The organism is Shewanella marisflavi (assembly GCF_002215585.1).
GTDB lineage: Bacteria > Pseudomonadota > Gammaproteobacteria > Enterobacterales > Shewanellaceae > Shewanella > Shewanella marisflavi.
Window position 1 is genome coordinate 1786134 of the sequence record NZ_CP022272.1, and the last position, 57079, is coordinate 1843212.

53 protein-coding genes (2 of these 53 only partly in view) are annotated in these 57079 nt (G+C 50.9%); 36 read left to right on the forward strand and 17 right to left on the reverse strand.

Going from position 1 to position 57079, the window contains the following annotated elements:
* From dedD to CFF01_RS07820, 4 genes are all read left to right on the forward strand, one after another.
* Window positions 1-438: the 3' portion of a cell division protein DedD gene (gene dedD / locus CFF01_RS07805; protein WP_088905902.1), read on the forward strand. It extends 201 nt beyond the left edge of the window; the window shows 438 of its 639 coding nt (coding positions 202-639); its start codon lies off the left edge, out of view; the stop codon is at window positions 436-438.
* Window positions 439-655: 217 nt separating this feature from the next.
* Window positions 656-1144, forward strand: a complete 489-nt coding sequence (locus tag CFF01_RS07810; RefSeq protein ID WP_033539183.1) for a CvpA family protein — start codon at window positions 656-658, stop codon at window positions 1142-1144.
* Window positions 1145-1229: 85 nt separating this feature from the next.
* Entirely contained in the window at window positions 1230-2744 is a 1515-nt protein-coding gene (purF, locus tag CFF01_RS07815; protein WP_088904421.1) for an amidophosphoribosyltransferase, read from the forward strand.
* 189 nt (window positions 2745-2933) lie between these two features.
* The gene (locus CFF01_RS07820; RefSeq protein ID WP_088904422.1) at window positions 2934-5051 is read left to right on the forward strand and encodes a methyl-accepting chemotaxis protein; all 2118 of its coding nucleotides are present in this window, start codon (window positions 2934-2936) and stop codon (window positions 5049-5051) included.
* Between the two features lie 101 nt (window positions 5052-5152).
* Here CFF01_RS07820 and CFF01_RS07825 read toward each other — a convergent pair whose 3' ends face one another.
* The gene (locus CFF01_RS07825; RefSeq protein WP_088904423.1) at window positions 5153-5443 is read right to left on the reverse strand and encodes a hypothetical protein; all 291 of its coding nucleotides are present in this window, start codon (window positions 5441-5443) and stop codon (window positions 5153-5155) included.
* Window positions 5444-5595: 152 nt separating this feature from the next.
* Here CFF01_RS07825 and CFF01_RS07830 point away from each other — a divergent pair, with 152 nt between their 5' ends.
* Window positions 5596-7647, forward strand: a complete 2052-nt coding sequence (locus tag CFF01_RS07830) for a DNA topoisomerase III (RefSeq protein WP_088905903.1) — start codon at window positions 5596-5598, stop codon at window positions 7645-7647.
* A 206-nt stretch (window positions 7648-7853) separates the two neighbouring features.
* Here CFF01_RS07830 and CFF01_RS07835 read toward each other — a convergent pair whose 3' ends face one another.
* Window positions 7854-8048 (reverse strand): DUF4250 domain-containing protein, encoded by a 195-nt coding sequence (locus CFF01_RS07835; protein WP_033539188.1) that lies wholly within the window; start codon window positions 8046-8048, stop codon window positions 7854-7856.
* A gap of 184 nt (window positions 8049-8232) precedes the next feature.
* On the opposite strand from CFF01_RS07835, the gene CFF01_RS07840 reads away from it, so the two are divergent.
* The 4 genes from CFF01_RS07840 to CFF01_RS07855 all read left to right on the forward strand — a co-directional run bounded on the left by CFF01_RS07840 (window position 8233) and on the right by CFF01_RS07855 (window position 12041).
* The gene (locus CFF01_RS07840) at window positions 8233-9141 is read left to right on the forward strand and encodes a LysR family transcriptional regulator (protein WP_088904424.1); all 909 of its coding nucleotides are present in this window, start codon (window positions 8233-8235) and stop codon (window positions 9139-9141) included.
* 389 nt (window positions 9142-9530) lie between these two features.
* Window positions 9531-9977: a DoxX family protein gene (locus CFF01_RS07845; protein ID WP_088905904.1), complete on the forward strand. Its 447-nt coding sequence runs from the start codon at window positions 9531-9533 to the stop codon at window positions 9975-9977.
* 127 nt (window positions 9978-10104) lie between these two features.
* Window positions 10105-11079: a glutathione S-transferase family protein gene (locus CFF01_RS07850; protein ID WP_088904425.1), complete on the forward strand. Its 975-nt coding sequence runs from the start codon at window positions 10105-10107 to the stop codon at window positions 11077-11079.
* A 56-nt stretch (window positions 11080-11135) separates the two neighbouring features.
* On the forward strand, window positions 11136-12041 hold the full coding sequence (locus CFF01_RS07855) for a DODA-type extradiol aromatic ring-opening family dioxygenase (protein WP_232479522.1): 906 nt from the start codon (window positions 11136-11138) through the stop codon (window positions 12039-12041).
* Window positions 12042-12255: 214 nt separating this feature from the next.
* On the opposite strand, the gene CFF01_RS07860 is transcribed toward CFF01_RS07855, so the two are convergent.
* Both CFF01_RS07860 and CFF01_RS07865 read right to left on the reverse strand, forming a co-directional pair.
* The gene (locus tag CFF01_RS07860; protein ID WP_088904426.1) at window positions 12256-12936 is read right to left on the reverse strand and encodes a hypothetical protein; all 681 of its coding nucleotides are present in this window, start codon (window positions 12934-12936) and stop codon (window positions 12256-12258) included.
* Between the two features lie 645 nt (window positions 12937-13581).
* Window positions 13582-14871 carry an alpha/beta fold hydrolase gene (locus CFF01_RS07865; RefSeq protein WP_088904427.1) on the reverse strand — a complete coding sequence of 430 codons (1290 nt, stop codon included), beginning with the start codon at window positions 14869-14871 and terminating at the stop codon, window positions 13582-13584.
* 159 nt (window positions 14872-15030) lie between these two features.
* Here CFF01_RS07865 and CFF01_RS07870 point away from each other — a divergent pair, with 159 nt between their 5' ends.
* The 7 genes from CFF01_RS07870 (at window position 15031) to CFF01_RS07900 (ending at window position 22539) form a co-directional block, all read left to right on the forward strand.
* Window positions 15031-15675, forward strand: coding sequence for an MBL fold metallo-hydrolase (locus CFF01_RS07870; protein WP_033539195.1), 645 nt, complete (start codon window positions 15031-15033; stop codon window positions 15673-15675).
* Between the two features lie 146 nt (window positions 15676-15821).
* A complete protein-coding gene (locus CFF01_RS07875) occupies window positions 15822-16853 on the forward strand; it encodes an XdhC family protein (protein WP_088904428.1) in 1032 nt (343 codons plus the stop codon).
* Window positions 16850-17494, forward strand: coding sequence for a nucleotidyltransferase family protein (locus tag CFF01_RS07880; RefSeq protein ID WP_088904429.1), 645 nt, complete (start codon window positions 16850-16852; stop codon window positions 17492-17494). Before CFF01_RS07875 ends, CFF01_RS07880 begins: the two co-directional genes overlap by 4 nt.
* Before the next feature lie 66 nt (window positions 17495-17560).
* Window positions 17561-18055: a (2Fe-2S)-binding protein gene (locus CFF01_RS07885; RefSeq protein WP_088904430.1), complete on the forward strand. Its 495-nt coding sequence runs from the start codon at window positions 17561-17563 to the stop codon at window positions 18053-18055.
* Entirely contained in the window at window positions 18052-20295 is a 2244-nt protein-coding gene (locus CFF01_RS07890; RefSeq protein ID WP_088904431.1) for a xanthine dehydrogenase family protein molybdopterin-binding subunit, read from the forward strand. Before CFF01_RS07885 ends, CFF01_RS07890 begins: the two co-directional genes overlap by 4 nt.
* Before the next feature lie 230 nt (window positions 20296-20525).
* Window positions 20526-21020: a DUF1097 domain-containing protein gene (locus CFF01_RS07895; RefSeq protein ID WP_033539199.1), complete on the forward strand. Its 495-nt coding sequence runs from the start codon at window positions 20526-20528 to the stop codon at window positions 21018-21020.
* A 70-nt stretch (window positions 21021-21090) separates the two neighbouring features.
* A complete protein-coding gene (locus tag CFF01_RS07900; protein ID WP_088904432.1) occupies window positions 21091-22539 on the forward strand; it encodes a methyl-accepting chemotaxis protein in 1449 nt (482 codons plus the stop codon).
* A 74-nt stretch (window positions 22540-22613) separates the two neighbouring features.
* Here the strand turns inward: CFF01_RS07900 and xthA are convergent, their stop codons facing one another.
* The 3 genes from xthA to CFF01_RS07915 are packed head-to-tail and all read right to left on the reverse strand — an operon-like array spanning window position 22614 to window position 24291.
* Window positions 22614-23423, reverse strand: a complete 810-nt coding sequence (gene xthA / locus CFF01_RS07905; RefSeq protein WP_033539201.1) for an exodeoxyribonuclease III — start codon at window positions 23421-23423, stop codon at window positions 22614-22616.
* Window positions 23424-23446: 23 nt separating this feature from the next.
* Window positions 23447-23746, reverse strand: coding sequence for a YciI family protein (locus CFF01_RS07910; RefSeq protein ID WP_033539202.1), 300 nt, complete (start codon window positions 23744-23746; stop codon window positions 23447-23449).
* On the reverse strand, window positions 23746-24291 hold the full coding sequence (locus tag CFF01_RS07915) for a septation protein A (protein ID WP_033539203.1): 546 nt from the start codon (window positions 24289-24291) through the stop codon (window positions 23746-23748). Before CFF01_RS07915 ends, CFF01_RS07910 begins: the two co-directional genes overlap by 1 nt.
* 397 nt (window positions 24292-24688) lie before the next feature.
* Here CFF01_RS07915 and CFF01_RS07920 point away from each other — a divergent pair, with 397 nt between their 5' ends.
* On the forward strand, window positions 24689-25870 hold the full coding sequence (locus CFF01_RS07920) for an HD-GYP domain-containing protein (protein ID WP_033539204.1): 1182 nt from the start codon (window positions 24689-24691) through the stop codon (window positions 25868-25870).
* Window positions 25871-25882: 12 nt separating this feature from the next.
* Here the strand turns inward: CFF01_RS07920 and CFF01_RS07925 are convergent, their stop codons facing one another.
* The 8 genes from CFF01_RS07925 to CFF01_RS07960 all read right to left on the reverse strand — a co-directional run bounded on the left by CFF01_RS07925 (window position 25883) and on the right by CFF01_RS07960 (window position 34272).
* Complete coding sequence (locus CFF01_RS07925; protein ID WP_157704965.1) at window positions 25883-26398, reverse strand: CIA30 family protein; 516 nt, start codon at window positions 26396-26398, stop codon at window positions 25883-25885.
* An 80-nt stretch (window positions 26399-26478) separates the two neighbouring features.
* A complete protein-coding gene (locus CFF01_RS07930; RefSeq protein ID WP_157704967.1) occupies window positions 26479-27084 on the reverse strand; it encodes an HAD family hydrolase in 606 nt (201 codons plus the stop codon).
* A gap of 451 nt (window positions 27085-27535) precedes the next feature.
* On the reverse strand, window positions 27536-28339 hold the full coding sequence (gene trpA, locus CFF01_RS07935) for a tryptophan synthase subunit alpha (RefSeq protein WP_033539206.1): 804 nt from the start codon (window positions 28337-28339) through the stop codon (window positions 27536-27538).
* Entirely contained in the window at window positions 28332-29549 is a 1218-nt protein-coding gene (gene trpB / locus CFF01_RS07940; protein WP_088905906.1) for a tryptophan synthase subunit beta, read from the reverse strand. The genes trpA and trpB overlap by 8 nt, the downstream gene beginning before the upstream one ends.
* 54 nt (window positions 29550-29603) lie before the next feature.
* Window positions 29604-31073, reverse strand: a complete 1470-nt coding sequence (gene trpCF / locus CFF01_RS07945) for a bifunctional indole-3-glycerol-phosphate synthase TrpC/phosphoribosylanthranilate isomerase TrpF (RefSeq protein ID WP_088904435.1) — start codon at window positions 31071-31073, stop codon at window positions 29604-29606.
* Window positions 31074-32111, reverse strand: a complete 1038-nt coding sequence (gene trpD / locus CFF01_RS07950) for an anthranilate phosphoribosyltransferase (protein WP_088904436.1) — start codon at window positions 32109-32111, stop codon at window positions 31074-31076. It lies immediately after the preceding gene.
* The gene (locus tag CFF01_RS07955) at window positions 32111-32722 is read right to left on the reverse strand and encodes an aminodeoxychorismate/anthranilate synthase component II (protein WP_088904437.1); all 612 of its coding nucleotides are present in this window, start codon (window positions 32720-32722) and stop codon (window positions 32111-32113) included. The genes trpD and CFF01_RS07955 overlap by 1 nt, the downstream gene beginning before the upstream one ends.
* On the reverse strand, window positions 32719-34272 hold the full coding sequence (locus CFF01_RS07960; protein ID WP_088904438.1) for an anthranilate synthase component 1: 1554 nt from the start codon (window positions 34270-34272) through the stop codon (window positions 32719-32721). Before CFF01_RS07960 ends, CFF01_RS07955 begins: the two co-directional genes overlap by 4 nt.
* A 435-nt stretch (window positions 34273-34707) precedes the next feature.
* On the opposite strand from CFF01_RS07960, the gene rnm reads away from it, so the two are divergent.
* The 9 genes from rnm (at window position 34708) to CFF01_RS08005 (ending at window position 44214) form a co-directional block, all read left to right on the forward strand.
* A complete protein-coding gene (gene rnm / locus CFF01_RS07965) occupies window positions 34708-35568 on the forward strand; it encodes an RNase RNM (RefSeq protein WP_088904439.1) in 861 nt (286 codons plus the stop codon).
* Window positions 35565-36185: an L-threonylcarbamoyladenylate synthase gene (locus CFF01_RS07970; protein WP_033539212.1), complete on the forward strand. Its 621-nt coding sequence runs from the start codon at window positions 35565-35567 to the stop codon at window positions 36183-36185. Before rnm ends, CFF01_RS07970 begins: the two co-directional genes overlap by 4 nt.
* A 156-nt stretch (window positions 36186-36341) precedes the next feature.
* Window positions 36342-37130, forward strand: a complete 789-nt coding sequence (locus CFF01_RS07975; protein ID WP_088904440.1) for a segregation and condensation protein A — start codon at window positions 36342-36344, stop codon at window positions 37128-37130.
* Window positions 37131-37145: 15 nt separating this feature from the next.
* Window positions 37146-37757, forward strand: a complete 612-nt coding sequence (gene scpB, locus CFF01_RS07980) for an SMC-Scp complex subunit ScpB (protein WP_033539276.1) — start codon at window positions 37146-37148, stop codon at window positions 37755-37757.
* Window positions 37750-38616: a 23S rRNA pseudouridine(2605) synthase RluB gene (rluB, locus tag CFF01_RS07985; RefSeq protein WP_088904441.1), complete on the forward strand. Its 867-nt coding sequence runs from the start codon at window positions 37750-37752 to the stop codon at window positions 38614-38616. The genes scpB and rluB overlap by 8 nt, the downstream gene beginning before the upstream one ends.
* Before the next feature lie 132 nt (window positions 38617-38748).
* Window positions 38749-39345, forward strand: coding sequence for a hypothetical protein (locus CFF01_RS07990; protein ID WP_198387141.1), 597 nt, complete (start codon window positions 38749-38751; stop codon window positions 39343-39345).
* A 61-nt stretch (window positions 39346-39406) separates the two neighbouring features.
* Window positions 39407-40581 (forward strand): IS3 family transposase gene (locus tag CFF01_RS07995; RefSeq protein ID WP_088903906.1). Its coding sequence is split into 2 segments (ribosomal slippage): window positions 39407-39665 and window positions 39665-40581, totalling 1176 coding nucleotides; the frame shifts between segments, so codons are not numbered across the junction.
* A gap of 30 nt (window positions 40582-40611) precedes the next feature.
* Window positions 40612-40929, forward strand: a complete 318-nt coding sequence (locus tag CFF01_RS08000) for a hypothetical protein (protein ID WP_198387142.1) — start codon at window positions 40612-40614, stop codon at window positions 40927-40929.
* Window positions 40930-41595: 666 nt separating this feature from the next.
* On the forward strand, window positions 41596-44214 hold the full coding sequence (locus CFF01_RS08005) for a TonB-dependent receptor (protein WP_088904442.1): 2619 nt from the start codon (window positions 41596-41598) through the stop codon (window positions 44212-44214).
* A 116-nt stretch (window positions 44215-44330) separates the two neighbouring features.
* Here the strand turns inward: CFF01_RS08005 and CFF01_RS08010 are convergent, their stop codons facing one another.
* Window positions 44331-44687 (reverse strand): TraR/DksA family transcriptional regulator, encoded by a 357-nt coding sequence (locus CFF01_RS08010; RefSeq protein ID WP_033539217.1) that lies wholly within the window; start codon window positions 44685-44687, stop codon window positions 44331-44333.
* Between the two features lie 174 nt (window positions 44688-44861).
* Entirely contained in the window at window positions 44862-45791 is a 930-nt protein-coding gene (dusC, locus tag CFF01_RS08015; RefSeq protein WP_033539218.1) for a tRNA dihydrouridine(16) synthase DusC, read from the reverse strand.
* Window positions 45792-46115: 324 nt separating this feature from the next.
* On the opposite strand from dusC, the gene CFF01_RS08020 reads away from it, so the two are divergent.
* From CFF01_RS08020 to CFF01_RS08070, 10 genes are all read left to right on the forward strand, one after another.
* Window positions 46116-46589, forward strand: a complete 474-nt coding sequence (locus CFF01_RS08020) for an HvfA family oxazolone/thioamide-modified RiPP metallophore (RefSeq protein ID WP_088904443.1) — start codon at window positions 46116-46118, stop codon at window positions 46587-46589.
* 106 nt (window positions 46590-46695) lie between these two features.
* Window positions 46696-47532: an HvfB family MNIO-type RiPP peptide maturase gene (locus CFF01_RS08025; protein ID WP_088904444.1), complete on the forward strand. Its 837-nt coding sequence runs from the start codon at window positions 46696-46698 to the stop codon at window positions 47530-47532.
* Window positions 47533-48276, forward strand: a complete 744-nt coding sequence (locus CFF01_RS08030; RefSeq protein ID WP_088904445.1) for an HvfC family RiPP maturation protein — start codon at window positions 47533-47535, stop codon at window positions 48274-48276.
* A 287-nt stretch (window positions 48277-48563) separates the two neighbouring features.
* Window positions 48564-48932 carry a YbaN family protein gene (locus CFF01_RS08040; protein WP_033539222.1) on the forward strand — a complete coding sequence of 123 codons (369 nt, stop codon included), beginning with the start codon at window positions 48564-48566 and terminating at the stop codon, window positions 48930-48932.
* A 147-nt stretch (window positions 48933-49079) separates the two neighbouring features.
* Window positions 49080-49634 (forward strand): adenine phosphoribosyltransferase, encoded by a 555-nt coding sequence (gene apt, locus CFF01_RS08045; RefSeq protein ID WP_033539223.1) that lies wholly within the window; start codon window positions 49080-49082, stop codon window positions 49632-49634.
* Between the two features lie 332 nt (window positions 49635-49966).
* Window positions 49967-53023 carry a DNA polymerase III subunit gamma/tau gene (gene dnaX, locus CFF01_RS08050; RefSeq protein WP_088904447.1) on the forward strand — a complete coding sequence of 1019 codons (3057 nt, stop codon included), beginning with the start codon at window positions 49967-49969 and terminating at the stop codon, window positions 53021-53023.
* 128 nt (window positions 53024-53151) lie between these two features.
* A complete protein-coding gene (locus CFF01_RS08055) occupies window positions 53152-53481 on the forward strand; it encodes a YbaB/EbfC family nucleoid-associated protein (protein WP_033539225.1) in 330 nt (109 codons plus the stop codon).
* 2 nt (window positions 53482-53483) lie between these two features.
* The gene (recR, locus tag CFF01_RS08060; RefSeq protein WP_088904448.1) at window positions 53484-54083 is read left to right on the forward strand and encodes a recombination mediator RecR; all 600 of its coding nucleotides are present in this window, start codon (window positions 53484-53486) and stop codon (window positions 54081-54083) included.
* A 155-nt stretch (window positions 54084-54238) separates the two neighbouring features.
* A complete protein-coding gene (gene htpG, locus CFF01_RS08065) occupies window positions 54239-56158 on the forward strand; it encodes a molecular chaperone HtpG (RefSeq protein WP_033539227.1) in 1920 nt (639 codons plus the stop codon).
* 171 nt (window positions 56159-56329) lie between these two features.
* Window positions 56330-57079, forward strand: the 5' portion of a protein-coding gene (locus CFF01_RS08070; protein ID WP_088904449.1) for a co-chaperone YbbN. The gene runs 90 nt beyond the window's last position; 750 of the gene's 840 nt are visible here — the first part of the coding sequence; the start codon lies at window positions 56330-56332; its stop codon lies beyond the right edge, outside the window.

Genomic DNA, 57079 nt, shown 5'->3' on the forward strand with positions numbered 1-57079 from the left:
CAATTTAATCAGAACTTGCCAGCATCAGAGACTGATAGCACTGCGGCAAACGGCAGCACCTCTTCGGCCAAGCCTGGTGATTCTGGCTCAAGTAACGCTGAGGCCAGCAATTCAGCTTTAAGCAAAAATGAGTCAAGTAAGACTGAAACGGCAAAGCAGGATAGCAAAGCGACCAGTGAGCCAGCAGTCGCTAGCTCAGCCTACACGCTTCAGCTGGGCAGTTTCAAGAATGCCGCTAACGTTAATGCCCTAGTGAAACGTTTGCGAGACCAAGGTTACCGAGCCTATACAGTGCCGAAAAAACCTGTTGATGGTCAGTTGACCAAGGTGTTTGTGGGGCCGGATATCTCTAAGGCGAAATTGCAGAAACTGCAGACCAAGCTGGATAAGTTTACCGGTCTTAAATCGGCTGTGGTCGACTATAACCCGCTGCTATAGTCCGCTGCTATAATGGTCCCGATATGAGATACGAAGCCCAGGCAATTGCCTGGGCTTTTTTATTCTAAGGTTAAGGAGAGGTGGATTGAGTTCAGAATTCAGTGTCCGTAATTGCGGATAAACTAAATCAATTTTAAATCAGGCTAGGGGGTGAGAATGTCTTCAGTCTCTGGTAAAATCCCGCCGTCTTAATGCTAATGCTGGATCACCTTATTCAATGGTTTGGATCGATTATGCCATTATTGCGGTTATCGCAATCTCGACTTTAATTAGTCTACTTCGTGGTTTCGTTAAAGAGGCTATGTCACTCGTGGTCTGGTTTGCCGCCTTCTTTGTTGCAAGTCAGTTTTATGAAGACCTCGCCGTCTACCTGACCCAGATGAAAGATGAGTTTGTGCGCAATGGCATTGCCATCGCTATCCTCTTTGTCTCAACTCTTATCCTCGGCGCTTTGGTTAATTATCTTATCGGCCAGTTGGTGGCCAAGACCGGCCTGTCGGGCACAGACAGAGTGCTGGGCCTTTGTTTCGGTGCCTTGCGCGGCGCCTTGATCGTCAGCGCGATACTCTTTTTCTTGGATGCGTTTACCGGCGCGCCCAAAACAGATTGGTGGGCCAGCTCGCAGCTGGTTCCCGAATTCGGAGTGGTTATCCAATGGTTTTTTGACTATGTGGAAAACACCTCAAGCTTTGTACCCAAAATATAACAATCTTAAGCGGATTAACGCCTCTGCCCAGAGCAAAGGCGAACATAATAATTATCAGAACATCTTAAAATGAGGAAACCTACCCATGTGTGGTATCGTCGGAATAGTTGGCCGATCATCGGTTAATCAGACAATCTATGATGCACTTACTGTGCTACAGCATCGTGGCCAGGACGCTGCGGGTATTGTCACCGTAGATGGTAATGCGTTTAGATTGCGTAAGGCCAATGGTCTGGTAAGAGACGTTTTTGAACCTAAGCATATGCAGCGTCTGCAAGGCTCTGCGGGCATAGGTCACGTACGTTACCCAACTGCGGGTAGCTCAAGTGCTTCAGAGGCGCAGCCTTTTTATGTTAACTCGCCATTTGGTATCTCTTTGGCTCATAACGGTAACCTGACCAATACGGTTGAGTTGCACGAACGCCTGCTGAAGCAGCGCCGTCACGTTAATACGACCTCTGATTCTGAGGTACTGCTCAACCTGTTAGCAGATGAATTGCAACACACCAATAGTCAGTTCCTGACTGCCGATGAGGTATTTGAGGCGGTCACTAAGGTACACGATGTGACTCGTGGTGCTTATGCTGTGGCGGCAATGATTATCGGTCAAGGCCTGGTAGCGTTTCGCGATCCTTACGGTATTCGTCCTCTGGTACTGGGTAAGCATGAGACAGAGCAGGGCACCGAATATATGGTGGCCTCTGAGAGTGTCGCACTCGATGCCGTCGGCTTTGAGACAATGCGTGATGTCGCGCCGGGTGAAGCTATCTATATCTCACTTGATGGCCAACTCTATACCCGCCAGTGCGCCAAGTCGCCTAGCTATTCACCTTGTATCTTCGAATACGTTTACTTTGCCCGCCCTGACTCGACTATCGATAAGGTGTCAGTCTATGGTAGCCGTGTGAACATGGGTACCATGCTGGGTGAAAAGATTAAGAAAGAGTGGGAAGATCACGATATTGACGTGGTGATCCCTATTCCTGAAACTTCTTGCGATATCGCCCTTGAGATCGCCCGTAATCTTGACTTGCCATACCGTCAGGGCTTCGTGAAGAACCGTTATATCGGGCGTACCTTCATTATGCCTGGTCAGCAGGAGCGTAAGAAGTCAGTGCGCCGTAAGCTTAACGCCATTAACGCCGAATTTAAGGGGAAGAATGTGCTGCTGGTGGATGACTCTATTGTGCGCGGTACTACTTCTGAGCAGATCATCGAGATGGCACGTGAAGCCGGTGCCAAGAAGGTGTATTTCGCCTCTGCAGCCCCTGAGATCCGCTTCCCTAACGTCTATGGTATCGACATGCCGACTTCGAGCGAACTGATCGCCCATGGTCGCGACGCCGATGAGATCAATAAGCTGATTGGTGCCGATGGTATTATCTTCCAAGATCTAGAAGATCTGATCGAAGCCGTCCGTCAGCAAAACCCAGATATTAAGCGTTTTGAAACTTCGGTGTTTGATGGCAACTACATCACCAATGATGTTGACCAAGCCTATCTGGATCATTTAACCCAGCTACGTAACGATGATGCCAAGGCCAACCGCATCAAGGATATCGGTACCAACCTGGAATTGCACAACGTCTGTCACCCATAGGGGATAGCACTGGTATGAGCAAAAAAACCGATCCTAAGGGTCGGTTTTTTTTATGGTACATTTTGCTAAGTCACTCCCTCTGTAGCCCTAATTAAATGCCTGATAGCATGGTGTTTTAATGCTTTAGTGCTATTTTTAATAATTGAACATGCATCGCCTCATGCCTGTAGCCACCCTTAGGAGTGATAAATGAAACAATTGTCCATCAGTACTAAGTTGCTTTGGATCACCTCTGCACTGTTTTTGATCATCGTTGCCATTCTCTCTTTTAGCCTCTGGTGGTCCTTAAGTGATAAGAATGCGCAGCTGGCGCAGCAGGTGCAAACCACCCTACATAACGAGACGCGGCAGCGTCTAAGTGCCAGAGCCAGTGAGTACGGTGAACGAGTGGCGGGTTTTATCAACGAGGCTTATCGGATCCCCTATTCTTTTGCCGGCATGATGGAGCAGAGCGCTAGCTCTCAGCCCCTCTCTCGTAATGGAGTTGAAGAGGCGGTGACTGGTGTGCTGAAAAAGAATAGCCAGCTCTCCTCCATGTACGCCCAGTTCGATCGCAATGGTTATGATGGCCGTGATGATGAATATACCGGCAATGTCAGCCACAGCGTACCCGAGACGGGTTCGCTGGAGATCTATTACACCCGTAATAGCGATGGCAGCGTCGAGCACCAGCAGGTGGATGATGCACAAGAAAAATATGTCGATACCCTTAACGAGTTTGGTGTGCGCGAAGCCGAGTGGTATCTGTGTGCCAGAGATAAAAAACGCCCCTGCTTAATGGAGCCCTACCTGTACGAAATTAGCCCTGGCAATAATGCTCTGATGACCTCGCTCACTGTGCCTGTGGTGGTAGACGGGAGTTTTCGTGGTGTGATTGGTGTGGATGTTAACCTGCCAGTGTTTCAGAAACTGATCGATGAGTTATCGGCCAGTCTCTATCAAGGCAAGGCCAAAGTGACGCTGCTTAGTCAGCAGGGCTTGGTCGTCGCGGCTAGTCATTATGATAAGAAGGCGCGGCCCTTGTCTGAGTCTATCTCGTCTCAGTTAGCCTCACAGTTGACTGGGCTGCACCGTCAGGGAGGCTATCTTGAGCAGGAAAAAAGTATTGTTGTGGCGTTTCCTATCGACATTCCACTTGCTGAGGCGCAGTGGTCTCTGGTGATTGAAGTGGATAAGGAAGATGCCTACCAGGCCGCTAATGCCATGGACGCATCTATGTCTGCTATGGCAAGTTCTCTGGGAAGCCTGTTGCTGATGGTCGGCGCCGTAGTATCTGTGATCGCCATAGTGACCATTAGTGTGGTGATTCGCTCGATAATCGCACCTCTTAAAGTGATTCAGAGCCGGGTTGAGAACCTCGCCAGTGCCGAGGGGGATTTGACTCAGCAGGTGACGGTTGAATCTCACGCCGAGCTTATCGCCTTAGGCGGCGGCATTAATGGTTTTATTACTAAGCTCAGGTTATTGATCAGTGAGCTGAAAGATTTGGCATCGCGCTCACAGGCCGAAAGTCAGGTGGCGGCAGATATTGCTCAGCAGACCCATGACAGTGTTAATCGTCAATACAGTGATATCGAGAGCGTGGTAACCGCAGTGAATCAGATGAGTGCCACGGCGCTTGAGGTGGCTAAGGCATCTGAGCAGACGGCCTCGGAAACAGAGGCGATGAGCCTTAATGTCAAAGCCGGCGAAGACAGCCTGAGTCAGGCCATGGGGTATGTGACCCAAATGTCCCAAGAATCGCTGTTGGCCAAGGAGGCCGTAGGTAAGGTGGCGGAAAGCAGCACCAATATCAGCAAGATCCTTGAGGTGATTAGCGCCATTGCCGAGCAGACTAACCTGCTGGCCCTCAATGCCGCCATCGAGGCGGCCCGCGCCGGAGAGCAAGGACGGGGTTTTGCCGTGGTGGCCGATGAGGTGCGGGCGCTAGCGTCTAAGACGCAGAGTTCGACCGATGAGATTAGTAAGTTAATCGAGTCATTGCAGCGAGAGGTCACCAGTGCCTCACAAATCATCGACCAAGGGGTAGATGGCGCACAGCGCGCGGTGGCGCAAACCGAGTCGGCCTTAAGTTCACTCAACACTATTGTGAGTCAAATTCAGGAGGTCTCAGGTCAGGTGACGCATATTGCGACGGCTGCAGAGGAGCAGAGCGCGGTGACTGAGGAGGTTAACCGTAATATCACGGGTATTTCCGATTCCGCTTCTGAGCTGGCACGTTTGGCCGATGAGGCGCAGCAAAGCAGTGCCAGTCTGGCGGCTTTAGTTGAGCAGCAGCATCAGCAGCTGGGCAAGTTAAAAACCTAAGTTAATCCTCTAAGCTTTTAGGCTAGCTAGGCGTCTCTGATGAGGCGCCTTTTTAATTTGTATCGTTAGAATCTTATCTCGTGAGTCGAAGAGTGCATTGGCTAGCCACTGCGAAATGATAAGGGAAGCAGCAGTCCCTGGCTGAACCATACCAGTAACCAAATACTAAAGAGCAGGGTAAGCGCTGTACGATGCACTCTGCTACGCCGAGCGATTGCCAGCAAGGTTACGGCGCAGCTTAGCAGAAGCAGCAGGCTAAATAGTGGCAGGGGAGCGGCATGCCAAGTCACTTGCGAGTATGGCATCAAAAGCAGGACCAATGCCGTCGCCATTAGCATAGCGTAAATCAGCAAGCGGTCGGGTCGGTAGGGGGTCTTGAGTCGTGTGTGCATATTAGCCTCCGTGAATTAACCTTAGGCTACTCTTTAATGAGAATAGTTCTCAACTAAATTTACACGTAAGCATCAGATTGGCTTCTTACATTTGCGCCGACGGCGCGAGTGGTTTAAAGTTACTGTTAATTTATACAGTAATTGATGCCAACATGATCCTTTACATAGCAGAGAAACCCAGCTTAGGTCGGGCGATCGCCGACGTGTTACCTAAGCCCCTCAAGAAGGGGGAGGGATATATCACCGCGGCCAATGGCGACACTGTTTCCTGGTGCATAGGTCACCTGTTAGAGCAGGCCGAGCCCGATAGTTATGATCCTGCCTTTAAGTCCTGGTCGTTCGAGCACCTGCCTATTGTGCCACAGCAGTGGAAGATGACTCCCAAGAGCAAGACCCGGGGCCAGCTCAGTGTACTGCGAAAGCTTGTTAAGCAGGCGAGCCAACTGGTCAATGCCGGTGATCCCGATCGAGAAGGTCAATTGCTGGTGGATGAGGTGATCGCTTATCTGGGCGTAAAAGGGGATAAGCTCAATCAGACCCAGCGTCTGCTGGTGAGCGATCTTAACCCCCAGGCGGTGAAACGTGCCTTGGGGCAGCTTCGCAGCAACCGCGAGTTTATCCCTCTGTCGACCTCGGCCCTGGCGCGTTCCCGTGCCGATTGGCTCTATGGCATGAATATGACCCGCGCTTATACGTTACAGGGGCGAAAGGTGGGCTATCAGGGCGTGCTCTCTGTCGGCCGGGTGCAGACGCCGCTGCTCGGTTTAGTCGTGCGTCGTGATGAGGCGATTGAAAACTTTGTCAGTAAGCCTTTCTATGAGGTGCTCGCCAATCTCTATACTCAAGAGCAGGCTCACTTTAAGGCCAAGTGGCAACCCAGTGAGGCCTGCCAGCCCTATATGGACGAAGAGGGACGGGTGTTGTCGCGGCGTCTTGCAGAAAATGTGGTGGGGCGTATAACCGAGCAGGCGGCAGTGGTGAGCGACCTAAAGGCAAAAGATAAGCAGCAGGGGCAGCCGCTGCCCTATAACCTGTCGTCGCTGCAGATTGATGCGGCCAAGCGTTTTGGTATGAGTGCCAAGGCGGTGCTCGATACCTGTCAGTCTCTGTATGAGAAACATAAGCTGATCACCTATCCGCGCTCCGACAGCCGCTATCTGCCCAAGGAGCAATTGGCCTTAGCCCCTAGCGTGATAGGCGCCGTGCTCAAGGGCGCGGGCGAGCTTACGGCCCAGTGTGATGCGCCAGATCCTAAGATAGTCTCCAAGGCCTGGAATGATGCCAAGGTGGACGCTCACCACGCCATAGTACCGACCGAGAAGGTGGCTAACCTGAGCACCATAAGCCAGGCCGAGCGGCAAATCTATCTGCAACTGGCCCGCCAATATCTGGCGCAGTTTTACCCTGTCTACCGTTATCATGAGACCCAGGTCGAGGTGGAGATCGCCGGGGGGCATTTTCATACCAAGGCAAAACAAGAGATCGCCCTTGGCTGGAAGCAGCTGTTTCCCAAGCGTAGCGATGACAAAGCAGAGAGTGCAGGGGAAGAGGGGCTGGCCCAGTTACCACCGCTGCATAAGGGACAGGCGTTGCATTCGGGGCAGGGAGAGCTTATCGAGAAGCAGACCCAGCCACCTAAGGCTTTCACCGATGCGACTCTGCTCAGCGCCATGACGGGGATCAGCCGCTATGTCACTAATGCTGAGATCCGCAAGATCCTAAAAGAAACAGATGGCCTGGGTACAGAGGCGACTCGCGCTGGGATCATCGAGCTTCTGTTTAAGCGCGGCTTCTTGGCGCGTCAGGGGAAATCTATTGTCTCCACCGCGGTCGGTCGTGGACTCATCAATAGTCTGCCAGAGTCGGCAACTACGCCAGATATGACGGCGCTGTGGGAGAGTCACCTAGATGCCATCAGCCGTAAAGAGGCGAAATATTTAAGCTTTATGGCGCCGCTTATCGAGTCGCTTAATGGACTTATCATGCAGGCGGGGGCCCAGCTGCCCAAGGCATTACAAGGGGTCGAGGCGCCTAAGAGCCAGTTTAAGAAGCGCGGCTATGGAAATCGACGTAGCAGCACTGCAGGTGGCAAAGGCAATACGAGCGGCAAGAATAGCGGCGCGGCTAAGGGAAGCGCTAAAACAGCCTCCAAGGGGAATGCTAGAGGAATGGCTAAACCGCGCTCATCTAAAGCAAGGGCCTAAACAAGAACTTAAGCAAGAGCTTAAGCATAGGCCTAAGCAAAAGCCTGAGTGCATACCCATTAATGCAACTTTGCATCTCAGTACGGCCAAACTTAATGCTTGCTCTGTTGCAGGGCACAAGCGCAGTCGGGGAGTTGCTTCATTGAGAGCAGGGGCTCAGAGGCCCCAAGAGTTGCTATCGTGGCAGATAATTGCTGTGAAAGCTTTTATCTGCAGGCTCGGTATTGGTTGCTGATGGGGTCATATTCAAAGCCTGATGCGGCCAACTTCTGCTCCAGTTGCTCTTTGGGAATATCTAACTGGTAAAAGAGTTCCTGTTTATCCTGGCAGTTCAGTCTGAGCTGCTCGTTAACTATTCCCACAAGTATATCGCCGCTTAGCTGAGTTAAGTGGTAATCCATCTTTGTCTCCTGCTTATCTTGATATGCATCTGTTATAGGTTTAGCCCAGTTTTTATGGGCTGACAACGGCGTGCACAGCTTATACTGATTGTTTTACTGATTTTAAATTACCTTCTTTTATTTTGGTAAATGGGCTATTTTGTCTCTGATTATCAACATAAGCTGACTAATTGAGGAGCGGGCGGTGGATAGAATCGATACCATGAAGGCCTTTACGGCCGTGGTGCAGGAGGGTTCCTTTACCAAGGCGGCCGACAGGCTTGGGCTCTCCTCTCAGCTGGTCAGCAAATATGTCTCTCAGCTTGAGGAGCATCTCAAGGTGCGCCTGCTTAATCGCACCACGAGACGGGTCAATGTGACCGAGGCGGGTAGGGCCTATTTCGAGCGCTGCCAGCAGGTGCTTATCGATATCGAAGAGATGGACAATGCCTTGACCAACCTTAGCGAGACCGCCTCGGGTTTGCTAAAGGTCAGCGCGCCCATGTCCTTTGGCATTCATCACCTGCCAAGCGCACTCGTGAAATTTCAGCAGCAACATCCTGATGTTAAGTTAGATATCACCCTGACCGACAAAAAGGTGGATCTGTTGGAAGATGGCGTCGATGTGGCGCTGCGGATAGGTCAGCTCTCAAGCTCCTCGCTGATCGCCAAGAAGCTCACCCCGATCAAGCTAGTTGTCTGCGCCTCGCCAGCATATCTGGCCGAGCGCGGTGAACCCAAGACCCCGGCGGATCTTGTCCATCACAACTATCTGCATTTTAGCTACTCAGATCTGGGCGCGGCTTTCGGTCGGTTTGGCGAGCATTTCTCTGCGCTCAAGATCCCAAGCGATTTTGCCTGTAATAATGGTGACATGCTGGTAGAGGCGGCTATTGCGGGCCGCGGCATAGTGGTGCAGCCCACTTTTCTCGTGAGTAAGGCATTGCGGCGCGGTCAACTCAAGGCAATTTTGACCGACTATGCCCCTGAGCCCTTTGGCCTATACGCCGTCTATGTGCACCGTAAGTTTCTCGCCAGCAAGGTGCGCTGTTTTGTCGACGCCCTGAGCCAATACTATGGCAAGACCCCATACTGGGATGCGATAGACGACTAGCTGGCGCTAATCAGCTTTCTCGCTCTGGCCAGCTTTCTCGCTTTAGCCAGCTCTCTTGTGCTCAAGCCCTAAGCCCTAAGCCCTAAATCCAGTTTTTTTAAGCCCCAGCTCCCCCGGCCTTAGTCTCTGAGCCTTAATCTCTAGGCCTTAATCTCTAGGCCTTAATCTCTAGGCCTTAATCTCTAGGCCGTAATCTCTAAGCTTTAGTCTCTAAGCCTTATCTGGCATCTCTATTTATTATCGCTATTTTGTTGCTAATTATTAAATGATGGCGATGTTTATCAATTTAACGTTGAGAGCTACATTTACCTCATCGGCAGCGAATGGCCAATGGCTTATACCTAATCCAAGCGAAAGGCTGCAAACCAAACATCTTTGAGGAGATCATTATGAACAAGCAAACGTTAATCAAACTACTTAACAGCGATGCAGGACTGGCCCCTTTGGTACTGCGCCTGCCCCTAGGGCTTATCTTGGCCGCCCATGGCGCCCAGAAACTTTTCGGTTGGTTTGGTGGTTACGGCCTGGAAGGTACAGGGCAGTGGATGGCAAGCGTGGGCTTTGAACCAGGTTATCTCATGGCTCTATTGGCGGGTAGCGCCGAGTTCTTTGGTGGTCTGGCGTTGGTACTGGGATTACTCACTCGACCCGCTGCTGCGCTGACGGCATTCACTATGGCGGTCGCCATGACGGTGCATCTGGGTAACGGCCTGTTTGTCTCTAACAACGGCTATGAGTTTGCCTTGATTCTACTGGCGGCTTCTTTATCACTGGCGCTGCAGGGCGGCGGACGCTACTCGGTCGATGCCATACTGACAGCGCGTCTTAAAAGCTAAGCATCACAGACTAAGCATCGTAGACTAAGTAACACATATTAGGCATCAGGAACCAAGCATAGATTTTGATGCCTTTTACCTAATAGATTCTACTCAACCTTGTCGAATAAGAGCTAAGGAGCCATCCATGTTAGTTAATGGTCAATGGGCTGAGGCCTGGCAACCTGTGCAGGCGCAAGATAAGCAGGGACGATTTGTACGCCAGAGCAGTAGTTTTCGCAACTGGATCACCCCGGATGGCAAGGCTGGCCCTACGGGTGAGGGCGGTTTCAAGGCGGAGGCGGGTCGCTATCATCTCTATGTCGCCTATATCTGCCCCTGGGCCTCACGTACCCTGATGGTGAGAGCGCTCAAGGGATTAACTGACTTTATCAGCGTCAGCGTGGTCAACCCCGTGCTTTCGGATCAGGGCTGGCAGTTTGGCGGCGCGCCAGACAGTAAGATCTATGCTGACCAAGACAGCCTCAATGGCCACAAGTATCTGCATCAGCTCTATACCCAGGTGGACCAACAATTTACCGGTAGGGCGACCGTGCCCGTACTCTGGGATAAGCAGCGCCAGGTCATAGTGAATAATGAGTCGGCAGACATCATACGTATGTTGAACTGCGCATTCGATCACCTGACCGGCTCGGCATTAAATCCGGCGTTGGACCTCTATCCACAGGACCTACATCAAGATATCGATAGTCTGAATGAGCGTCTCTATCATCAGCTCAACAATGGTGTCTACAAGGCGGGCTTTGCCACCAGTCAGTTTGCCTACGAAGAAGCTTACCAAGGCGTCTTTAGCCTGCTCGATGAGTTGGAGCAGACCCTGAGCGATGGCCGCCCCTACTTGCTCGGCGAGCAGCTGACCGAGTCGGATATTCGCGTCTTCGTGACCCTGGTGCGCTTCGATGTCGCCTACTATGGCCTGTTCAAGTGTAACCGTGAGCTGATCGCCCAGAAGCCGCAGCTACAGGCCTATCTGCAGCGCATCTATGCCATTGATGGCATTGCAGCCACGGTCAATTTCGAGCATATCAAGCAGGGTTATTATTCAATCAAGGCCCTGAATCCAACGGGCATAGTGCCTGTCGGCCCCCAGGTTAGCTTATGAGTTCAGAAAAGAGTTTAAAAGTGAGACCAAGCATGAGTGCAAACATGAGTACAAATATGAGCGCAAGTAAGAGCTTAAGACAGATCTCCCCTGAGGTGAGTGAGCAACTAAATGCTGCAACCATAGAGACTGCAACCACTGCCGGGCTCATGCCGAGCCTGTTTGTCTCTCACGGCTCGCCCATGTTGGCCTTAGATGATAGCGATAATGCCGCGTTTCTCGCCGAGTTGGGCCAGGTACTGCCAAGGCCCAAGGCGATACTGGTGTTCTCGGCCCACACGGATATTGGCGGTAAGGTGCGTATCGCATCGGGCGATGGCCCACGTACAGTGCATGACTTCTACGGCTTTCCCGACGCCCTCTACCGCGTCAATTATCCCGCTCCAGGCGCGCCCAAGCTGGCCGCCGAGGTCGCGGAGATTCTGCAAACTGCCGGGTTTGAGGCCGAACTGGATGAGCAGCTTGGCTGGGACCACGGACTCTGGACGCCGCTCTGCCGTCTCTATCCCGAGGCGGACATCCCTTTGGTGCTGGTCTCAATCGATAGCAGGCAAGGCGTGAGCTATCACTACCGGTTAGGACAGGCTGTAAAATCCCTGCGCACTGACGGCGTATTGGTACTGGGTTCGGGCGGCATCAGCCACAACCTGGGCGAGCTGTTTCGCCGCCCCGGCGACCCGCAAAAGGTAGAGAAGATGCAAAGCTTCGTGAATTGGATCGCCGATAAGCTTTCCCAAGGAGATCTGCCCGCACTGTTGGATGTCGAGCGCCAGGCGCCAAACGCCAGGTTCAACCACCCCAGCATAGAACACCTGATGCCCTTCTACGTCGCCCTAGGCGCAGGACACACAGATGCCGCTGACATCAGTACAGGCAAAAAGGCCACTAAGCCCCCACTGCGACTCCACCAAAGCATCGAACTACAAATCCTCGCCCTAGATACCTACGCCTGGCTCGATTGACTCTTGAAGCGGTAGAGGGGTCTTACATTACATAACTCATTTTTGGACATTTTTGAGTTAAAGCCTTAATTCTAACTCGTCAGTTTCGGATAAAAATTTCTATGAGATAACGCCCGCATAACGGGCAAAAATACGTAGGCTATAATAACGAGCGAAGCGAGGGAGCCTGGGTGTTTTTGTCCCAAGCGAGCGCAGCGAGTGGTTAATGCGTTTGTTAGGTATTTTTTGCCAAAAATTTCAACAAAACGTCTTGAGTGTAAGTGAGCATCTCCAAGCGTTGGGCACTGGTTGTACTTTGTGCTTCTGCCCAGCGACCATGCCTAATCGGGCTTGCAAACCTTGTAATTTTATTATCTACATCTTCTCGATTTGTATCGAGGTCTTTATGAAGATCTAGCCAACCCTGTGAACCTTGTCCTATGCTATATGACTTAGTTATAGCTTCGAGAGCTCTATAGCAATAAAAAGCGCAATCCATGCTGTCATTTATTGCCCGCATATAGTCTCTAAGCGCCATTCTAAAATAGACGTTTTTCGTAGAGAAAAATAATGCTGCATTAAATACTTTGTTCTGATCAAAATCATTTTCAGTATCAGCTTTTACACCAAAAACTGTAGATCTGTCTGTTTCCTCTGAGCTAAACACATTTATTACTTCAACAGAGTAACCACAGTTAAGAGAAAATCCTAAAGCACTAACGATCAATTGAGCGTTATGCTCCACAGTTAATTTTGCGCTAACAATATCGTTGTTAGGAGTGTCAAAGATTGCATTTAATTGACCAGCATCGCATGAAATTCGCATACATCCATGTTTCTGCATGTCCATTTTTATTTCAGAAAAATAAACTGCGGCTCTTTCTGGTAGAACCTTACCGGAAATATAAAACTTCATCCTGAATACCTTACAGCTTATTAGTGAGACCTTGCAAGGTACGCTACCTTGTAAGGTTGGAGACCAAGCATGTAAATAAATGGGGTCAGAGTTAACTTTATAAGGGAGTTGATTGGCGTGTGGAGATTGGCTTTTTCATTCCCTGAATGGCGTGGTCAATGTTTGATTCGAGTAGGCCTAGCTCTGTCCTTAAGTGGTGATATTTTAATCTATTTTGTAGTTGGTATTCAATATGCTACATCACATTTTAATGCGCTTTTTTCATTAAAAATAATAGCTTGTATCAACAACAAACAGATGAAGCCAAATCGAAGAGACGTTAGATACCTAGTGCAGATACGCCGGTGAGCTTCCGAAACAGGGATGTTTCGGTAGAGCCTAAAGGGATTTATTCACGGCGTCTCACAGGTGTATCTGCACATAAGCCTGCCGCAGGCAATTAACAGCGATGAAGGTACGACCTTCAAATGACCTTAACAAATCACAAGGTAGCCAAACGATACATGGGTAAATTAAGCAAGGGCTAAAGTTTATGTAGGGATAAGATCATCAATAAAAAAAGTGAGCCGATACAGAAGTACCGACTCACTTTCAAACCAACCAAATCAAAACCTAGGTAAAGACCATCAAGGTAAATGGTCAGATTTACCTCAACCTCTCCCCTCGATTAATCCCAATCAACCTATCCAAAATATGCTCCCCATCCATACGGATGCCATTATGCTCATATTCAGAGGTGAGCCAGTACTTCAGGTTGCCGACCTGAGCCGCTGTCTCCAGGCTGTAATTCATCTCCACGAACATATCTTCGCTGTAGATGGCTGCGGCCACAGGCACCTGGTTGGCGACCAGCTTGGCGGGATCGTACAGCATGGGCCAATCGGTTTTGTCTGCCAGCAGGTGCGCCGCGTGTTTTAGCGGCTTGAGGTTGGTGAACTGGTCGAAGAACCAGGGATAGACCATCTCGCCAGTAAATAGAAAGGGCTTGTCCGCCTGGTAGTTAAACTCATCATAGGTTTGTCTGACCCTATGGGCCGCCCAGCTTGAGGCGCCTTGTTGGCAGTAGATGCTCTCGTGCAGTAGGGCGAAGATGGGGTTGGTGTTGTAATCCAGCAGCTGGCAGAAGTGAGCCAAAAACAGTGGGTTGACTTGAGTGCCCTGGGCCGTCTCTATCAGGGCCTGTTCCAGCAGGTAATATACTGGCTCGCCGCCTTGCTCCATGCCGATGTTGATCCCAAGTAGTTGCAACATCTCTACTGTGAGTCGCTCGCCGGTAGCGATGCGTACTTCATTTTCTTGCAGGTAGGCCGCCAGGCGTTTAACTAAGTCTTGAGCGTCCGGGAAACGGGCGAAGAAGTCCTGGTTTTTGGCCAGCACTCGCTTGTAGGTGGCCTGATAGACCTCATCGGCGCTGCGGGTGAGCGAGGGGATGCCGCCCGTGATATAGGCCTCAATCAGACCTTGAGGCGCATCGTTTAAGTATTTCAATACGCAGAAGCCGCCAAAGCTCTGGCCGAGTATGCTCCATTTTTCATCGCCTATCAGCTGCGTGCGGATAAGCTCGGCATCCTTGATAATGCTGTCGGCGCGAAAATGGCTTAGATAATCGGTCTGGGCCTGCGAGTCCAGATGGGCTAATGATGCATAGTTGATGGGGCTTGAGAGGCCTGTGCCGCGCTGATCCAGTAATAACACTCGGTATTCCTGTAGGGCGCGCTTTATCCAGCCGCCGTTTGCTGCGGGTCTGATGGCGCCAAAACCTGGCCCGCCTTGGAAATAAACCAGATAGGGGAGTTTGCGCTCTCTGTGCTCAGGTGCCACCAGTTCGCGGGCGAAGATGGTTAGCTTTTCACCGTCGCTGGCGCTGTGATCTAAGGGCAGGCTAAAATAATGCTTGATACAATGGATGCCAGCAAGGCGTTGTGAGTCGGACATGGTGAACCTTATTATGAAATGTTGCCTGTAAGCGCAGACTTGTAGGGTACTAAATGACGCCGATAGGTTATCCTAGATCAATCTTTTTGTCAGTGTCATTAGAGAATCCTACCTTGATATCGTAACCTATGCCGAGGTGGATGAAAGTGGAAGAATAAGATGAAGTATCAAATTGTGCCCGTGACACCGTTTCAGCAAAATTGCAGCATTATCTGGTGTGAAAAGAGCAAGCGGGCGGCAGTGGTCGACCCGGGTGGTGATATAGAGCGCATCGAGCAGCAACTGGCCCATAATGGCTTAACCTTAGAGAAGATTTTACTGACCCATGGGCATATCGATCATGTGGGCGGCGCCAAGGCCTTGGCCGAGGCTACGGGCGTACCTATTGTCGGCCCACATAAGGACGATGCCTTCTGGTTGGAGACATTGCCACAGCAGAGTAAGCATTTTGGTTTTCTGCCCGTTGCGTCCTTTGAGCCAGCGCAATATTTGGCGGCAGGCGATAAAGTCAGCGTAGGCGAGCAGAGCCTTGAAGTGTTGCACTGCCCCGGGCATACGCCGGGTCATATAGTATTCTACAGTGAGTCAGATCGCTTGGCCTGGGTGGGTGACGTGCTCTTTAAAGGCTCTATCGGTCGTACCGATTTTCCGCAGTCCAGTCATCAGGCGTTGATCCAGTCGATTACTCAGGTGCTTTGGCCGTTAGGCCGCGATGTGAGTTTTATTCCCGGTCACGGCCCCATCTCTACCTTCGGCGCCGAGCGGCAGCAAAATCCCTTTGTTGCCGACCAGCTGCTGAGTTAATCTGATAACGGCGACCTTAGGTCGCCGTTTTGCTCTTCATGATGCAATGAAATCTTTTGCAACGTATTGAACCTGTTTTCTTATTCCCGTCTCTGCTAGGTTAAAAGATCACGAATATCTTTTGCGGCAAACAGAGACACAGGGATATGTCACATCACATCGAAGATCTTGTTAGCGCCTGGGCGTCGGCACCCCAAGATGATTGGGTATTGGCGGTGGTGACCCGTGTAGAGGGGTCGGCCTATCGTAAGGTGGGCGCCATGATGCTGATCCATGGTATGGGCAAGAGTGTGGGCCTGGTGAGCGGTGGCTGCCTAGAGGCGGACTTGCGGCGACGGGCCCAGCAGGTCATCCAGACAGGGCAGGCGGTTAACGTCTGCTACGATGCGTCCGACGAGACAGACGCCAGTTATCAGCTGGGCTGCGGCGGCATAGTGCACTTAATGCTGGTGCCCCTCTGCGCAGATAATCATTATTTACACTTTAAGCGCTTAAAAGAGACCTTAGCCAATCAGGGACAGTGTCATTATGAGTTGCAGCTGACCGACCCTATGACGCCATTACCTCGCGCCATGGTGTGGGGCGATCAGCAGGCGCTGGATGATGCCAAGGCCAACTGGTGTCTCAGAGACTTTCCCCGCGCCGGGATACTGACAGGAGAGCAAAAATCCTTAATCATTCCCCTGCGCGCCCGTTACCGTATCGCTATTTTTGGCGGCGGGTTGGATGCCCAGCCCGTGAGCATGATAGCGCAGCAGCTTGGCTGGCAGGTCGATGTGATCGATAGGCGCACCAGTTACGCCAGAGAGTATGATTTTCCCGGAGCCAAAGTGATTAAGCTGCCGGTCGATGCGCTTGATGAGGCATTTTGGGCGCGAATTGACGGCGCCATCGTGATGCAACACAACTTACAGCTCGATGCCGAGGCCTTAGGGCAGATCGCTGAGCGCGCAACCCAGCTACAATATCTGGCGCTGCTCGGGCCTGGTCATCGGCGAGACAGGGTGCTTGCACTCGCCAACCTGAAGCAAGATGCCTTTAAAGCCTTCTTTTCTGCGCCCGCCGGGCTCGCCTTAGGCGGTGAGCTGCCAGCCTCTATCGCCTTAAGTATCTTGTCTGAATGTCATGGTGTGTTTCATCAGGGCAAACGGGTGGCGCTTAAAGAGGTGATGGCATGACAGGGCTTAAGCCTAAGGTGATGATCGCGCTGCTGGCTGCCGGTGAGAGCCGTCGATTTGGTGGCGCTAAACTGGCTGAACCGCTTTCTCAATCAGGGGCTGGTCGCGAAGATCAACAAGCCCTCGATGAGCCGCTCATTCTGGCGCAGTATCGCACCCTTGAGCTGGTGGCAGAAGCGCTTGATGCTAGCCTGGTCGTGATCACCGGAGGTCATCAACAGAGAATAGAAGCCTGCCTGCCGACCTCGGCGCTAAAGGTGCATAACCCAGACTGGCCGTTAGGGCTGGCGCACTCGATTGCCACAGCCGCCCAATATGCCAAGGCGCAGGGGGCTGAGAGCCTGCTTATTGCGTTGGGCGATCAGCCGGCTTTAGCCTCCCAGGACTATCTGGCGCTGTTTTCGGCGCGTCGCCGGGAAAATACCCGGGTTTGTGCCTATTATGAGTTAACTTTGGGGGCACCAGCCCTCTTTTGCCATGATGACTTTGAGTCGCTCATGGCTTTATCGGGGGATCGCGGCGCCAAAGCGTTGTTAACCAGGCTATATCGAGAGGGGCAGCTTATCGCCCTGGCGATGCCTGAGGCGGCGGTCGATATCGATACCCGGTTACAGCTTGAGGCCTACCGAGCGCGTTGTTAAGCCTATCTGGCCAAACTAAGTTTAATCGTCACCCTATCTATTTGCGGGGTCAACAAGGAGAAAGTGATGTCCAATCCTCAACTCGGACTGAAGATTAACGGCAAAGATTACACCTTAGATGCGGATCCCAATATGCCAGTACTCTGGGCGATCAGAGATATATTGGGCCTCACGGGCACTAAGTACGGCTGCGGGGCTGGCCTGTGCGGCGCCTGTACCATACATGTCGATGGTGAGCCTGTCAGGGCCTGTCTGACTAGCTTGAAGCAGGTGCAAGGCAAACAGGTGACCACCATAGAGGGCTTGGCTGCCGACAAGCTGCAAACGGCGTGGCGCAAGCATAATGTGCCTCAGTGTGGTTATTGTCAGGCGGGGCAGTTGATGTCGGCCGCCGCCTTGCTTGCCCAATATCCAGAGCCCAATGATGCTCAGATAGAAGAAGCCATGGTGGGTAATCTTTGTCGCTGCGGCACCTATACCCGCATCAAGGCCGCAATCAAGGAAGCCGCCGCCGGGCCATCCGCCCTGGTAGACGGCCAGACGAGGGAGGTGGAAGCATGAGCCAGTTCAGCGCTGTACAAAATTTTAGTCGCCGGGACGTATTAAAGCTGTTTGGCGCCGCCGGTGGTGGATTGGCCTTAGGAGCCAGCGGGATCAGTTGGAGCCCCATGGCGCTGGCTCAAGGCGGTGAGGCACGCCTTAATCTATTTATCGCTATCGGTGAGGATGACAAGGTCTATCTCACCTGTCATCGCTCCGAAATGGGCCAGGGGATACGCACCGGTATTCCTCAGGTGTTGGCCGACGAGCTAGGCGCCGACTGGGACAAGGTGGTCGTGGTGCAGGGCTTGGCCGACAAGCGTTACGGCAGCCAAAACACCGATGGTTCGCGCAGTATACGTAAAGGCTTTGACAAGATGCGAGAGATGGGCGCCATGGCCCGTACCATGTTAGAGCAGGCCGCCGCCGAGCAGCTAAAGGTGCCAGTGAGTGAGTTAGAGACGGTCAATAATCAGGTGCGGCATCGCGCCTCTGGTCGCAGCTTACGTTTTGGCGATCTCGCATTGGCGGCCTCGAAATTGCCGCTTCCCGAGGTGGCTGAACTTAAGCTCAAGTCAGCCGATGCCTATACCCATATCGGTAAAGGGCACACCATAGTGGATATGGAGGCGATACTCGATGGCACCGCCCAGTACGGCTTCGATGTGCGTCTGGATAATATGCTCTATGCCAGCATAGTGCGCCCACCGGTGTTGGGTAGCCAAGTAGCCAAGCTAGATGATAAGGCGGCCAGAGCCGTTGCCGGCGTGGTGGATGTGATCAAACTGCCGACACCTCAAGGCGTCCCCAGTTTTCAGCCGCTAGGCGGCGTTGCCGTACTGGCAACAAATTCGTGGAGTGCTGCCCAGGGGCGCGCCGCGCTGGCAATCGAGTGGACCAGTTCGGCCAACGATAGTCATGATTCGAGCGCCTACCTGACAGCTTTGAAGCAGGCGGTGCAAGAGAGCGGTAAGCCAGTGCGGCAAATGGGCGAGCAGCAACAGAGCTGGCCAGCAGACAAGACCATAGAAGCTGTCTATAGCGTACCTTATCTGGCTCACGCCATGATGGAGCCGCCGACGGCAACGGCGAATGTCACCGAGAGTGGTGTTGAGATCTGGGCATCGACTCAGACGCCACAAAGCGCCCAGGGGACAGTCGCTGGTGCGTTAGGGCTAGAGGCTGAAAAGGTAATTGTGCATGTGACTCTGCTCGGTGGTGGTTTTGGCCGTAAGTCCAAGCCAGATTACTGCGTCGAGGCGGCGCTGTTATCCCGTGAGGTTAAGCGGCCGGTTAAGGTGTGTTGGAGCCGCGAAGATGAGTTGCAAAACGGTTACCTGCACGCCATCAGTGCCCAGTACTTTAAGGCTAGAGTGGGGGATAATGGGGTCGAGGCCATGCTGCAACGTACCGGCTTCCCAAGTATTAGCTCTACCTTCGCCGAAGGGGTCGATGAGCCAAGTGCCTCTGAGTTGGATCTCGGCTTTGTGGATGTGCCTTTGGCCATCGACAGCCTGCGCTGTGAGACAGTAAAAGCGGCCGCTCATACCCGTATCGGTTGGATGCGCTCGGTTTGCAACATACAGCACGGCTTCGGCATCGGTGTCTTTGTTGATGAACTGGCCCATAAGCGCGGGCTGGATACCATCAGTATGTGGCGCGAACTATTGGGACCCGATAGACAAGAGACCTTTGCCGATCAAGGCTTTAACTACGGCAATTATGGTGAAACCTTGGCCCGTCATCCGGTGGATACCGCCCGCTATAAGGGGGTGATCGCCGCGGTAGAGCAGAAGTTGGCGACTCAGCCTAAGGCGAAGGCAAACCAAGGCTGGGGCTTTGCGGTGCATCGCAGCTTTACCGCCTTTGTGGCGACCGCCAGTTTGGTTGAAGTCAGCAAGGATAAGCAACTTAAGGTGCTTAAGACGATAATCGCCATCGATGCGGGTACTTTAGTTAACCCAGATAGGGTGGCGTCTCAGCTAGAAGGGGCTGTGATGTTTGGCTTAAGTATCGCCTTGATGGGCAGGATAAGCTTTAAAGATGGGCGGGTAGAGCAGTCTAATTTTCATGATTATCCTCTGCTGCGCTTGTCACAATGTCCTGAAATCGAAACGATTTTAGTGCCTTCCGATGCGCCTCCTGCCGGGGTTGGCGAGCCGGGTGTACCGCCTGTTGCACCCAGCATAGTGAATGCCATCTTTGCCGCCAGCGGTGTTCGTGTGCGTGATCTGCCGTTAAGTGATCATTTCAGCGTCTAGTTGTTACGGGTCGGTCAGCGTTGTCTGACTGGCCCAGCTTCCCTTTATCTTCTTTGGCTCCATGCTCGGTGGTTTCTCACTTCACAAGTTACGTTCTTTTACTACACAGGTTGGTTGTTTTTTAATCTATTTAGATTAATTCCTGTTTATTTGGCCTGGATCCTATTTTTGTAACTCAAATTGAAGTAATTTAACCAAAAATAATATTCCAATGTAATGAGGGGTCATACATGGAAAATCGTATGCAGGTTGCATTATCTGCAGGGCTGCTTGCTGCCATCTGGGCAGGGGTTGCCGATGCATTTCACTTAGTCACTTGGGTTGGCTTTCTTGCGTGCAGTACCTTTTTTGCTCAGCCAAAGGCAGGGTTTCAAGGGGTACTCATGAGCTGGTTCACCAACCTGTCCGGTGTCTTCTGGGCTTGGGTGGTCATTGCTGGCGGGAGTCATTTTGAGACGCCGCTGGTGGGATACCTGCTTACCGGCATAGTCACCAGCCTCATGTGTTTACAAGCCAGTTACCAGCGACTCGCCTTTATTCCTGGCGCCTTTATCGGTTGCTGTATCACTTTTGCCTTAGGCGGCGATATCGCCAGCATCATACCACCACTCCTTCTTGGTGCACTGCTTGGCTATGCCATGACCTTATTGACCGGGCAGCTGGTTGCCTTTACCGGTAGAACTTTGCCAGCCATTAAGTTACGTCTAATCAAGGCTCAAGATTAGAAAATGTGCTTAACTTGATCTGGTAGATCGAAAGTCGTTGTCAATTTAGCCTGATAAGAAGTGGGTTTCCATGAAAGCTATCCAGTTTAGAAAGATAGATGCCTTGCTGATCAAACTCAGCCTCAACGGTAAATTTTGGGTGGTCTGTACCATGGTGACGGCCATCACCTTGACCATCGCCATCCTAAACCTCAATGCGGCAGTGACGCATCTACATGACGCTTCGGCCGCCAGGGTGCAAGCCAGTGTCGACGCTTACGCCAAGGTGGCTAGCGGTCAGGGCTTAAGCAGTGCTGAGTTGGCGACATTTGCCGCCAACAATGGTCTGACACTATCTAGTCGACCTGAGCAATCGCGTCGGGGTGACAAGGTGACCGCCAGTGCGCCGATCAACGGCCAATATCTGCAGCTCAGCCAAGAGGTGTCTGCGTGGGAAGCTCAGGGTAAGAGTGATGCCTGGTGGATGCTGTGGATTGCCCTTATCGCTCTCTATCCTTTGTATCAGCTCAGTTACTGGATCTCCACCTCTTTGGGGGGCGGACTTTGGGATATGTATATTGCTATTAAGCGTTTGGCCGATGGCGATCTCTCCTTCAGGCTCAATTTCTTTGGCAAAGATGATTTCAGCCTCATTGCCCGGGAGATCGATCGCAGCGCCGATAACATGTCCGAGATGGTCAAGGCGATCGGCAATAATGCCCAGACCCTGGCTAGGGCTTCACAAGAGTTTAATCAGCAGGCCAAGCAGAATGATGAGCTGGCGCAATTCCAGCACCAATTTCTCGATACTGTGGCTGTGGCCATGGATCAGATGACAGCGGCTATCGAAGAGGTCTCTCATAACGCTGCCAATACCTCAGATCATACCAAGCAAAATGCTGCGGCCGCCGCAGACAGTAAGCAGCGGATCGCCGAGGCGGTGCGCCGTATTAGCCAGTTAACCGGCCAGATAGATGCGGCATCGAGTGCGGTGGACCAACTGTCGGGCAATGCCACCGAGATTGGCGCTGTAGTCACTACGATTAATGGCATCTCAGAGCAGACCAATCTGCTGGCGTTAAACGCGGCTATCGAGGCGGCTCGGGCCGGCGAGCAGGGTAGAGGTTTTGCCGTGGTCGCCGATGAAGTGCGCACCCTGGCAGGCAGAACGCAGCAGGCAACGGTTGAGATCCAATCTATGATTGAGGGATTGCAGTCGGGATCGGGTCAGCTGGCGGATATCACCCATGAGATTGTGAAGCAGGCCGAGCTTGGTCGTACGGCGATTGAGTCTGTGGGCGGTGATGTGGATACCATGGCCGATTCTATCGATCATGTGTTTGATATGAGCTCGCAGATCGCCGCATCTGCCGAAGAGCAGAGCGTATCGGCGCGGGATATTGCCTCGCAGCTCAATGAGATCCGTGATCAGTCGCAAACCATTAAAGATACCGCCGAGCGTTCGGTCACTTTGGCTAGCGAACTGCAGCAGTCTTCGGCAGAGCTGGATGGGATCTTGTCTCAATATCGTTTGCAGTAGCAGCTGGTTAAATGCTATCGAACAGAAAAAAGGCGCCATTGGCGCCTTTTTTAATGCTTAGTTGTGCCGAAACACTAATCTTTGAAACTGCTCCAGATTGGGGCGTGATCCGACGGTTTATCGATACCGCGCAGATCATAGTCCACATCTGATTCAGTAAGACGCTCGGCCAACGACGGGGTGGCTAAGATCACATCGATACGCAGTCCGCGGTTGTCGTCGAAGCCTTTGCTGCGATAGTCGAACCAGGAGTAACGCTCGCCACGTGCCGGATGCAACTGACGGAAGGTGTCGATCAATCCCCAATCCAGTAGGGTTTGCAGCCATTGGCGCTCTTCAGGTTGAAAGCTGCACTTGCCTGTCTTTAACCAGCGCTTGGCGTTGACTTCCCCAATGCCAATATCCAGATCCACAGGAGAGATATTGATGTCGCCTATGATGGCAATGTCTTCATCTGGACTATGGTGGTCGTTGAGGTAGCTCATCAGATCCTGATAGAACTTACGCTTAGCCGGATACTTGGTTTCATGGCTGATATTTTCCCCTTGGGGGAAATAACCATTCAGTACTGTCAGTGGGCGACCATTGGCTTGAGTAAAAGTGCCCATGATCATGCGTCGCTGGGCATCTTCCTCATCTGTGGGGAAGCCTTTTTGTACCTTGACCGGCGGCAACTTGGAGAGCATGGCGACACCATAGTGAGCCTTGCCACCATGATAGTGGACCTGATAGCCCATGGCTTCGACGTCGGCCAACGGAAAGGCCTCATCGTGAACCTTGGTCTCTTGTAGGCCAATGATGTCTGGGTGGTGGCTGTCGATCAGCGCCTGCAGTTGGTGCAGCCTAGCCCTTAACCCATTGATATTGAATGAAACAATTTTCAAAAGCTTGCTTCCTGGATTAAAAACTACGGGAGAACGCGCTTGAACGGCTTCACAATAACGCTTTGATAAACACCAGCGGCGATGTAAGGGTCTTGATCGGCCCAGGCCTGTGCCGCTTCCAGTGAATCAAACTCGGCAACGACTAAAGAGCCAGTGAAGCCCGCTTCGCCTGGGTTGTCGCTGTCGATTGCTGGGTGCGGACCGGCGATCATCAGGCGGCCTTCATCTGACAGCGCTTGCAGGCGAGCCAGGTGATCTGGGCGGGCTTGCAGGCGTTGTTCTAAACTGTTTTCAACATCTTGAGATGAGATCATGTACCACATTATTTGAGTTCCTTTTTATGTTCTTCAGGCATATGTTTATAGAGGTAAACGACAGTGATTACGGTATTGATCAGGGTCAGTGCCGTGAGGCCAAAGACCTTGAAATTCACCCAGGTTTCCTGGGAGAGGTTAAAAGCAACATAGATGTTAACCAGGCCACAGGCGACAAAGAAAGAGACCCAGTACCAGGTGACATGAGACCAGATCTTGTCGGCCACAATCAGTTCTTTACCCAACATCCCTTTGAGGATCGGCTTATTCAGATATTGGCTCAAGGCCAACGCCAGGGCAAACAGGGCATAAACGACAGTGACTTTCCACTTGATAAAGGCATCATCGTGAAAGACTAAGGTTAGGGTGCCAAAGAAGCTCACCATAGCAAAGGTGATTAGGTGCATCTTCTCGATTTTTTTATAAAGCAGATAGGTGACGATTAACTGCAAGGCTGTGGCCGCTATCAGGGCGCCGCTGGCGATATAGATGTCGAAAAATTTATAGACGGCGAAAAAGATCACCAAGGGTAAAAAGTCGAGCAGTTGTTTCATGTAGGCTACTTTACTAAACAATGAAGAGATATGAGTGGCAGTGTAACACGCCTCTTCAATGGGGCAAAAGATGATAGACGGCAGAAGCGCCGCATTTGTGATGAATTAAGTTTAATCTGCGCTGGTGCACATTTTAGCGAGTCACTTATGTTGCCTCACTTGCTGGGAAATCCACTAAAATGTTGTAAAGCACCTTGCTATGTTAATGATTAGATGTGGATTTTTTGACCTTCTTCAAAGCTTGAGCAAATTTGTTTACACTGATTCGCCCAAGGCTGTGATACATTCTGGCATACAAAGCTCATCAGACGATTATCGCCACACATTGACAAAGTGATCAATTGGCGAGGCGCAGGGCAGTAACAACAAATTTCCTCCTGGGGGAGGCGTAAAACGAATGATAGTGGAACTGGATGTTTCTGAATTGGCTGTTGGCATGTATGTGGTTGAGATCTCTCTGCCCAAGAATAAATTCCATCTGGCCGAGCAGGGATGGATCGCTAAGCAGCAGGTCATAGACGGATTTAAGCGTAAAGGGGTCGAGAAGCTGTTGGTGGATACCAGCAAAAGACGCCTGGCTGCCACTGAGGTGGCTAAATCTGCTGCCCCTAAGCCCCCACAACGCTCATCAGGTTTTAAGCAGCAATTAACCCAGGCTAAGCAACTGTTTGAAGAGTCAAAGGCGATACAGGCTAGGCTGTTTGATGATGCTAAAAATGGTGTGCCGCTGTCGCTGGAGCCAGTAAAGAGTGTCACCGAGCAGTCGATATCAGCCATCTTTGAAAATCCCGATGCGCTGGCCTGCGTGATCAATATACGCCACAAAGATCAGTATCTATTAGAGCACTCTGTGGCTGTGTCAGTATTGATGACCATTTTTGCCTGCTATCTCAAGATAGATAAAGCGATTGTGCATGAGCTGGCCATTGGCGCCTTCTTGCATGATGTGGGTAAGATCATGATCCCACCCGCCATTCTCGATAAGCCGGGCAAGCTGACAGCCGACGAGTTTGAGGTGATGAAAACCCACGCCAATCATTCGATTCGTATCATTGAAGCCACGCCAAATATTACCCCGCTCAGTTTGGAGGTGGCCAAACTGCATCACGAAAAGCTCAACGGTAAGGGATATCCCTATGGCGTGCGCGCTGAGCATATCTCGTTATATGGCAGAATGATTTCCATCTGTGATATTTTCGATGCCTTAACGGCAAATCGTTGCTATAAGGCGGGTTATCCCCAGGTGAAGGCCTTTAGTATTCTCAGGGCCTTAGGGGAGAACAAGGAGCTGGATGCCGAGTTGGTGGATCATTTCATCAAATGTATGGGGGTTTATCCCGTGGGCTCTTTGGTGCAGCTGGAGTCGAATCGTCTGGCCATTGTGGAGAGTCATAATCGTCAAGATCCTATTCGACCTAAGGTGAAGCCCTTCTACAGCCTGAATCCGAATCATTTTGAGGTGTCTGCCAACATCGATCTGGCGGCGATGCGTGACGATCTTATCGTAAAAAATGTGCGCGCCGATGATTTTGACCTCAATATGGATGAGATCATCGAGTTCCTCTCGCACCAGGGCTAGTGAGTTTAGCGTTTATTCTTGAATGCCGATCTCTCTTAGTTGCAGCTCGAAGTCGCCCTCTTGGCCATCACCAATGAGCAGGCCAACGGCGATGATCTGTGTAAAGTCAGGAGAGGCACGTTCTGGATAATCGTTACCGCGAAAGGTCTCAATAAAATCACTTGGCTCAAATGACCACTGCCCATCGGTGGCAGCTTGAGTGGTAAATCCCGCTTTATAGCCTACTAGTTGCCCCTGTTTGAGGACTTTGAGTCTTAGCTGATAGCGCTTGCCATCACCTAAGGCCTCGACACTGATGCGTCTTGGATTGCTTTGCTTCAGCGTGTGTTGCTCTTCGTGGTTCAGCGAACGGGATACAGAGGCAAAACCGCCATTGTTTTCAAGAGATACCTGACCGCTAAAGCGCAGTATATATTCTTGCTGCTTGGTCAAGGCCTCACTGAGCCGACTCTGGGAGCGTCCGCCCATTACCCCATCGTTAACTATCTCCCAGTGACCAGGGTGGGCGAGTAGTTCTAATCCTTGCATTTTGGCATTGGCTCCTTGAGTCATTAGCAGGTATGGCATGAGCAGTAATGACGTCAGCAATAGGCGGCTGCTCATGGGGATTAAGCGCATAGCGAGATAGAGGGCAAGGCCCTATGGAGTTCAACAAGATCCTTAAAGATAAAGCTGGCACCATGTTGCTCACCATAGGATCGCTGCTTGCTAAGTAACACAGATTGCATACCAGCGCGCTTAGCAGCTTGGACATCATAGTGATGGTCGCCTACATAGGCGATATGCTGGGGGGCGATTTGCCATGACTTAACCAACATCAGCAAGCAGCTGGGATCGGGTTTGGCAGGGCCATCGTCTCGGCTGTAAAGCTGGTCTATCGGCAGTGCACCGCGCTCTATTTTTAACTCGGCGGCCCGGCGACTGTTGCGGGTCACTATTGCCATGGGGATCTGTTGCAGTAGCAAAAAGTCCAATAGGGCTAAGGCGCCATCGAGCGGCTTGGCGCTGAGCGCATCTGAGTGTTCGGCTTGGGTGATGATGGCTAACGCTTGTTCTGATCGCGTCTTCGGCAGCTGTTTTACAAAGGTGAGAATATCTTGCTGTGATGGGCAACCAATCGCCTGCTTGAGGGCCTTAAAGTCGAGAGAACTGCTCACTAAGGTGCTGTCGAGATCGAAAATCACCCCTTTGAATGTGTTGTCAAACCTTTGCATGACGTGTCCTTTTGTTAATTGAAGACTAAGGGCAAAGCCTTTAGGTCGAAAAGCCATTAGTGCACCAAGAGCCCTGAATATAAGCGCCGTCAGTAAAAAGTATCACTGCTAGAGCAATTATAGTCCTAACGGGTTCAGGCGCTGGGTGTTATCGATTTTCAGGCCCAAATTAATCAGTTTTAACTGTTAGCGCTGCTTAACGCTGAGCTCAGCACAGCCCAGTTAAGCAAACTCCAGTTAAGCAACCCCCAGTTAAGTAAACCCAAGTTAAGAAAACCTTGGGTAAGCGATACGGGTTAATCAACAGGTACGCGACTCAAGAATAAAAGGATCAGTTAAGAGGAAAGGTTGAATAAAAAATCCCCGCAGCAGGCAGGGATTTTTAGGTGGTCTTGGAGAGCGCTTGGTTGTTAGTCTTTGGCGCTCGCTTTAAGCTTCAGGCGCTGGGGACTTAGGTTGCCGCTTTCATCTCGCGGGTGAACTTGGCTAAGGCGGCGAGCAGCGCAGGCTCATCATCTTGATGGGTCTCGATAATTTTCACCACAGCAGAGCCTGAGATGGCACCAAAGGCACCCGATGCGATGGCCGCCTTAACTTGTGCCGGCTCGGCAATGCCAAAGCCCAGCAGTGGCGGAGGCGCATCGAAGGTCTTAAGCTGCGCGAGAATATCGTCAAGGGGCATGCCCGCCTTTGATTCAGTGCCAGTCACGCCTGCACGGGATAGCAGATAGGTGTAGCCTTCGCCAGCCTCTGAAACTTGGCGCAGTGTCTCAGCATCGCCATTAGGCGGCGCGATAAAGATCGGCGCGATGTGGTGGGCTTTGGCGGCGCTGATAAAGGGCGTAGCTTCTTCTACCGGCACATCGGCGATAAGCACAGAATCGACCCCGGCGGCCTTGGCCTTGGCGTAGAAGTTATCGACACCGTTGGCGAAAACTAGGTTGGCGTACAGCAGCAGACCTATGGGTAACTCTGGGTACTGACTGCGCACCGCTTTGATAATGTCAAAACAGTCGCTTGGCGTGGTGCCTGCTGCCAGAGATCTTAAGTTGGCACCTTGGATCACCGGGCCGTCGGCAAGCGGATCGGAGAAGGGAAAGCCCAACTCGAGGGCGTCTGCACCGTTGTCGACTAAGGTGTTAATGATCTTGAGTGACAGCTCTTTATTGGGATCGCCTATGGTCACGAAAGGCACAAAGGCGCCACGATTATTCTGCTTTAGCGCGGCAAAGGCTGCCTGATAACGGTTACTCATTGCCGCTCTCCTTATCTGTGGCTGCTTGATTGTCTTTTTGCTCTAAAATATCGGCGACGGTAAAGATATCTTTGTCACCGCGACCAGACAGGTTAACCACTAGCAGGGTTTCTTCAGTGGCGGTCTCGGCTAGCTTAATGGCATAGGCCAGGGCATGAGCCGATTCCAGCGCCGGGATGATCCCTTCACTGCGAGCCAGCAGCTGGAAGGCCTCGAGTGCCTCGTCATCTGTGGCCGACTCATAGGTGGCGCGCCCGATGGCAGCCAGATGGGCGTGCTGTGGTCCCACTGATGGGAAATCCAGGCCTGCCGAGATAGAGTAAGACTCTTCAATCTGGCCCTCTCTATCTTGCATTAGAGGCGCCTTCATGCCGAAGAAGATCCCTGTCTTACCGTGTTTAAGCGGCGCGCCATGCTTCGGGGTGTCTATGCCTAAGCCCGCTGGCTCGACACCGATCAATTTGACTGAGGGTTCATTGATAAAGTCGGCGAACATGCCGATGGCGTTTGATCCGCCGCCGACACAGGCGATCACCGCGTCGGGTAGGCGGCCCTCACGTTCGAGGATCTGCGCCTTAGTCTCTTCGCCTATCATGCGCTGAAATTCGCGCACTATGGTGGGGAAGGGATGTGGTCCGGCCGCGGTGCCCAATAGGTAATGGGCCTTGTCATAGCTACCGGACCAGTCGCGCATCGCCTCGTTGCAGGCATCTTTTAAGGTGGCAGAGCCAGAGGTGACAGGGATCACCTCGGCGCCCATTAGACGCATACGAAACACATTGGGTGATTGACGCTCAACATCTTTGGCGCCCATGTAAACCTTACATTTTAGACCCAAAAGGGCACAGGCCAGCGCCGTAGCAACCCCGTGCTGACCCGCGCCAGTTTCGGCGATGATCTCTTTTTTACCCATACGCTTGGCTAACAGGGCTTGGCCCAATACCTGGTTGGTCTTGTGGGCGCCGCCATGGAGCAGATCTTCACGTTTTAGGTAGATCTTCACCAGTGGGTTAGGGCTGAGATTACGGGTTAGAGTTAGGGCGGTTGGGCGACCGGCATAGTTTTTCAGCAGATCGCTGAATTCCGCCTTGAAGCTCTCATCGTTTTGAGCGTCGACGAAGGCGCTTTCCAGCTGCTTAAGGGCTGGCATCAGGATCTGGGGGACAAACATGCCGCCATATTCACCAAAATAGGGGGCCAACTTAGTCATCATTTGTGTCTCTCGTTGCTTGGCGGCGCTGAGTGGGCGCCGCAAAATTAAAATCTAGTATTGTCGTAAGGCGGCAAAGGTGCGGGCGATCAACTCATGATCTTTAATACCTGGCGCCGACTCGAGGCCTGAGTTGAAATCCAGCCCGAAGAAGCCCTGTTTGGCAGCGTCGAAGGCGTTATCTGCACTCAGACCGCCGGCTAACATGGCACCTGCCTTATTGGGCAACTGCTGCTGCCAGTTAAAGGATTGCCCTGTACCGCCAAACTGTACGCCGTTTGTCGCGCTTGTTTTGCTGTCGTAAAGCAGGCGATCGGCGTTGGCCGGAATGGTTAATGCTTGTGAGTCACCACTGTCGACATTAACACCGGCATCGACATTGACGGCAACCGCTTTCCAAATTTGGGTTTGGCTTCCTTGTGCGTCTAGGGCAAGTCTGAGTTGGTCGATATCGTATTCGCTCTCACTGCCATGAAGCTGCACCGCAAACAGCTCAAGGCGTTTTGCAAGTGCGGCGATGGTGGCGATATCTTCATTGACGAACACACCAACAAAATGCAGTGCTTTACCGCTGCTTCGCTGCTGCTCGACCATCTCTTGCGCCTGCTCGGGCGTCACACAGCGAGGTGACTTGCTGGCGAAGATCAGGCCGCCATAGAGGGCGCCAGCATTGGCGACGGCGTTTACGTCTTCGACGCGGGTCAGACCGCAGACTTTATTGTGGCCAAGGGTGAGTGCGCGGCAGGCAAGGTCCAGATCGGCCTCTGCCATCAGCGAGCTGCCTACCAAGAAGCCATCCACCAGAGGACTCAATCTTCTGACCTGCTGCTGGTTGTAGATGCCAGATTCGCTGACGACTACTCGGTCTGCCGGGATATGTGGCGCGAGCGCCTCAGTGGTCGCCAGATCTGTGGTGAGATCTCTCAGGTTGCGATTGTTAATCCCTATGATGGCGGCATCCAAGGCGATGGCGCGTTTAAGCTCCTCTTCATTACTGACCTCGGTCAGCACATCCAACTGGTACTGGGCAGCCATAGTGGCGAGCGTTTTATACTGCTCATCGTCCAACACAGAGAGCATCAGCAAGATGGCATCAGCCCCCTGATGGGCCGCTAGCTTGACCTGATAGGGATCGACGAAAAAGTCTTTACACAAGATGGGCTGAGTGACCCGGGCGCGAACCTTAGGTAGATAGTCCATGTCGCCTTGAAAAAATTGCTCATCGGTCAGCACTGAGATAGCCGCAGCATAATGCTTATAAACATCGGCGATGGCTTCAACGTCGAAGTCTTTACGAATCAAACCCTTAGATGGGCTGGCTTTCTTACACTCGAAGATGAAACCGGCGTTAGGGGCTTTAAGCGCCGCAAACAGGCTGCGATCTGACAGCTTAGGTTGCAGTGAGTCTTCAGGAAATCTGAGTTTTAGGGCGGCAATGTGCTTTGCCTTGGTATCGACGATTCGCGTCAGCACATTGCTGGCGGCCTGTGGGGTGTCGTTCGAACTATTCACGCTGGCTCCCATTTAGTTGTTCCCCTGACTCGCGCTAGCGAGCTGTTCAAGTAGGCTGTAGGCCTTGCCATGTTTTAGGATTTCAAGTGCCAAAGCGACGCCTTGCGCCAGTGTATCGCTCAGGCCGGCCACATAGAGGGCGCAGCCTGCGTTGGCGGCAACCGCTTCAGTGTGCGCTAATTTTCCATTGCCTTGCAATATGGCGCGGGTAATTTCGGCATTTTCTTGAGGATCGCCGCCGCATAAGGCCTCGATGCTGGTTCGATGCAGCCCGAGCTGCTCAGGTGTCAGGCGATATTCGCGGATGGTGCCCTGTTGTAATTCACATACTAAGGTGTCGCCGTGAATGGCGACCTCATCCAGGCCACTGCCATGAACCACCATGGCGCGTTTGACATCCAGCGCCTTGAGCACGTCGCAAATTGGACGTACCAGCTTTTCATCATAGACGCCCAGTAGCATGTAGTCGGGCCGTGCCGGATTGATCAGTGGGCCTAAGACGTTAAACAGGGTGCGGGTTTTTAATGCCTGACGAACGGGCACCGCGTGGCGCACGCCGCCATGGTAGTGAGGCGCAAACAAAAAGCAGAGCCCGAGGTCGTCGAGACAGTCACGCGCTATCTCAGGTGCCATGGTCAGATCGATACCAAACTGCGCCAGCAGATCCGATGACCCTGACTTGCTCGATACGCTGCGATTGCCGTGTTTGGCGACCTTAGCCCCCGCGGCCGCTGCAACAAAGGCTGAGGTGGTTGAGATATTGATGGTGTTGTGACCATCACCGCCAGTGCCAACGATATCGACAACGCCCTGGGCGCGCGTGGTATCACTTGGTGTGGGGAATGGTTTGGCGGCCTGGAGCAGGGCATCGGCGGCGCCGGATATTTCATCTATGGTCTCGCCGCGCATCTTCATGGCGACCAGCATGCCGGCCATAGTTACAGGATCCATCTCACCCTGCACTATGTCGCCAAATAGGACTTTGGTGTCTTCGCGGCTGATGGCGTGGCCCTGGTACAGTCTGTCTAAAATGGGCTGTCGTTCATTCATTACTCTACTCCTTGGCCGTCAGCGTGTTGGGTTTCTTGGGTCAGATAGGTCAATGTTTGCGTAAGCAGTTGGCTACCTAAGGTGGTTAAAATCGACTCTGGGTGAAATTGAAAGCCCACGGCTTTTATCTGCTTGTGAGAGATGGCCATCGGCATCTCCTCTGTGGTGGCGATCACCTCTAGACATTCGGGTACCTCGGTGGCGACTAGGCTGTGGTAGCGTGCGACCGGCAGCGGAGAAGGCAGCCCTTGAAACAGTCCTTGCCCATTGTGGCTGGTTGGACTGGCTTTGCCATGCACTACCTGTTTGGCTCGCTCGACCTTGCCACCGAAATGTTCGACCATCGCCTGATGTCCTAGGCAGATCCCTAGCATGGGCACCTTACCCGCCAAGAGGCCGATAAGTGGCATTAAGCAACCGGCTTCATGGGGGGCGCCAGGGCCGGGGGATAGTACCAGGGCGGCCTTACCTTGTTCTTGCAGCAGTTTGTCGGCAATAAATTGGGCATCGAGATCGTTGCGGTAGATCACCACCTCAAAGCCTAAGCTGCGGAACTGGTCTACCAGGTTGTAGGTAAAAGAGTCGAAATTATCCAGTAGGTAGAGCTTCATAGTCCGCCTCCCATCTTAATGGCTGAAATAACGGCTTGGGCTTTTTGGCGGGTTTCATCGGCTTCGGCCTGGGGATCTGAGTCATAGACTACGCCAGCACCGGCCTGAATATGGGCTATGCCCTCTTTGACAAAGGCTGAGCGGATGACGATGCAGGTGTCCATATCACCCAGGCCATTGAGATAGCCGACCGCGCCGCCGTAGCTGCCGCGGCGTGTTTTTTCGGCGGTGCGGATAAGCTGCGCCGCGCTGACTTTGGGAGCACCCGTTAAGGTGCCCATATTCATACAAGCCTGATAGGCGTGCAGGGCGTCGAGGTCGGATCTAAGCTGCCCCGTTACCCGGCTGACCAGATGCATCACGTGGGAGTAACGGTCGACCTTGAGAAGTTCGGCTACCTTGCGCGTACCACTTTGACTGATGCGTGCCACGTCGTTGCGGGCTAGATCCACTAACATCAGGTGCTCTGACAGCTCTTTCTTATCCAGACGCAGTTCAAGTTCGATGCGGCTATCGAGATCGAAATCTATCTCGCCTGTGGCCGTCTTACCGCGTTTGCGGGTGCCAGCGATAGGATAGATCTCTACCTGATTAGTGCTTGCCTCATATTTGAGTGCACTCTCTGGCGAGGCGCCAAACAAGGTAAAGTCATAACCGCGAAAATAGAACATATAGGGGCTAGGGTTGGTTTGCCTTAGTGCGCGATAGGCGCCTAGCGTGCTGGGGCAGGGAAGGCTGAAACTGCGTGAAGGCACGACCTGAAAAATGTCTCCGGCGACGATATGCTCTTTCAGATCTGTCACTATCGTCTTGAAGGTATCATCTGAGATGTTGACCTCGGCTTCATGGAGCACAGGCTTTAAGGGGGCCACGGGCGAAAGTGTCTGGCAGCTTTGACTCAGTTGTCGTAGGCGCTCGGCGAGCATGGCTTGAGTGCTGGCTTGCTGAGTGAAGTCATGGGTGATGATATCGGCGCTGCGCTGCTGATGGTCAACCAAGATAAGGGTTTCGGCTAGATAAAAGAGGTAATCGGGGCAGCTGTTGGCACTGGGGGCGACTTGGGGCAGTGGCTCTATGGTATCGATAAGGTCGAAGGCTAATACGCCACCGAGAAACAGGGTTTCAAAATCGGTCTGCTTCCCGGTATCAATATGGTTAAGCAGGCTGCGTAACCCATCTAGCGGCGAAGTTGACTTAAGTCTGGCATCTTCATCTAACTGCCCGGCATCTTTTTGCAGGCGAAGGGTCAGATGATCACCCTTGAGTTGGCTATTGGCGACGTTAAAGAAGTTGGCGATGGGGGCAAGCAAAGCTCGACCATTGTCGCTCAATGCGCTGAAGGTCAGCTGGTATCCTTCACAACGAATCGCCAAGGCGGCGTGGGTCATGATGATACTTTTTAGGTGATCCTTACTGTCTATTTCTGCCGACTCCAGCAACATGGTATGTGCTGCGTCTTGCGTCAATTGCTGATAGAGGTTGAGGGGATCATCATGATAGGTGATCCGCTCCTTTATCGTGTTGACGCTGGCCAGAATCTCTTGCCCCATATTTGCGCTCCTACTGCCGGTAGTGGACTAACTTCGTTTAGTTATTGAGTTAGTGCTTGTTAAATCTATTAATAAAATTAGGTGATTAAATGCAAAAAGCCCGCATCGAGTGCGGGCTTTTTGTTTGAATCTTGTCTCTTTTACATGAGCACAGATATTCACACCACCCGCTATGTTGGGAAGTGCCACCACCAGTTAATGATGTTGAATAGCTGATTAGTCATTGAATGTTTGTCTCACGTAAAAGTTGAATCTTTGTCTTGGCTATATAAAAACATCCCATCTGTTGCCTTGTCAATTGAATATTTCTCTATTTGTGCCCTATTAACCTGGTTTTGATCTTAAGCTGTACAGATTGACAAGGATATTTAACGATTCTCATCCAATTTCATCCAATTAGATGTTTCTAATAACAAAGTCGAGTAGAATAAAGGGATGACAAATGAAACGCGTTTAATCGATCTTCACAGCCACACTACGGCTTCCGATGGCCAGTTAACCCCCTCCGAATTAGTGGCCAGAGCCCTAAGTAATGGGGTGCAGATGCTGGCGATTACCGATCACGATACCTTAGCCGGTTTAAAAGAGGCACACGAGTTCAACCAGAGCCAAGATGTGCCGTTGACCCTGATTAATGGATGTGAAGTGTCTACCCGTTGGAACAACTTTGATATTCATATCGTTGCGCTCAATATCGACACCGAGCATCAGGGATTCAATGATTTTCTTATTGAGCAGCGGGCGCTGCGAGAGACGAGGGCTGAGGAGATAGGTACGCGTCTGGCTAAGGCTGGCATTGACGGTGCCTATGAAGGCGCTAAGGCAATAGCCGACGGCGCCGCGCTGAGTCGTGGCCACTATGCTCGTTGGTTAGCCGACAACGGGTACGCCACCAATGCCGCCGCCGTGTTTAAGAAGTATTTGGCGCGGGGCAAGACTGGCTATGTGCCTAACAATTGGTCTGATATGGCAACGGCCATTGAACTCATTCACCAATGCGGTGGTATTGCGGTACTTGCCCACCCCAGTGGTTACAAGCTATCGGCAAAATGGTTGAAACGCTTGGTACGGGAGTTCAAGGAGGCTGGCGGCGATGCCATGGAGGTGGTGCTGGGTCAGCAAACCTTGGACGATCGTAATAATTTAATAGCCTTGAGTCGGCTCAATGGTCTGTATGCCTCGCTGGGAAGTGATTTCCACTTTCCAGGTAGTTGGCTAGAGCTGGGCAAAAATATGTTCCAACCCCAAGGAGTCGATTGGGTTTGGCAAATGGATAATTGGATGGAAACCCCATGAGTCAGTTTTTTTATGTACATGAGGAAAACCCTCAAACCCGCCTGATTAATCAGGCGGTCAATGTGATCAAGCAAGGTGGTGTCGTGGTTTATCCCACAGACTCGGGTTATGCCCTGGGCTGCCTGCTTGGTGAAAAGGACGCGATGACCCGCATAGTGCGCATCCGTCAAATTGAGAATGATCATAACTTCTCTTTGATGGTACGTGACCAGTCGGAATTGGCGACCTATGCCAGGGTCGATAATCAGGCTTATCGCGTGCTGAAGCACAATACACCAGGGCCTTATACCTTTATCTTCAAGGCGACCAAAGAGGTGCCTAAGCGCCTGCAAAACCCTAAGAAGAAGACCATAGGTATTCGCGTACCTGACAATGTGATTGCACTGGCGCTGCTTGAAGCACTCGATGCCCCGCTGATGTCTACCAGTTTGATTTTACCTGGCGCTGAGTTTGCGGAGTCAGATCCCGAACATATTCGTGACATCTTAGAGCACCAGGTTGATGTGATCATTCATGGCGGATACCTTGGCGAGAAACCTACTACGGTAATCGATCTCTCCGAGGGCGATATCGAGATCTTACGTGAAGGCGCTGGTGACGTGAGTCAGTTTGGTTAAAGCCCTGTCTATTGGCAGATTTAGCAGGTATAATCGCGCGTTTGGTGTCGTTTAGCACACTATTTTTAGCGCTAAGATTCAAGCCCTAAGATTCAAGGATTCATGCCCTAAGGTCTGAGTCATAACGCTTTTGGGGCTTGGTAATTGGGAGAGCGGATGCAGGGGACTCAACAAAGTTTACCTTTAGCCGTGGTCAGAGGCGAACCGGTTAAGCAACTACCGGCGGATCTTTTTATTCCTCCCGAGGCGCTAGAGGTGTTCCTTGAGTCGTTTGAAGGACCGCTTGATCTCTTACTCTATCTAATCCGCAAACAGAAATTGGATGTGGTAGAGCTGGCGATTTCGCCAGTAACGGATCAATATCTTGAATATATTGAGCTGTTACAGGGGGCGAGGGTAGAGCTGGCTGCCGACTATCTGGTGATGGCGGCGACCTTAGCCGAGATCAAGTCTAGGCTGCTACTGCCTAAGCCAGAGTTAGCGCAAGAGGAAGAGGACGACCCGCGGGCGCAGCTGATCAGGCAACTGAGAGCCTATGAGGTGATTAAAGATGCCCAGCAAAGGCTCGATGCCTTACCTAGGTTAGAGCGTGATGTGTTTCAGGCTAAAGTGCAACCGGCGCCAGATATTAAACCTGTGTTGCTGCCGCCATCTGTGTCGCTTGTAGAGTTAGCTGGCGCCTTTGCCGCCGTATTAAAGCGTGTGGAAGCGACTGAGCATCACCATGTCAGGCGTGAACACCTGTCGACACGGGAACGCATGACACAAATTTTGGCTATGCTAGAAGGCAAGTCTTATGTGCCTTTCGAGCAGCTGTTTGATGTTTCCGAAGGGCGAGCGGGCGTGGTCGTAAGCTTTCTTGCACTGATGGAGCTGGTAAAGGAGCTATTGGTCGACCTTATTCAGGCGCAGCCACTGTCGACCATACATGTTAGGGCCTATTGATTGTCGAGTAAGAAACTGCAAATAAACCCTGATCAACTTAAGCAATTGATCGAAGCTAGCTTGTTTGTGATGGCGAAAACTGTCTCTATCAAGCAGTTAAACGAGAGTGTGCTGGCAAATTTTAGCGTTTCCCGCGCTAAAGTGAAGGCCGCTATCGAGGAGTTGCAGCAGGACTATCAAGGGCGCGGTATCGAGTTAGTCAAGGTTGCCGGGGGATATCGTTTTCAGTCTATCGAAACCCTGAGCCCCTACTTACAGCCCTTGTGGCAAGAGAAGGCGCCGCGTTATTCACGAGCGACCTTGGAAACCCTGGCGGTGATCGCTTATCGCCAGCCGGTGACCCGTGCAGACATAGAGTTTGTGCGCGGTGTGGCAGTAGGAAGCCACATTATCAAGAGTTTATCCGATAGACATTGGATTAAGATTGTTGGTCATAAAGAGGTGCCGGGCAGGCCCGGGCTCTATGCGACCACAAATGAATTTTTAGCCTATTTTGGCTTGGACACGATAGCGGACCTTCCTCCCTTATCCGATGCCGAGTCATTAGCGGCGCTGTTTGGTCAGAGTCAGGCGATTCCTGATTCTGCTTCGGCGCCTAAAACCGATGAAGAGTCTACTAATGAGTGAAAAATTGCAGAAAGTCTTGGCCCGTGCAGGCCATGGCTCCCGTCGTGAGATGGAGGCATGGATTGCTGCAGGTCGAGTTAGTATAGACGGTGAAATTGCCAAGCTTGGCGATCGTATCGAGGCCGATGCCAAGGTGCGTATCGACGGCCGTGCGGTATCGATTAAGTCTGAGGATGATTTGGTTTGCCGTGTGATCGCCTACCATAAGCCCGAAGGGGAGATCTGTAGTCGTAAAGATCCAGAAGGGCGTCCAACAGTGTTCGATCGCTTACCTAAGACCCGTGATTCGCGCTGGGTGGCGGTTGGTCGATTGGATATCAACACCTCAGGCTTGTTGCTGTTCACCTCTGATGGTGAGCTGGCGAACCGTTTGATGCACCCTTCCCATGAGGTTGAGCGTGAATATGCGGTGCGTACCTTTGGTGAGGTGACCGACGCCTGTATTCAGCGTTTACGTACCGGCGTGACCTTAGAAGATGGCCCAGCCCATTTTGATAAGGTGAAGCCTGCCGGCGGCGAGGGCATGAACAAGTGGTGGCATGTGTCGCTAGCCGAGGGGCGTAATCGTGAGGTTCGCCGCTTGTGGGAATCCCAGGAAGTGCAGGTGAGTCGTCTTATTCGTATTCGCTACGGCATGATCGATCTGCCTAAGTCACTGCCTCGTGGCGGTTGGGTAGAGCTGCCAATTGAGCAGGTGAACTATCTGCGTAAATTGGCTGGTCTAGAAGAAGAAACCCGTACTTTGCTAGGTACCGACAAGCACAGTGTGGCCCGTGCCAAGGTGAAGAGCGCTAAGATCCGCCGCGCCGTTCGTAAGCACAAGACCACGGCGGGCAAAACGCCCCGTCAGCGTAGCTAAAACACTATTTAGTTCTAAAAGCCGCCTTGTGCGGCTTTTTTTATGCTTTGTTCTTGGTGTTGTTAGGCCACAAGCTTGAGTCATCTGTCACAGTCAGCCATGATGAAGCTTATTACCTAAAGGGAGAGCAAGATGAAATTAAGCTCAGTCACCAAGATATGGGATAAGTCGGCTCACAATGCCTTTACCGATCTTGTGCTCTATCGCGATAAGCTCTATTGCGTATTCAGGGAAGCCAGTGCCCACGTTTCGCCTGATGGCGCATTACGTATTCTCTGTTCTGAGGATGGTGGGACACAATGGCACAGTGTGGCGCTCATTCAATTAGATTTTGCCGATCTCAGGGATGGTAAATTACTCGCTGCGCCGGACGGCCTATATCTGTTTAGTGGCGCAGCGCTCCATCCAGAGCAAGGTTCAGGTATGCGCTCATATTGTTGGCAATCACTCGACGGCGTAGATTGGTCTGCACCTACCATGGTGGCTAAAGAGAAAGAATGGTTATGGCGGGTAACCTCTCATGAGGGAAAATTTTATGGCATTTGCTACTATCCCCACGAACATGATGGTTATGTAGCCTTGTACACGAGCCAAGGCGATACCGAGTTTCGTCCTCTCGTGCCTCGTTTGAACCAAGCTGGCTATGTGAATGAGTCTGGATTGGTTTTTGATGACCAAAACAGAGCAATTTGCCTGCTGAGACGAGACCCATTCTGTGTAGTGGCATAGTGAATTTGGCCACCTGAATAGACGAAGTGATAGACTAACTTCTGGAAAAAAGGTGGTAGAAATGAAGAACACAAGACCGACATTCAGTGCAGAGTTCAAATTAGAAGCTGCGCAGCTGGTAACGAAACAGGGATACAGCATAGCTGAGGCTGCAAGCGCGATGGGCGTGAGTAATTCAGCCATGCGTAAATGGGTAAACCAGCTTCGACAAGAGCAGCAAGGCATATCCCCCAAAGGCGCACCGCTCACCCCCGAACAACAGCGGATCCGTGAGCTGGAGAAGAAAATCCGCCGCATTGAAGAAGAGAACACCATTTTGAAAAAGGCTACGGCTCTCTTGATGTCAGACTCACTGAACAGTTCTCGTTAGTCGAGAAACTCAAGAAGAGCCATAGCGTAAAACGGATTTGTTCAGTATTTGGTATTCACCGCAGCAGTTACAAGTATTGGCGAGGCAGACCTACCACCATTGACTCGCAGCGGGTAAAACTGCACAGCTTGGTGCGGGAGGCTTATGAAGCCAGCAATGGGTCAGCGGGTGCCAGAACCCTGGCTGATATGGTGACGACTGCTGGCGTTAGGTTGACGCGCTATCGTGCCACAGGACTGATGAAGAAGCTGGGGCTAGTGAGCTGCCAGGTGCCGCAACATCGCTACAAAAAGGCAGACAAGGAGCATGTCGCCATCCCTAACCTCCTTGACCGCCAGTTTGCAGTGACGGCTCCCAATCAAGTGTGGTGTGGCGATGTGACCTATGTGTGGACAGGCAAACGATGGGCTTACCTTGCCGTTGTTCTGGACTTGTTTGCACGGAAACCGGTGGGGTGGGCGATGTCATTTTCGCCCGATAGTGCGCTAACAAGCAAGGCACTAACCATGGCCTTTGAGGCGCGAGGAAGGCCGAAAGACCTAATGTTCCATAGTGACCAAGGAAGCCACTATACCAGCCGCCGCTTCCGCCAACAGCTCTGGCGTTATCAGATTAAGCAGAGCATGAGTCGACGAGGAAACTGCTGGGACAACAGCCCGATGGAGCGCTTCTTTAGAAGCTTAAAAACAGAATGGATACCGATGACAGGCTATCGGGATATCGGTGAGGCTAAGAGTGAGATTTCGCGATATGTGACGGGGTATTACAGTCAGCTGAGACCACATCAATATAACGGTGGGCTGACACCCAATGAGTCAGAGCGAAGATACTGGCTTGAATACAAAACCGTGGCCAATTTTAGTTGACCACTACAATGGCAGACCGATGAGCGGGCTTTGCTGGGTATCTCGTATCCTCCCTATACTCAATGGCAGTGGCAAGTTACCAATTGCCGCATCGGTGGGCCGGTAAGCTTTATCTATCAGGGTCAGCATTATGCGGTCGTTCGGCTATACGATGGACGGGTACGTACTTCTGTAGTGAGTATTGATCTACAGACTGGACAGATCACTGAAAAGTTACTCTTGCCGTCTGGCGGAGACACGAGTTATGCCGGTATCGTCTTAGTACAGGAACAACTCTGGCTCAGTTATTATTCTTCCCACGAGGGAAAATGTGCCATCTATTTTGCTAAAGTAACTCTGGATAAGTAGCTCTGTAAAAATAGCTCTGGAAAAGTGACTCTGCAAAAGTAAAACTGGAAAACTAGCCGTAGAAATTAGCCCTGTAATAAACATAAATCTTTAGCCAAGTTAAACGAAACTTGGCCAAAGATTATTCACATGACCTTCTTGTTTTTCCCTTTTTTAATCGTTCATCAGTCTATTAATTCGTCTTTTTTTGGAATTTTTCTGGCTACTGAAAGACGATCTTTAATGCGTTTTGATAAATCAGGTTGTTAAAGATGTTATCGCTTACGACTTTGTTATTCATTGCATAGATTTACATTGTTGCATTTGTGTTTTGTTTTTATATTTAATTGATCTCTTGTTAATATTTAAAACGTTTAACAAACAGGCGTATTAACTTGTAACATGCATATCAGTTTGATGGTTTATATTTTTTTACATAGGTGTCATTTGTGAAAATTCCAATAAATACATGGATTTATATTTTAATTTTACTGGTTTTTGTTTGCGGTAAAACCTGTGTTTTGTATCAATTATTATCATTGTCGTTGTTTTAATGTTAATGCCGTTGACTTGTTTTATGTTTTTTCACAATATCTTTACCGAAGGACGTACTTCTTATTTTAAAAATAAAAAATGATTCGATAATTGGGATTTAATTTCTAAGTTTCATTATTGCGAGGGAAACATATGAACTCTTTGACCTTAACAGCAAAAGCGGTTCGCGTAGGCTTATTAGCCGCCGCGACATCGAGCATTGCTTTTACCGGCGTTACTATTGCTGAAGAGCAAAGCGATAAAGTTGAACGCATCGAAGTAACTGGCTCACGTATTAAAAGAACCGACATGGAAGGTTCTTCTCCAGTTACAACAATTAGCGCGGCAGATATTGAGAAAACTGGCGAAATGTCAGTTGCTGACGTATTGCGTCGTAGTAACCTAAACACTTTTGGTTCTTTCTCTGAGTCATCAGGAAGTACTTGGCAGAGTCAGGCTAATATCTCACTTCGTGGTGCTGGTGCCGACCGTACCCTAGTGTTGCTAAACGGTAAGCGTATGCCTGGTTCACCTACCATGGGTGGTACCGCAGTAAACCTGAATACTATTCCTACTGCAGCAATTGAGCGTATCGAAGTACTTACAGATGGTGCTTCTGCCGTTTACGGTTCAGACGCTGTTGCTGGTGTGGTAAACATCATCTTGAAAAAAGGTTTTGAAGGATTAGAAGTTTCTGCCACAGGCACGAATCCTTCACAGCAGGGTGGTGATGAATGGAAAGCTCATGTTGTTGGTGGTACTACGAGCGACAAAGGTAGTTTGACATTCTCATTTGAACACCAAAATCGTGAGATTATTTATCAACGTGATCGTTGGTTCTCAAGCTCTACTAACGTGTTAGCCGATAAGTATTCGGACACCACAGGTGTTTCTGCTTATGCACGTAACTTCCTGGATATGACCACATTCCAGTTTAAGCCTATGGCTGCTTGTGATAACGAAAAGATGGTTGGTGGCGGTCATGTTTATGACTATGGTGATGGTGACTTTATCTGTGGTTATGACTATACGTCTGAAGCTGCTGACCACGCTGCTCGTAAATATACAGCCGGTTATGTTACTGCTGACTATGAGATTTCTGATGAGATTCGCTTCGAAGGTCAAGGTCTCTTCAGCCGTAACGAAACCTTTGGTCGTTACGCGCCAGCTGCAGGTTGGTTCAACGTTGATGCTGGTCAGTTAGACGTTCAGAACTATGATGCAGATGGTAACTATATCGATACCACTAAGAATGAAAACGCGGGCCGTGTCTACTACCGTTTCACCGATGTGGGTACTCGTGACTCTACCACAATCGATTACAGCACTGACATTCAAGTCGGCCTAGTGGGTGAGCATGATCAATTTGGTTGGGATTTCACTTATCACTATAACCTAGCTGAAAACAGCAACTATGGTACTGGCTATGTTCACCGTCCAACGGTAGAAGCCTTAGTGAAGAGCGGTGAGTTTAACTTCGGTCCTGAAGGTAACAGCGCTGATGTTGTAGCCTCTATTTCGCACGACACGCTAGCTCAAGATATCATGGAGTTCCATAGCGTTAACGCTGGTGTTAACTTCGAAGCCTTAGAGTTATCAGGTGGACTGATTGGTTGGTACTTTGGTACTGAATTTATGCAGTACAAGTACAACTCAAAGGTTGATGCTGAGTCTGCTGCTGGTGAAGTGATTGGTTCTTCAGGAAATGGTTCAGGCGGCGAGCGTGATGTGTTCGCGGTATTTGGTGAGTCTATTTTGCCAGTTACCGATGATTTAGAGCTGAATCTTGCTTTCCGTTACGATGACTATTCTGACTTTGGTACAGCGACAACGCCTAAAGTTGCGTTACGTTACCAAGCATTAGATAACCTGGTTGTTCGTGCTTCTTGGGGCCAGGGTTTCAGAGCACCTGCACTATCGGATCTGTACGCGGCAGACTCATTCAGTGCTGATTACGCCACAGATTACCGTTACTGTGAACTGCAAGGCACTGCGCCATCAGATTGTCGTTCGACCCAGTATGACGTGACTCGTACTGCAAACGATGATCTTGGTGCTGAGACTTCAGATTTCTACAACGTAGGTCTTATCTGGAATATCACAGACAGCTTAAGTACTAAAGTTGAGTATTACAGCTTGTCAATTGACGATGTCATCACCTTCGTATCCTTGGATTCATTGCTAAGAGAAGAAGCTAAAGTGGGTTATGGTAATCTGTCTCGAGGTGAAATCATCCGTGCAGGTGATAGCCCAGACGGTAAGATCCTTGAGGCAACGACACCACTTGTGAATGGTAACGGTTTCGATACTTCAGGTATTGATTTCAACTTGACCTTAGCGCCAATGGAAACTGCAGTCGGTGATTTTGGTACAAGCTTCGACCTTACTTATGTACTGGCTTATGAAGATGAAGAGTACTTTGACGGTCCTGTGAACAACATGGTGGGTCGCAACGGTTTACCTGATTATCGTTTCACTTGGGTGATCGATTGGAGCTATGGCGATCATGGTGTATCACTGCTGACTCAGCATATTGCGGGTCAAGCTGAAACCACAGATCCTACTACATTCGAAGAGATTGGTAGCCTACCTTCTCAAACGACCTTTGACCTGAGCTATAACTATTCTGCGCCGTGGAATGGTAAGTTCGCAGTAGGTGTTCGTAACTTAACTGACGAAGATCCAGTACTGGATTCTAACTTAGCTTATGATTCTGCGCTGTATAACCTCTACGGTCGTACTTACACAGCATCTTACACTCAGAAGTTCTAATCGTTAATCATCTCTCCCTGTGACTTAACGACAAAAGCCTCCTGAATCAGGAGGCTTTTTTTATGTCTATGAAGTTAAAAAAAACCGAAGTTTGCGGCTGCTGATGAGTTAAGTGACTAGTGGGTCAGTCTTAGCTCGTGCCTGTGCTCGTGGGCGTAATCGGCGGCGCACTGGGTACAGCGCTGCTCGAGTGGATTCGCGTTGAGTCTATCGCTTTCGATATCTGCCTCACAGTCGGCGCATAGACCGTACAGGCCAAGATCCAGCTGGCACAAGGCCGCATCGAGTTGGGTAAGTTTGATAAATAACGGTTCATCGGCCAATTTGGACGCCGTCATCTCATCGATTAGCGCGGTCAGCGAAAGATGCTGGGTGTCGACTGTTATTTGATGTAATGCCAGCAGTGCACCTAACTCTTTCCTGAGACTCGCTTCAAGCATCGACAGTTCATGTCTGATATGGGATCTGCTCACAAATCATTGCCTAGTTGATATTCTTAGTAATCAGTCTAAACCGCTTGGGCGTCTTGGCTATGACTGAGATCAAAAGTCAGTGATATTTATGCTGATTCCGATCCGGCACTTAAATGATCAGACCAGTCTCTATGCAATTTATGACAGCAATTGGCTCAGCGTTATGCTAGGTGACTAAGCCTGCTTGAGTAACGACAGTATACTGGCGGTGTCTTTAAGCACCCTAAGTTCACGAAATAGGGTTTCGCCCTCTGGGTAATGGCGGGCAATAAACCTAAGCCATTGCTTGATACGAGCGGGATAATATTTCTCTTTCTCGCTGACGATTTCAAAATCCGAGTATTGCAACAGCAGGGTTTTAACCTCTGACCAGGCCATGGGGGCTTGATTGCCTTTTACCACATGGGCCAAGTTGGGCACGGTGAGGGCACCACGTCCCAGCATTACATCATCACAGCCACTGGCGCTTTGACAGTTGAGGTAATCTTCCCGTCCCCAGATCTCGCCATTGGCGATGATAGGGAGCTTAGTTGCCGCTTTGATCTGGGCGATATACTCCCAGTGGGCAGGAGGCCGGTAAGCTTCCTCTTTAGTGCGGGCATGCACCGTGAGCTCTGTGGCGCCGGCGGCTTCGATGGCCTGGGCAATCTCTGTGCAGCGGCTCTTATCGGCCCAACCAAGGCGGATCTTGGCTGAAACCGGCTTATCACTGGGTACTGCTTGTCTGACGGCTTGGGTGACACGGTAGATGGTTTCAGGCTCCTTCAGCAGGGCGGCGCCGCCTTTACTGCGATTAACCATAGGTGCCGGGCAGCCATAGTTAAGATCGACGCCGCGAGAGCCAAGCTCGACGGCGCGAACTGCATTCTCTGCCATCCAGTTGGGTTCTTGTCCAAGTAGTTGCAATCTGACCGGGGTGCCTGAGGCCGTTTGGCATTGATTTTTCAACTCGGCGCAGAGTCGGTAAAAGACCTTCTCGGGTAGCAATTGATCGACGACCCGGATAAATTCGCTGATCACCATATCATAGCCGCCAACGCTGGTTAGCAGGGCTCGCATAGGCGCGTCGGCAACGCCTTCCATTGGGGCTAGTATGACACGCATGGTTATCGGCTTCTCATCAAAAAGGGGCTAGTGCCCGTGGGTTAGGGCGGTAGGAAAGTCCAGGCCCCAAGTAAAAGGGCGCTTATTCTACGTCATGGCCTGACGAGTTACAAAATTTGTGTATGAGCGCCACTCTATAAGCCCCTGATCACGCGATGATCACTTTCTAGATGCTTGCGCTATCATATATTTTGAGTCATAAATGTGATGCCTGATAAGTTTTTTGAAATAAAAGTTCAAGGTGACGGGTCATATTATCCGAGCCAGCAGCAGATAGGTGTTGGCAAACCATTGCATATAAATAGATCAACAAAGGAAGAGATTATGAAATTAGTTAAGAATACTGCTGTTGCTGTAGCGTTAGGAACGGTTTTCGTTGGCAGCGCCTTTGCAGCGCAGGCTCAGGCTAATCCGTTTGGCTATAGTGAAATGCAAGCTGGTTACCAGATCGTCGACGGTGAAGGTAAATGCGGTGAAGGCAAGTGTGGCGAGAACATGAAGAAGAGCGCTAAAGAGGGTAAATGTGGTGCTCAGAAAAAGGCGATGAAAGAGGGCAAATGTGGCGAAGGTAAGTGTGGTGAAGGCAAATGCGGCGAAGCCATGAAGAAAGGCGCCAAAGAAGGTAAATGTGGTGAAGGTAAGTGTGGCGCGCAGATGAAAGCCCAAAAAGAGGGTAAGTGTGGCGAAGAGATGAAAGCCAGAGAAGGTAAGTGTGGCGAGAACATGAAGGCTGCTGAAGGCAAGCGTGATGAAGCCATGAAGAAGGCCAAAGAAGGCAAATGTGGTGGTAACAAGTAATAGGTCTTGAGGCTATTATCACCAAATCAGATTAGGCCAGTGCAGACTGGCCTAATTAGTTTATCCCCCCGGGAAACGTGCGAATTTAATCACTAGAGGTGAAGTGATGATGACACAAGCTAAAGTAGGTCTTGGCCTGCGCCGCGAGATGCTAACTGAGTTTTGCCACAAGGTACCGAGTGAGATTGATTTTTTTGAGGTAGCGCCAGAAAACTGGATGACACTTGGGGGAAAGTTTGGCCGTCAGTTTAGGCAGCTAACCGAAAGGCACAATTTTTTCTGTCACGGGCTCTCTTTATCTATAGGCGGTCCTGAGCCGCTGGACATCAGTTTCGTCAAGCAAGTGAAGGCGTTTCTCGATCTTCACGGTATTGATATCTATTCGGAGCATTTAAGTTACTGTTCGGGTAAGGGTCACCTTTACGACTTGATGCCAATTCCTTTTACTTATGAGGCGGCCCTTCATGTGGCCAGGCGAGTTAAACAGGTCGAGGCGATCCTTGAGCGTCCCCTTATTCTTGAAAATGTCTCCTTTTATGCGGCGCCAGGCAGTGAGATGAGCGAGTGTGAGTTTGTTAATGCCGTGCTCGAAGAGGCCGACTGTAAGTTGCTGCTGGATGTGAATAACATCTATGTGAATTCGATTAACCATAGCTATGATGCCGAAGCTTTCTTAAAAGCCATGCCCACAGAGCGTATCGCTTATCTGCATATTGCCGGTCATTTCGATGAGGCGGAAGATCTGAAAGTGGATACCCATGGTAGTGAGGTGATCGATCCTGTGTGGCACCTATTGCAGCTCTGCTATCAGACTCATGGTGTGTTTCCGACTTTGCTTGAGCGAGATTTTAATATTCCTCCCATCTCTGAGTTGCTCGAAGAGATCAACAAGATACATGAGTATCAGACCGAGATTTTGCAGCCCAGCCATCGGAGTGCCTAGATGAGTTTTACCCGTATACAAGAGTCGTTTATCGACTATATCAAGCAGCCGACCTCATCTTTGCCACCCGGGACAGACGCGAGACGCATGGGGATCTATCGAGAGCTGTTTTTTAATAATATTAAAGGCTTTGTGACCAATGGTTTTCCCGTGCTGAGCTCCTTGTATGATGAGGAGGATTGGCGAGAGCTGGTGCAGCAGTTTTTTGTTCGTCATGATTGCCAGACACCGATTTTTATCGAGATAGCCCAGGAGTTTCTGCTGTTTCTACAAGATGAATATCAGCCGGGTGATCAAGATCCGCCATTTATGTTGGAGTTGGCCCATTATGAATGGCTGGAGCTGGTGGTCGCGACGGCGCCCGATGATTTAACCCGTCAAAGTCTCAGCGCTGAACAGCTGTCAACCTCGCCTCTGGGACTAAGTCTTTCTGCCAGAGTGGCTCAATATCATTTCGAGGTGCAGCGCATTAGCCCTGAGTATCAACCCACAGCGCCTAGCGAGCAGCCTAACTTTTTTTGCCTCTATCGTGATAAACAAGATGAGGTGAGTTTTCTGCAGCTTAATCCGTTGACGGCTCAGGTACTTGCTTATATCGATCAACAGGATGGGATAAAGTTTGATGCCTTGAGTGACTGGTTGTCACAGCTTTATGCTCAAATGCCAAAGGCACAGATCATCGAAGGTTGCAGTCAACTGCTTGTCGATATGGCGCAGCGGGGCATAGTGGTTGCTGCTAGGTAAATTTTGTGCAATTAGGGCTTTCTATCATACAGGCTTGTCACTATAATGGCCGCGAAAATTGATCTAGATCAATAAAAGTTGTCAATCATGAGTGAGGAAAGTATGAGTCAGCCGTTTAAAGACCCGTTTAATTTTGTTTATTTTCTTGGTTTCTTGCTGGTACTGATGTTGCCTACGCTGCCAGCCACCCTATCATGGTTGAAGCACCTGAACCTGCTATAGCCTAAAACGCTAACTCAGGTATACTAACCACTCATTTTTGAGTGGTTTTTTTATGCGAGGAATTAATGGTTATCAAACGGGGCTTTTACTTAATCGTCGGTCTTAGCAGCCTGTTACTCGGTCTGCTGGGTATCGCCGTTCCCCTGTTACCAACGGTTCCCTTTATCTTGTTGGCGGCCTTTTGTTTTGCCCGTTCCAGCGAACGTCTACATAATTGGTTGATGACCCATCCCTGGTTTGCCGATGCGCTGCAAAATTGGCATACAGAGCGCGCCATTCGCCGAGGGTTAAAACGTAAGGCCTATATTGCCACCTGTTTGAGTTTTAGTCTGAGTATATTTCTGGTGCCGCTGCTATGGGTAAAGGTGATGCTGCTGGCGATGTTGAGTGGCCTGTTACTTTACCTTCGTCAAATCCCTGAATTAGATGATTGATCCGGTTCGTGCTTGGTGAGTTTGGTTAAGCTTTGTGACATTCGCTGTTGCAACCCATACCAAAGGAGCTTAAGCTTTAGCCGAAAATTCTAGTCAAAACTGGCCTTATGGCCAGTTTGTCCTTTTATAAGGGCTTAATCGAAAAAGATGGTAGTAATGAATACAGACAAGTTAGCCTTGATCAAGCAGAGCATTAAGACAATTCCAGATTATCCGAAGCCAGGGATCATGTTTCGCGATGTGACCAGTTTAATGGAAAACCCTGAAGCCTATCAGGCGACAATTGCCCTGTTTGTTGAGCGATACAAGGATCTTGGCTTTACTAAGGTAGTGGGTACCGAAGCTCGAGGCTTCCTCTTTGGTGCGCCTTTGGCGTTAGAGCTTGGGGTTGGATTTGTGCCGGTACGTAAGCCGGGCAAGTTACCGCGCGAGACTATCTCTGAAAGCTATGAGCTTGAATATGGTCATGACATGCTCGAGATCCATATCGACGCGATTAAGCCGGGTGATAAGGTGCTGGTGGTCGATGATCTGCTGGCAACGGGTGGTACCATTGAGGCGACCGTTAAACTGATTCGTCAGTTAGGTGGCGAGGTAAACCATGCAGCGTTTGTGATCTCTTTGCCAGAACTTGGCGGTGAGCAGCGCTTAGCCGAGATGGATCTTGCCCTAATGACATTGTGCGAGTTTGAAGGCGAGTAACGCGCTTATCTTACCTTTGCCTAATAATGCCGTGGCTTAGCCGCGGCATTTTGCTATCTGGGCCACGCCTATGAGCCGCGCACAAACCAATTTTTGCCTTGGTATTAAATACCTGTGAAGATGGTAAACGATGACAAGGTTAGCCGATTTTTTAACGAAAATGACGGGTGAAAAGCCAGGATAGGTTAAAGATGCTGCAAGCTAGCATCACAAAGATAAATTTAGTCCCGCTAAGCGCTTAGCTTGCTAGCGAGATGGTCTGCACCGTGTTATTGTTTGCTGATTAATGAAGCGCGCTTCGTCATTGTTAGATGCCAACCTTGGGGAGTTCCATGTCATATCAGGTGTTAGCCAGAAAGTGGCGCCCTGCAACATTTGAGCAAGTCGTCGGCCAGTCACATGTGCTGCATGCCTTGACCAATGCCTTAACTCAAAACCGTTTACATCATGCCTATCTGTTTACCGGTACCCGAGGGGTAGGTAAAACCAGTTTGGCCAGGTTGTTTGCCAAGGGACTCAATTGTGAGCAAGGGATCACCGCATCCCCTTGTGGTCAATGCGCCAGTTGCGTTGAGATCACTCAGGGACGTTTTGTGGATCTTATCGAGGTGGACGCGGCGTCGCGCACTAAAGTTGATGATACCCGCGAGTTACTGGACAACGTGCAGTATCGCCCCAGTCGTGGCCGCTTTAAGGTCTATCTGATCGACGAAGTGCATATGCTGTCTCGCAGCAGTTTCAATGCCCTGTTAAAGACGCTCGAAGAGCCGCCAGAGCATGTGAAATTCTTACTGGCGACTACTGATCCCCAGCGTCTGCCTGTAACGGTTCTCTCCCGCTGCCTGCAGTTTAACCTTAAGAGTCTGACGCTAGATGAGATCTGTCTGCAACTTGGTCACATCTTGGGCCAGGAGCAGGTCGCCTATGACGATGGCGCGGTGAAATTGCTGGCCAAGGCAGCAAACGGCAGTATGCGTGATGCCTTGAGTTTGACGGATCAGGCGATAGCCTTTGGCGCAGGCCAGGTGCAGCTAGGGCAGGTGCAAACCATGCTTGGCACCATAGATGAGCATCATGTGATCGTTCTGCTTAAGGCCCTTTGTGATGGCGATGTCGATAATTTGCTTAATGTGACCGCAGAAGTACTGTCTTATGGCGCCGACCCTTTCGAGGTGCTGCGTAGCCTGCTTGAGCTGCTACATCAGATCACCTTGACCCAGTTCGCCCCAAGTGCCGCTCAGTTGTCTCAATATGCCGAGCAGATCAAGGCCTTTGCCAAGCAGATAAGACCGGAGCAGGTGCAGCTCTACTATCAGTTGCTACTCAGTGGGCGTAAAGATCTGCCCCATGCGCCGGATCCAAAATCTGGTCTTGAGATGGCGCTGCTACGTGCCGTGGCCTTTGTGCCCGAGGCCCCGGTGCAGCGTTGGCAAAATGATGCGGGTAGCGAGATCCTGCTGCCAGAAGTAAATACTAAGGCGGCGGAAAAGCCTAATCAGGCTGCACCCGCAGCGTCTGTGCCAAAACAGGCGGCTGTTGGTGGCATTGATAGTGAAAAAAAAACCGATGCAGAGAGCCTAAGCCCGGCAACTGTGTCGCCCGCGACGTCAGCTCCCAACACCACACTTGAACCAACGCCTGAAGTCACACCTGAACTAACGCCAGAACAAGCGCCAGAACAAGCGTCTGAACCAGCACCTGAATCAGATGTGATTCGGGCCCCTGATGTCATGCCAGTTACTGATGCCGAATCAGCGAATGAGAGTATTGATGATGAAGAGCAGGCTCAGGCCTTATTTGCTGAGCAAAATCTGATTTTAAGCCAGGCTCAGAGTCAGGGAATGGCGCTAGAGCGCGAAGCTAAGAGTAAAGCGCAGACTGAGGAACAGGCCGCTATTAAGCCTGAAGTCAGCGATGTCGATCCTGTTTCATCTCCGAGCTCCCCGGTTGCAAGCGATGTTAACGCAAGCGCTATGCCCGAAGAGATGGCCGCAAGTTTCGAACCAGACTTCTTTATCGACAGCGATGATGAAGATGCGAGCGACCCTAGCGATTATGAAGCTTACCTTGCCTATCAACAGGGGGAGGTGAGTGCGCCCAAGACGCCTGCTGAACATCAAGTACAAAGCCAAACTGGCGCACACAGCCCAGAAAGCGGCCAAAGCCAAGGCGAGCGTCAGCAGCCTCAAGCAGAAAAGGCGGCGTCTTCTGAGCCAAGTGTGCTTGAAGATGATCTGCTCGATGCGGTCTTAAATGCGCGTCAGCATCTGCTAAGTGACTTAGAAGCAGAAGCGGAGGCAGATTTGGCCAAGGAGAGTGCCTCAAAAAAGCCGCTACTAGGTTCTAAAAGCCAAGCTGGTGCTCAGTCTTATGTGCCGCCAAAACGGCCTAGCCAGGCTGATGCAAGCACTGATAATTCAAGCACTGATAATTCAAGCGCTGAGAATGTCAGCGATGATAATGCACAGGGTGATGATCACTTGCCTGGTGATATCGAGGGCCAAGTTGATGCGCAAACGAGGAATAACGCCCTGGCGCAGAGCGAGGTAAACGCTCAGAACTCTGCTTCAAACGCTGCGGATATGGTGCAGGCGCGAGCGCAGGGCAGTGACGCTTCAGTTCAAGATGCGCAGGTGCCAGATGAAGACAGGCCTCCTTGGGAATCACCTGCCCAGCCAAGTCACACTGCTAATGAGCTGAGTGACTCTCATACTGGCCCTCATAGTGACTCTCATACTGGCCTTCATAGTGATAAGAATGCGCCAAGCACAAAGCCGAGTCCTGAACTTAGTGCTGAGGCGCCGACTGTCGTTGAGAATGAAACCGCCGCTGAGTCGCTCAATACAGCGACAAACGTGACAGCTTCTTCGTCTTTGAGCGTAACAGCCTCACCGCATTTGAGCGCCACTGTGCAGGGGGAGATCCAAGGGCATGACACGGATCTTAAATGGTATCGTTTGATGTCGGCGCTGGATATCGGTGGCAGGGTCAGGCAATTGGCAGTCAATGCCGTGTGTTTGCAATTTAGTGAACCACTGCCGCTGGTACTTAAACCTAACCAGAAACATCTGGCCGCCCCTGGTGCCATCGCGCAACTGGAAGAGGCGCTGGCTAAAGCGCTGGGTGACAGTTGTCAGATTGAGTTTAGTGTTGGGGTAGAGGCAAATCGTGAGACGCCGCTTGAGATCCGTCAGCGTTTTCATCAGGAACTGTTGCAACAGGCCCAGCAGGGGTTATTGCAGGATGAAAATATTCAGTGGCTGACTCAGATGATGCAAGCGGAACTCGATCCCGATAGCCTGAGCTATCTGCCAGAGCTTTTGGGTAAAAGGGGCCAGACGATAGCCCTTATCAATAAATCGAACTTTGTGTCGTCAGATGAGTCATAACACTGAGTCGTATGGGCTGACAGGGCTAGCTAAGTCATAAGTTTTGAGATTGGTGATCAGCTTTGATTGCTTATTGGTGCTAATTCAGTAAGATTAGCCAGTTTTTTTAATATTGAAGAGAACTCGATATGTTTGGAAAAGGCGGTATGGGCAACCTGATGAAACAGGCCCAGATGATGCAAGACAAGATGGCCAAGGTGCAAGAAGAGATTGCGCGCATGGAAGTGACTGGTGAAGCCGGTGCTGGTCTTGTTAAAGTCACTATGACAGGCTCTCACAGCGTACGTAAGGTCGATATTGACCCAAGCCTGCTCGAAGATGATAAAGAGATGCTGGAAGATTTGATCGCAGCGGCCTGTAACGATGCGGCGAGACGTGTCGAAGAGAGTCAGAAAGAGAAAATGGCAGAAGTGACTGGCGGCATGCAACTGCCACCAGGCATGAAGATGCCTTTCTAACGATGAAATTCAGTCCCCTGGTTGATGAGTTGATTCAGTCGCTGCGCTGTCTGCCTGGGGTTGGCCCCAAGTCGGCACAGCGCATGGCGTTTCAGCTGTTAGAACGTGATCGTAAGGCGGGGCACAAGCTTGCCCAGTCGCTGTCGAGTGCCATGAGTGATGTGGGACACTGCAGCAGCTGCCGTACTTTCACCGAAGAGACTCTTTGTCCCATCTGCGCCAGCAGTCGTCGTGGCAATTCAGATCTTATCTGTGTGGTGGAGACGCCTGCGGACGTACTGGCTATCGAAGCCGGTGGCCATTTTTCTGGCCGTTATTTTGTGTTGCTTGGGCATCTGTCGCCACTCGATGGTGTGGGGCCTGATGAGCTGGGGCTGAGTCTGCTTGAAACTCATTTGGCCGCAGGTGAGGTAAGTGAGCTTATTTTGGCCACTAACCCAACGGTCGAAGGGGATGCCACGGCGCACTTTATCGCCGATATGGCGAAACAACATGAGATTAAAGTGAGCCGTATTGCGCATGGCGTACCGGTTGGCGGCGAGCTGGAATATGTCGACAGCACCACGCTGGCGCTTTCCTTTAATGGCCGCATTCCGTTATAAGGGCCGTTAAGCTCAGTAATAGAAATCCAGTTCCTTATGAACTGGATTTTTTTTGAGCAAATAAACCTGATTGTCGATTTTTGGCTTGAAAAGCAAAAATACAGCCCCATCTCTTAAGCCATAAGCGTTTTTGTGAAATAGAGAAGGAAACATCCATGTCACACCAAGAAACCCATGGCTTTCAAACAGAAGTCAAACAACTACTAAATTTGATGATCCACTCTTTATACTCCAATAAAGAGATTTTCTTGCGTGAATTGGTCTCTAACGCCGCCGATGCGGCCGATAAACTTCGCTATGAGGCTCTTACCAAAGATGAGCTTTATGAAGGCGACGGCGAGCTGAGAGTCCGTGTCAGTGCCGACAGTGAAAAAGGCACTGTGACCATTGAAGATAATGGTATCGGTATGACCCGTGATGGCGTGATCGAGCATCTGGGTACCATCGCTAAGTCGGGTACGGCGGAATTTTTCAAGAACCTCTCTGGCGATGAGTCTAAAGACTCACAGCTGATTGGTCAGTTTGGTGTGGGCTTCTACTCGGCCTTCATCGTGGCTGATAAGGTTACCGTACGCACTCGCGCCGCCGGACATGCTGCCGATGAGGCTGTGCAGTGGGAATCGGCGGGTGAAGGCGAATTCACTGTCGAAAACATTGTTAAAGAGAGCCGCGGCACAGAGATCATCTTGCATCTTCGTGAAGAAGAGAAAGAGTTTGCCAACGATTACCGTCTGCGCTCTATCATCACTAAATACTCAGATCATATCTCGGTACCGGTAGAGATGTGGCAAGAAGGTACACCTGCCCAGGAAGCGACAGAGGAGGGCGGTGAAGCCATTCCTGCTACCGAAGGTCACTGGCAGGCGATGAACAAAGCTACCGCCCTGTGGACTCGCAACAAGAGCGACATTACAGACGAAGAGTATCAGGAGTTTTATAAGCATATCTCCCATGATTTTGCCGATCCTCTGCTGTGGAGTCACAACCGCGTCGAGGGTAAGCAGGAATACACTAGCCTGTTATACATTCCTTCAAAGGCGCCTTGGGATCTGTGGAACCGTGACCGTAAACATGGGTTGAAGTTGTTCGTGCAGCGCGTATTCGTGATGGATGATGCTGAGCAGTTCATGCCGAGTTACCTGCGTTTCGTGCAGGGTCTTATCGACTCAAACGATCTGCCACTTAACGTGTCACGTGAGATCTTACAAGATAACAAGATCACTACTGCGCTGCGCACCGCTGTCACTAAGCGTGTACTGGGCATGCTGGAAAAACTGGCCAAGAACGACCCTGAGAAGTATCAAAGCTTCTGGGCAGAGTTTGGTCAGGTATTAAAAGAAGGCCCGGCAGAAGATTTTGCCAACAAGGAGAAGATTGCCGGCCTGCTGCGCTTCGCCTCGACTCACACCAATGAGGCGGCTCATACAGTGTCACTAAGTGACTATGTTGAGCGCATGAAGGAAGGGCAGAGCAAGATCTACTATATCGTAGCCGACAGCCATGAGGCGGCGGTGAACAGCCCTCACCTTGAACTGCTGCGTAAGAAAGGCATCGAAGTGCTCTTAATGTCTGAGCGTATCGACGAGTGGTTGATTAACCACCTCACCGAATTCGATGGCAAGCAGTTGCACTCAGTGACCCGTGGTGACCTTGAACTTGGCGACCTCGAAGATGCTGCCGAGAAAGAGGCACAAGAGAAGCTGGAAAGCGAGTCTGAAGGCTTAGTGAAGCGCGTCAAAGAGGTGCTGGGTGATAAGGTAGCCGAGGTTAAGGTGACCAGTCGTTTGACCGATACACCAGCCTGTGTGGTTGCCGGCGCCGGTGAAATGTCATCTCAGATGATCAAGCTGATGCAGGCCGCAGGGCAAGCCGTGCCAGAAAGTAAGCCAGTGTTCGAACTTAACCCTGAGCATCCTCTGGTGAAGCGTTTAGACAGTGAGCAGGATGAAGAGGTGTTTGGTCAGTGGGCCGAGTTGCTTCTACAGCAGGCGCAATTGTCAGAAAAGGGTAGCCTGGCCGATCCGTCAGCCTTCATTAAATTGATGAACAAGATGTTGTTAGCGGGTGTAAAATAATCCTAAGCTAGAGTGTGTAAGAGGCAGTTTGACTGCCTCTTATGCTATCTACTTATCTATATTTACCAACAGAGACACTGTTCTCTGAGATAAAGAGTCTCTCAGATAAAGAGTCTCTTTCGGATAAAGAGATGCTCTCACATAGAGAGGCACTCTCAAAAAAGAGACATTATGGATTCAGTATTGGATTTAACCAAAGAAAATATTCAGCAAGTGGTCGATGCGTCGATGCAGCAAGTCGTTGTATTGACTTTCTGGAGTCAGCAGAGTCCTGAAAGTCAGCAACTTGTGCAAATGCTAACTCAAATCGCTGCGCAGGGGCGTTTCGTATTAGCTAAGGTGAATTGCGACCAGGAGATGGAGATTGCTAACTATTTCCAGATCCAGAGCCTACCGACAACCCTGGTGTTAAAAGAGGGGAAACCTGTAGATGGATTTGCCGGCATGCAAGAGGCGCCGCAAGTTGAGGCACTGCTTGACCAGCATCTACCAAAAGCCTGGCAAATCGCTTTAAATCAGGCCAAGGTGCAACTGGCCGAGGGCGATGCTGAAGGAGCCTTGCCGCTAATAAAACAAGCTTATCAGGAGTGCCAGACGGCTGAGGTATCGCTGGTGTATGCCGATGCATTACTGTCGACCTCTGAGATTAACCAGGCTAAGGTGCTGCTCGATGGTATAGGCCTTGCCGATCAAGACGCCTACTATCAGAGCCTTAAGGCGAAACTCTCTTTGGCGCTGGACGCTGCCGATACCCCAGAGATCAGAAACCTGTTGGAAGACGTTGAGCAAAACCCTGCCGATTATACCAAGCTCTTGTTACTTGCTAAGGCACTGCATGGGGCGAAACGGGACGAGGAGGCGCTCGAGAGGCTCTATCAGGTATTGAAAACCGATCTGCAGGCGGAGCAAGGCGAGATCAAG

What these genes read in the sequence shown, in the direction of transcription:
- CFF01_RS07910 (WP_033539202.1), bottom strand. Translation starts at nt 23,746, where the DNA reads ATGTGGTACATGATCTCATCTCAAGATGTTGAAAACAGTTTAGAACAA.
- CFF01_RS07845 (WP_088905904.1), top strand. Translation starts at nt 9,531, where the DNA reads ATGAACAAGCAAACGTTAATCAAACTACTTAACAGCGATGCAGGACTG.
- CFF01_RS07850 (WP_088904425.1), top strand. Translation starts at nt 10,105, where the DNA reads ATGTTAGTTAATGGTCAATGGGCTGAGGCCTGGCAACCTGTGCAGGCG.
- CFF01_RS07835 (WP_033539188.1), bottom strand. Translation starts at nt 8,048, where the DNA reads ATGGATTACCACTTAACTCAGCTAAGCGGCGATATACTTGTGGGAATA.
- CFF01_RS07890 (WP_088904431.1), top strand. Translation starts at nt 18,052, where the DNA reads ATGAGCCAGTTCAGCGCTGTACAAAATTTTAGTCGCCGGGACGTATTA.
- CFF01_RS07865 (WP_088904427.1), bottom strand. Translation starts at nt 14,871, where the DNA reads ATGTCCGACTCACAACGCCTTGCTGGCATCCATTGTATCAAGCATTAT.
- CFF01_RS07810 (WP_033539183.1), top strand. Translation starts at nt 656, where the DNA reads ATGGTTTGGATCGATTATGCCATTATTGCGGTTATCGCAATCTCGACT.
- purF (WP_088904421.1), top strand. Translation starts at nt 1,230, where the DNA reads ATGTGTGGTATCGTCGGAATAGTTGGCCGATCATCGGTTAATCAGACA.
- CFF01_RS07925 (WP_157704965.1), bottom strand. Translation starts at nt 26,398, where the DNA reads ATGCAAGGATTAGAACTACTCGCCCACCCTGGTCACTGGGAGATAGTT.
- dusC (WP_033539218.1), bottom strand. Translation starts at nt 45,791, where the DNA reads ATGCGTGTCATACTAGCCCCAATGGAAGGCGTTGCCGACGCGCCTATG.
- CFF01_RS07825 (WP_088904423.1), bottom strand. Translation starts at nt 5,443, where the DNA reads ATGCACACACGACTCAAGACCCCCTACCGACCCGACCGCTTGCTGATT.
- CFF01_RS07930 (WP_157704967.1), bottom strand. Translation starts at nt 27,084, where the DNA reads ATGCAAAGGTTTGACAACACATTCAAAGGGGTGATTTTCGATCTCGAC.
- CFF01_RS07875 (WP_088904428.1), top strand. Translation starts at nt 15,822, where the DNA reads ATGTCACATCACATCGAAGATCTTGTTAGCGCCTGGGCGTCGGCACCC.
- CFF01_RS08055 (WP_033539225.1), top strand. Translation starts at nt 53,152, where the DNA reads ATGTTTGGAAAAGGCGGTATGGGCAACCTGATGAAACAGGCCCAGATG.
- CFF01_RS08005 (WP_088904442.1), top strand. Translation starts at nt 41,596, where the DNA reads ATGAACTCTTTGACCTTAACAGCAAAAGCGGTTCGCGTAGGCTTATTA.
- CFF01_RS07955 (WP_088904437.1), bottom strand. Translation starts at nt 32,722, where the DNA reads ATGAAGCTCTACCTACTGGATAATTTCGACTCTTTTACCTACAACCTG.
- CFF01_RS07855 (WP_232479522.1), top strand. Translation starts at nt 11,136, where the DNA reads ATGAGCGCAAGTAAGAGCTTAAGACAGATCTCCCCTGAGGTGAGTGAG.
- trpCF (WP_088904435.1), bottom strand. Translation starts at nt 31,073, where the DNA reads ATGGGAGCCAGCGTGAATAGTTCGAACGACACCCCACAGGCCGCCAGC.
- CFF01_RS07915 (WP_033539203.1), bottom strand. Translation starts at nt 24,291, where the DNA reads ATGAAACAACTGCTCGACTTTTTACCCTTGGTGATCTTTTTCGCCGTC.
- trpD (WP_088904436.1), bottom strand. Translation starts at nt 32,111, where the DNA reads ATGAATGAACGACAGCCCATTTTAGACAGACTGTACCAGGGCCACGCC.
- CFF01_RS07920 (WP_033539204.1), top strand. Translation starts at nt 24,689, where the DNA reads ATGATAGTGGAACTGGATGTTTCTGAATTGGCTGTTGGCATGTATGTG.
- CFF01_RS08025 (WP_088904444.1), top strand. Translation starts at nt 46,696, where the DNA reads ATGATGACACAAGCTAAAGTAGGTCTTGGCCTGCGCCGCGAGATGCTA.
- CFF01_RS07830 (WP_088905903.1), top strand. Translation starts at nt 5,596, where the DNA reads ATGATCCTTTACATAGCAGAGAAACCCAGCTTAGGTCGGGCGATCGCC.
- CFF01_RS07960 (WP_088904438.1), bottom strand. Translation starts at nt 34,272, where the DNA reads ATGGGGCAAGAGATTCTGGCCAGCGTCAACACGATAAAGGAGCGGATC.
- CFF01_RS07900 (WP_088904432.1), top strand. Translation starts at nt 21,091, where the DNA reads ATGAAAGCTATCCAGTTTAGAAAGATAGATGCCTTGCTGATCAAACTC.
- CFF01_RS07885 (WP_088904430.1), top strand. Translation starts at nt 17,561, where the DNA reads ATGTCCAATCCTCAACTCGGACTGAAGATTAACGGCAAAGATTACACC.
- rnm (WP_088904439.1), top strand. Translation starts at nt 34,708, where the DNA reads ATGACAAATGAAACGCGTTTAATCGATCTTCACAGCCACACTACGGCT.
- CFF01_RS07990 (WP_198387141.1), top strand. Translation starts at nt 38,749, where the DNA reads ATGAAATTAAGCTCAGTCACCAAGATATGGGATAAGTCGGCTCACAAT.
- CFF01_RS07870 (WP_033539195.1), top strand. Translation starts at nt 15,031, where the DNA reads ATGAAGTATCAAATTGTGCCCGTGACACCGTTTCAGCAAAATTGCAGC.
- trpA (WP_033539206.1), bottom strand. Translation starts at nt 28,339, where the DNA reads ATGAGTAACCGTTATCAGGCAGCCTTTGCCGCGCTAAAGCAGAATAAT.
- dnaX (WP_088904447.1), top strand. Translation starts at nt 49,967, where the DNA reads ATGTCATATCAGGTGTTAGCCAGAAAGTGGCGCCCTGCAACATTTGAG.
- rluB (WP_088904441.1), top strand. Translation starts at nt 37,750, where the DNA reads ATGAGTGAAAAATTGCAGAAAGTCTTGGCCCGTGCAGGCCATGGCTCC.
- CFF01_RS07975 (WP_088904440.1), top strand. Translation starts at nt 36,342, where the DNA reads ATGCAGGGGACTCAACAAAGTTTACCTTTAGCCGTGGTCAGAGGCGAA.
- CFF01_RS08020 (WP_088904443.1), top strand. Translation starts at nt 46,116, where the DNA reads ATGAAATTAGTTAAGAATACTGCTGTTGCTGTAGCGTTAGGAACGGTT.
- CFF01_RS07895 (WP_033539199.1), top strand. Translation starts at nt 20,526, where the DNA reads ATGGAAAATCGTATGCAGGTTGCATTATCTGCAGGGCTGCTTGCTGCC.
- CFF01_RS08040 (WP_033539222.1), top strand. Translation starts at nt 48,564, where the DNA reads ATGGTTATCAAACGGGGCTTTTACTTAATCGTCGGTCTTAGCAGCCTG.
- CFF01_RS07860 (WP_088904426.1), bottom strand. Translation starts at nt 12,936, where the DNA reads ATGAAGTTTTATATTTCCGGTAAGGTTCTACCAGAAAGAGCCGCAGTT.
- CFF01_RS07880 (WP_088904429.1), top strand. Translation starts at nt 16,850, where the DNA reads ATGACAGGGCTTAAGCCTAAGGTGATGATCGCGCTGCTGGCTGCCGGT.
- CFF01_RS07820 (WP_088904422.1), top strand. Translation starts at nt 2,934, where the DNA reads ATGAAACAATTGTCCATCAGTACTAAGTTGCTTTGGATCACCTCTGCA.
- apt (WP_033539223.1), top strand. Translation starts at nt 49,080, where the DNA reads ATGGTAGTAATGAATACAGACAAGTTAGCCTTGATCAAGCAGAGCATT.
- recR (WP_088904448.1), top strand. Translation starts at nt 53,484, where the DNA reads ATGAAATTCAGTCCCCTGGTTGATGAGTTGATTCAGTCGCTGCGCTGT.
- CFF01_RS07970 (WP_033539212.1), top strand. Translation starts at nt 35,565, where the DNA reads ATGAGTCAGTTTTTTTATGTACATGAGGAAAACCCTCAAACCCGCCTG.
- CFF01_RS08030 (WP_088904445.1), top strand. Translation starts at nt 47,533, where the DNA reads ATGAGTTTTACCCGTATACAAGAGTCGTTTATCGACTATATCAAGCAG.
- trpB (WP_088905906.1), bottom strand. Translation starts at nt 29,549, where the DNA reads ATGACTAAGTTGGCCCCCTATTTTGGTGAATATGGCGGCATGTTTGTC.
- htpG (WP_033539227.1), top strand. Translation starts at nt 54,239, where the DNA reads ATGTCACACCAAGAAACCCATGGCTTTCAAACAGAAGTCAAACAACTA.